We start from the raw sequence: 57,671 nt of genomic DNA on the forward strand, positions 1-57,671 counted from the left end.
CCGGGATGGATTCTCGTCGCTTGGCACGCAGCCAAAATCGCCGACTCAGAAAGGTGCAGCCGTAGCAGCTTCATGATCGCCGGGTGCTCAACAAGGTTCGCCACGATCGGGAATTTCGCGAGTAAGGAATAGATGCGCTGAGTCCGGCGCCCTTCAAACTCGTTGCGGCCCCACTGATCCTGCGTGAAATTCTTCTCAAACACCGCGGTGAGTTCAGCGAGAACGTCGGACGCCAGCAGATCGGTGAGCAGGCAGTAGCCCTGATCTGCCAGCTGCTCGACAGCACCCGTGTGGACAGCAACCGTCATGCTTGACATTATTACGATTTGTCAAGTGATCGGCAAGCGCCTACGTTCGTACCCATGGGTATCGCACTACGGTTGAGCCCGGTGCACGATGAACGAAACCCCGAGTCCAAGCCGTGGCGCGCCGATCCGCAGGCCGCGAACTACGACCAGGCGAGAACCGACATCTTGCGCGCAGCCGAGCGGGTGATGAACCAGGTTGGCATCGCCGGCCTGCGCATCGGCCAGGTCGCTGCTGAAGCCGATTGCACCCGGCAGAACGTGCATCGATACTTCGCGACCAGGCGTGATCTCGTCGAGGCCGTTCTCGTGCATCGGAGCGCTCGGCTCAGCGCAACGATAAGACAGCGGGTCGCGGCCCAAGCCCGCCCGCTGGATCGGCTCGTTGAGGGGATCATCGCCGCGACGGACATCGCGGCCGGCGATCACCATCTGCGGTCGTACTACTCCGGTGCGTCGGCGGACCAGATGCTGCGCTTCATTACCTCATCCCCGGCGCTGCGTGACCAGGTTGCGGCACCCATCGAGGCCTTCGCCGACGAGATCGGTGTTCGCGACGACGCGGCGATGTCGGTACCGGAGCTCACCGAATGGTTTTTCCGGATTTTCGTCAGTGAGCTCGTGTGGGCGCTCACAACGCAACAGAGCATCGAAGAACGCCGCAGAAACCTTCGCGTGCTCATGGCAAGCCCCCTCGCGGCGGCAAGCCAATCCGCCATCCTCCGCGGGGGCTAGCTAACGTGGTACCAGTGCTGGTGCCAATCCCACGCCTCGCGCGTTAGCATCGATAGGCCGGCCACTAGGTAGAGACCCGGTGGGTTCAGAGGGAATGATTTATGCAGATCGTCGCACTGACAATGGCCATCATCGCCATCGGCGCGCTGATGGCCGCGGTTGTCACCAGCAACGCAATCGTCGCGTGGGCGTGTATCGGAGCGAGCCTCGTCGGGTTGACCCTCGTGATCGTCAGCACGCTGCAAGCCCGGCAGCAACGCAACGCCCAGTCGGTTGCGGAAGCCGACCGGGTCCTCGCCTACGACGCCGACTATCCCGACGATCGACCGGCAACCGACGCGCCCGCCCACGCTGGTGACAAAGAAGTACAGCGGGAGATCATGCGAGAAGAACGGGTGCTGCACCCGGACACCGGTCCCCGTGACCCCGACATAACCAAAGAAGAAGTGGCCGAGGCCATCAGTCACCGCCGGCCGCACCGACGATCCTGATCCGAGCAAGTAGGGCCTCGAGCAGATAGGAACCGGCTTGGGCGCTTCGGCTAAGTACCGAACTCGAATCGCCGGCCCGTGATCTCCAACGCGACCACCCGAACGTAGAGCGGCTTCATCGTCGGGATCCACGGTATTAGCGGCGTTTCCTCGGCCTCGAGGATCTCCTCGGTGGCTGACAACACATGCGCCCTGCCCTTGAGGATCACGCTCCACCCGCCGGCGGCGGTGTGGTCGTCAGCCTCGAAAGCTACGCGGTCGCCCATCACGGCGCTGAACAACTTGGTGCCCTGGGCGGTCCGGAACAGCACCGTCCGTCGTTGGATGACGAAATTCACCGGAAAGATTTCGGGCTGCCCGTCCAGGATCGTCACCAACCGACCCAACGACACGCTTGACAACAAGCTCCAGCTCTCGTCTTCGCTGAGCACGGTCACGGGATCGGCGTCTGCAGGCATGATTCAGCCTAACCGCCCTTCCGGGCGACAGTGCGCCTAGGCGTTAGCGTTTCCCGCACGCCACTGCTCCCACGGGATGTTCCAGTCGCCGAGCCCGTCGACCCCAGACAGCGTGGAACCAACTGTGTTGAGCACCTCGACGATGTCGCCTCGCTTGAAGTGGTCGTAGAACCAGACGGCGTTGCTTGGACTCACATTGAGGCACCCGTGACTGGTATTCGTATAGCCCTGAGCGCCCACGGACCACGGCGCGGAATGCACGAAGACGCCGCTATAGGAAATCTGCGTCGCCCAGTTGACGTCGGTGCGATATCCGTTGGGCGAGTTGACCGGTACCCCGTAGGTCGACGAATCCATAATGATATGGCGATACCGTTGGCCGACAATGTAGATGCCGTTAGCGGTCGGCGTGCTGTTCTTGCCCATCGACGTCGGAATGGTCTTGACGACTTCGCCATTGATCCGCACGGTGATCGTCTTGGTGCTGTCGTCAGCGGTCGCGATGACCTCATCACCAATGGTGAAGTGCATCTTGACGTTGTCTTCGCCGAACATGCCCTCACCCAGATCCACACCGTAGGTGTTGACCGCCACGTCAACCGATGTGCCTGGTTTCCAGAAATGCTGTGGACGCCAACGCACTTCGCGGTTGTTCAGCCAATAGAACGCGCCCTCCACGGGTGGATCAGCGGTGATGTTGATCGCCTGCTCCGCAGCGGCCCGGTCAGCGATGTTCTCGTCGAACCGGATCGCCACCGGCTGGCCGACACCCACGACCTCGCCATCAAGCGGCGCGACGTAGGGCATCGTCAGGTGGGCGGGGGAAGTCGTTTCGAAGGTAAACTCGCTGGTCGCCTCGCCACCCAGCCCGAGCGCCGTGGCGTTCAGCGTGTAGCTGCGGTTGTAACCGAGCGGCTCGTCGGTCATCCAATGCACACCATCGGCGCTGAGTTGACCGCTCACCGACTTGCCGTTCTCGTTGACCATGGTGACCGCCGAGAGCACGCCGTCGGAGGCGGCCAGTGTCACGGGTGAGTCCACAGCGACGCCAACGGCACCGTCTGTCACCGAGGCGCTCAGCTTGGGGACCAACAAATCGGCGAACGGTGTGCCCTTGTCGAAGATGACCTTCACCGGCGGGGTCCCTCCGCCGGTGCTACACGCACCGGCGCCCAACACGAGGGCGGGCATCACAAACGCAGCTAGCCAGGCTCGACGCCGAGCTGGACGTCTCATGAAGCCGTTCTTGCCCATGCCTCCCCACCTCCCTTCCGACACCGGTTCCCGGCAACCATTGGGCCTCTCAACGACTGGACCCCGTCAGCCAGTGGGCCCCCACTGCGTGGGCCCCTTCCCCATTGGGCCGCGGAGCTGTAACTGTAGACTCGCCAATAGTCTAGGGGCCGGCAGGCGATTCTACCGCGAGGTTCTGACAACGGTTAGGTGTCGGAAATTTCACCGTGGGCCGCAACGCCTGTTAGTCTCCCCTGGCTAGGTGGATCCAGGCGCCGTTAGCTCAGTTGGTAGAGCAGCTGACTCTTAATCAGCGGGTCCGGGGTTCGAAACCCTGACGGCGCACCCTGACCCCATGGAGACCCTTGGGTCAACGATTCCTGATCCTGTGGACCACCACGACGATGGTGACGGCCCCGCAACCGACCAGCGAAGCCGCCACTATGGGCTTTCTCACAAAATCGAGCGCCTTGGCTTTGAGGTCATCGGCGAGGCGGCTGGGATTGGCCCGTTCGGCAAGGGAATCAACAGTGGCGGCCAGTTGGTCGCGGGCGAGGTCGATCTCCTGCTTAATGGTGTCGGGATCGCGATCCGCCACGTGTCTGTCCTCCAAGTCGGGCTATGCACCTGAGGCACCACCCTAGAGCAGTGCCCCAGACCGCCCGGCTATGCCCGGCGCGAAAGCGCAGGCCTGCCCCACAACGAGAACACTGAGCGGGCGGGCGCGCCGGACGCACTACCCTGAAGCGGTGACTCAGACTGCACGATTGGCGCCCGGAGACACAGCGCCAGCCTTCAGCCTCCCAGACGCTGACGCCAACACGGTGTCGCTCGCCGACTACCGGGGACGCCGCCTCGTGGTGTATTTCTATCCCGCCGCTTCGACACCGGGATGTACCAAACAGGCCTGCGATTTCCGCGACAACTTGCGCGAGTTCAACCAAGAGGGCCTCGACGTTGTCGGGATCTCGCCGGACCCGCCCGCCAAGCTCGCAAAGTTCCGCGACGCCGAGGGGCTGACGTTCCCGCTGCTGTCGGATCCCGATCGCACGGTATTGGAAGCGTGGGGCGCCTACGGGGAAAAGAAGATGTACGGCAAGACGGTCCAGGGCGTGATCCGATCCACCTTCGTTGTCGACGAGACAGGTACGATCGCCCTCGCTCAGTACAACGTCAAGGCCACCGGCCATGTCGCCAAGCTTCGCCGCGACTTGTCGATGTAGATTCCGCTGTCGGACGTCACGCGGGGACGCCGCAATCAGGCCAACTCGGTCAAGAACAGCGCTTCGGTGATCGCGGCACGCTCTAACACTCCCAGATCGAGGCTCTCGTTGACGCTGTGCGCCTGTGTTGCGGGATCCTCCACCCCAGTCACAAGGATCGCTGCCTGCGGGAACGCAGCGGCGAACTCGGCGATGAACGGAATGGATCCGCCCATTCCCATCTCGACGGGATCAGTACCCCACGCTTGACGGAAGGCCGATCGCGCGGCGTCGTAGACCGGTCCCGTCGTCGTGACGGCGTATGGCTGCCCCAACTCGCCGCGCGTGACGTCGACCTGTGCGCCCCACGGGGTGTGCCGCCTTAGGTGAGCTTCCAGTGCGTCCAGGTGGGCCGCCGCGTCGCCGCCCGGCGCGACCCGCATGCTGATCTTGGCCCGCGCCCGCGGAATCAGTGTGTTCGATGCTGCCGCAACGGGTGTGGTGTCGATGCCGATCACAGTGATCGCCGGCTTGGCCCATAGCCGCTGCGGCACCGAACCCGAGCCAATTTCCGAGACCCCTTCCAGGAGGCCTGAATCGGTACGCACCCGCTCCGGTGGGTAATCGACGGGGGCCGCTGTGCCTTCATGCAGCCCGGCCACTGCCACATTGCCCTCGTCGTCGTGCAGGCTGGCCAGCAGCCGCACCAGAACACTGAGCGCGTCGGGAATCACGCCTCCCCACAACCCGGAATGCAGCCCGTGGTCGAGGGTGGCGACCTCGACGACACAATCGGCCATCCCTCGCAGGGTCACCGTCAGCGCCGGGATGTCAGTGCTCCAATTGTCGGAGTCGGCGATGACGATCACGTCGGCGGCCAGGGTGTCGCGGTGGGCGGCCAACAGTCGGCCCAACGACGGCGATCCGGACTCCTCCTCACCCTCCACGAAGACCGTCACACCCACCGGAGGTCGGCCTCCATGTGCGCGAAACGCCGCCAAATGCGTTGCGATGCCAGCCTTGTCGTCGGCGCTGCCCCGGCCGTAAAGCCTTCCGTCGCGCTCGGTTGGCTCAAAAGGCGGCGACACCCATTGTTCGTGGTCGCCTTCGGGCTGCACGTCGTGGTGGGCATACAACAGCACGGTGGGCGCTCCCGGTGGGGCCGGATATCGGGCAATGACCGCCGGCGCGCCTGAATCACTGACCGTCCGCACATCATCAAAACCCGCTTGTGCCAACAGCTCCGCCACGGCCTGTGCGCTTCGGTGAACTTCACCTTGCCGATCGGGGTCGGCCCACACCGATTCGATTCGCACCAGACCCTCGAGATCACGCCGCACTGACGGCAACACCTCGCGCACCCGCTCAACCAGATCAGTCATGCGCCGAGACTAACTAAGCTTGCCCTGTGGCCACCCGCGGTCCCGACCCGACTGCCCCGCTGTGGCGGGCGGCGCAGCTGTTCCGGCTGCTGAGCTGCATCTACGCGCTGGGCTACCAGATCGCGGTCAACTCGGATCTGGATCGGCCCGGGCTGGGTTGGCTGCTGTTCACGGTGCTGGTCGGGTGGAGTGCGGCGTGTGCCATCGCCTACCTGCGTGGGTTCGGCCGTAGGCCGGGGTGGGTGATCGCCGAGATCCTCATCGTTGTCCTGCTGATGCTCTCCACCGTTGTGGTCGCCTCCGACCAGTGGGCGCTCGACAACCAGACCTGGCCGACCACGTTGTGGGCCACCAACGCCACGATTTCCGCGGCACTCCAGTTCGGCCCGGCCGGCGGTATGTTGACCGGCGTGGTGGTGACAGCCGCCAACGAGGCAGTCACGGGTTATGTCAACGTCAACCTCGGGCGCGACGCCACCATGATCATCGAGCTGGCGGTCGGCTTGGCGGTCGGTATGGCCGCTCGAACAGCACGACGCGCCCATGACGACCTGCAGCGGGCAGCCCAATTGTCGGCAGCACTGAAAGAGCGCGAGCGACTTTCCCGCCAAGTCCATGACGGCGTCATCCAGGTACTGGCGCTGGTCGCCAAGCGCGGTCGCGAGATCGGCGGCGCCGCATCCCAACTTTCCGAACTCGCCGGCGAGCAGGAACGAGCGCTGCGACGATGGGTCACGGCGACCGACTTCGACGACGAGGCTGCGCAGACCGTCGACATGGGTACGCTGCTGCGCCGCAGGGCATGCGACCGCGTGTCCCTGAGCTTGCCGGGGACCCCGGTGGCGCTCGACCGGGATGTCGCCACGGAGCTGGATGCAGCCGTGGGCAATGCCCTGGACAACGTGCGCTCGCACGCCGGGCCCACCGCGCGGGCGTTCGTGCTGCTGGAGGACCTGGGCGACGCCGTCATGGTGAGCATTCGCGACGATGGCGTTGGCATTGCCGCCGGCAGGCTGCGGGAGGCGGCCGATCAGGGGCGCCTCGGCGTCTCGCAATCGATCGTCGGGCGGTTGACGTCACTGGGTGGCAGCGCACAATTGCGCAGCGAGGTGGGCGAGGGCACCGAGTGGGAGCTGTGCGTGCCCCGCCGGGACCCGAAGGAGCGGGGTCATGGCTGAGGACGCAGCACTGACGGTGATGGTCGTCGATGACCATCCGATCTGGCGCGACGCGGTCGCCCGCGACCTCGCAGAGGATGGGTTCGACGTGGTTGCCACCGCCGAGGGCGCAGCGGCCGCGCGACGGCGGGCGGCGGTGGTCAAGCCCGATGTGGTGCTGATGGACATGCAACTCAGCGACGGTGATGGCGTGCAGGCGACCACAGAGGTGCTCACGGTCTCGCCGTCTTCCCGAGTGCTGGTGCTGTCCGCCTCGGACGAGCGCGACGACGTCCTGGAAGCGGTCAAAGCCGGTGCGACCGGATACCTGGTCAAGAGCGCATCGAAATCCGAGCTCTGTCAGGCCGTCCGGGCCACCGCGGCCGGGCGCGCCGTGTTCACCCCCAACCTGGCAGGACTGGTTTTGGGCGAATACCGGCGCATTGCCACCAGCACAAACTCGGGGCCGGCTCCGCCCAGCCTCACCGAGCGCGAGACCGAGGTGTTGCGCTATGTCGCAAAGGGATTGTCCGCCAAGCAGATCGCCGCAAAGCTCTCGCTGAGCCACCGCACCGTGGAAAACCACGTCCAAGCGACGTTCCGCAAGCTTCACGTGGCCAACCGAGTGGAGTTGACCCGCTACGCCATCGAGCACGGGCTGGATGATTGACGTGGGTCTTAAGGATCGCCGTCGCCTTGGACGAGGGCACCCATGAGTTTCTCGGGGTGGAAGGACTTGTTGGTGCGGGGTTGTCCGTGGTCGAGATGTGCTGGGGGGATCCATTCGGTGGTGCCGTCGTTGAGTTTTCGGGTCTTCCAGCCGCCGGAGGTGACCAGTTTGTGGTGGGGACCGCAGGCCAAGGTGAGGTCGTCGATGTCGGCTTGGTGGCATTCGGCGAAGTCCGTCACATGGTGCACCTCGGTGAGGTAGCCAGGGACCTCGCAATTCGGGAACGAGCAGCCACGATCCTTGGCGTACAGCACTATTCGCTGCCCCGGTGACGCAATGCGCTTGGCGTGATACAGACCCAGCTCGCGGCCCTTGGCAAAGATGCGTAGGTAATGATGGGCGTGGGAAGCCAGCCGGATCACATCGGTCATCGGCAACATGCTGCCGCCGCCGGTAAGCGCCTGCCCGGCACCGGCTTCTAGCTCGGCCACGGTGATGGACATAATGATCGAGGCGGGCAACCCATTGTGTTGGCCCAACTCCCCCGAGCACAGCAGTGCCCGCAGTGCGGCGGCCAGCGCGTCGTGGTTGCGTTGACCGAGGCTGCGGGTGTCGGACTCGATCGCGGATCGTGACGGAGTGCCGCTGACGCAGGGGGCGGGATCGACCGGGTTGCACATGCCCGGAGCGGCCAGCTTGGCCACGACAGCGTCGAAGGTCGCGCGGGCTTCCGGGGTCAGGTAGCCGGTGATCGCCGACATGCCATCAGCACCTTGCTTGCCGATGGTGATGCCGCGGCGGCGGGCGCGGTCGGTGTCGGTGAAGTTGCCGTCGGGGTTGATGCAGTCGGCCATCTTTGTGGCAAACGTGCCCAGCTCGTCAGGGCGGTGCTGGCCGCCGAGGACGGCCAGGTCGGCTTCGGCTTGTTCACGGGTAGCCGGATCTACCCAGCTGGGGAGTTGGTGCACAAAGCTGCGGATCACCCGGACATGAGCGCCCCCGATGCGCCCGGCGCGTTGGGCCTCGGCAGTGGCGGTCAACAGCGGCGGCAACGGCTCGCCAGTGAGCGCGCGGCGCGGCCCTAGATCGGCAGCTTCGCCGATGCGCCGGGATGCTTCGGAGCGGGTGATGTGGAGCCGCTGGGCTAATGCGAACGACAGCTTGCCGCCCAGCTCGGTGGCATCGGCTTGTTCGGCAAGCTTGTTGATCAACGGGTATTCGGCCACCGGCAGCCGGCGGCGCACCTTCTCGCAGCGGTCCAGCATCACCAGGCATTCCGGGGTGGTCAGCACATCGCAGGACAGGTCCAGGACTCGGTTGACGGCGGTTTCGAGGTCATTGAACGCGCCGACGATCCCCTCCCGGCTACTCGAACGCATGTTCGAATACTATCACGGGAGGCTGTCGGGTGCCACCGTCGGCGGAGGTTAGATCCGTAGTTGCACAAGTGAATTCAGTGGACAACCCTAGAGCGATGAACGACCGCGGGCCCGCGAGTCACACCAATCCGCTGATTCCATTCTGGCCGAGCAACTGCCCGCCGGCACCGCCGGCGCCCGCGGTGCCCGAGCCGCCCGGGCCAGTCGCGGCGTTGCCGCCGTTCCCACCGTCGCCGATCAGCCCGGCGGCACCGCCAAATCCGCCGTCACCCCCGACACCCGCACCGCCGGGGCCGGCTTGTCCGCCAGCGCCGCCGTCGCCGCCGTTGCCGATCAACCCGGCCGTGCCGCCACCACCACCAGCCCCACCCGCGCCGATGCGGCCGGTGCCGCCGGCACCTCCGGCGCCGCCAGAGCCGAAGAGCATTCCGGCGTTGCCGCCGACACCGCCGGCACCCCCGTCGCCGTTGAAGCCGGTGCCGCCGGCCCCTCCGCCGCCGCCGGACCCGAAGAGCATGCCGGCATTGCCACCGACCCCACCGGCACCCCCGTCGGTACTGCCGAACCCGCCATCACCGCCGGCTCCTCCGGAGGCGAACAGGCCGCCGGCACCGCCGGTCCCTCCAGCACCGCCGTCCCCGAAGTTGCCGAACCCGCCGGCACCACCGGCACCGCCGGCACCAGCGAGTAGGCCGCCGGCGCCGCCGACCCCACCGGCACCGCCCGACCCGATTCTGGCGATCCCGCCGGCACCGCCCGCGCCCCCGGCGCCAGAGAGCCAGCCGGCGTTGCCCCCAACCCCGCCGGTACCGCCGGTACCACCCGCGTTGCTGCTAGCGCCGCCGGCACCGCCGGCGCCCCCTGCGCCGGAGAACGTGCCGGCGTTGCCGCCGGCCCCGCCCGTACCCCCATCGACAGCGCCAAACCCGCCATCACCGCCGTTGCCGCCGGCGCCGAACAGTCCCGCGTCGCCGCCAGCCCCGCCGATGCCCCCACTGGTGCCGCTCGCCCCGCCGACACCGCCGACCCCGCCGCCGGCGCCGAACAGCCCGCCGGCGCCGCCCATCCCGCCAGTACCTCCGATAGCACCGAATCCACCGGCCCCGCCGGCACCCCCGGTGCCGAACAGCCCGCCAGCGCCACCCGCTCCACCGGTGCCGCCGCCGACACCGCCGACACCGCCGACACCGCCGTTGCCGAACAGCAGCGCGCCGCTACCGCCGGAACCCCCGTCAGCGTCTTGCCCGCCGTCACCGCCGGCACCGCCCTCGCCGAACACCAGGCCGCCGGCACCGCCTGCCCCGCCGGCACCGCCGTCGCCGCCGCCGTTGGTGAGCCCGCCGGCCCCACCGGCCCCGCCAGCGCCGAACAGCAATCCGCCCGCGCCGCCGGCACCCCCGGCGCCCGCGTCGCCCCCGCCGTTGGTGAGCCCGCCGGCCCCGCCGGCCCCGCCAGCCCCGAACAACCCGGCGTTCCCGCCGGCCCCGCCGGGCAGACCGGGCGCGCCGGACCCCCCGGCGCCGCCGTTGCCGATCAGTATCCCGCCGTCCCCGCCGTCCGCGCCGGTCCCCGGGGCTCCGTTGGTGCCGTTTCCGATCAGCGGGCGCCCCAACAACGCCAGCGTGGGCGCATTGATCATGGCCAACACGTCCTGCTGCACGCTCTGCGCCGCCGACGCGTTGACCGCCTCGGCGGTCGCGTAGGCATCACGTGCACCAGTCAAGGCCTGCACAAACTGCTCGTGAAAACCCGCCACCTGCGTGCTGAGCTCCTGATAGCCCGCAGCGTGCGCGCCGAACACCGCAGCGATGGCCGCCGACACCTCATCGGCACCCGCCGCCAATACCCCCGTCGTCGGGGCCGCCGCGACCGCGTTCGCCGCGCTGATCGCCGAACCGATCCCCGCTAGCTCTGATGCGGTAGCCGAGAGCGCCTCCGGCACGCCACCACAAACGCCATCACACCCTCCTCGCATCACTGCCAACGCCTCATCGGCCCGGACGATGACGCAGCACCAAACACTTCAGGCAGCGAGCGTATCGCGATCCGGTGCAGCGCATCCCGCGTTTTCCAAGGTTTGCTTCCCCCACCTCCGCGGTGTCGGGGCGCTCGAAGGAGCAATTGGGTAGTCCTACTCATCCATTTCGGCGCCTAGCCCGGCAGGGTGGAAACCATGAGCGAAGCGCAGCGGACCGACCGTGCGGTTATCAGCCGGCTTTCCCGAGAATTCGCCGCGCTATCTCATCAGATGGCAAGAGTATCAAGCGAACTCGGCGAACTTGACCGCGTTTTCTCCCCGCCGGCCGGCACCCCTGCGCCACCACCACCGCCAGCATATGCGGCTCGGTATTGGCAGCCGTACTGGCAGCCCTATTGGCAACAGCCGCCGGGGGCTGCGCCGCCGGCAGCTACCCAACCGGCGCCACGGCCGGCCAGTACATGGCTCGGCCCCCCGCCCCCCACGCCACCGGCTGCACCCGCACGACAACGCGACGCGCAGCCAGCCGGAACCGAATCCGGTTGGATCGGCAAGCTTCTCGCCGTCGCGGGAGTCAGCGTGACGCTGGTCGGCGTGGCGCTACTGCTCGTCCTGGCCGCGCAGGCCGGACTGCTGCGGCCAGAGGTCCGGGTGGCTGGTGGCGCCGCGCTGTCGATCGCGCTCGTTGGGGTTGCCACCCGGCTGTCCGGTCGCCCCGGTGGGCGGATAGGGGCGGTTGCCCTGGCCGCCACCGGCATTGCCGCCGCCTACCTGGACGTCATCGCGGTTACCACCATCTATGAATGGCTGCCCGAACCGGCAGGTCTCGTGATCGCGGCTGTGGTGGGCGGCGCCGGACTGGCCCTGGCCCGGCAGTGGGACTCCGAACCACTGGGGCTACTGGTCCTGGTGCCGCTGATCGGTGTCGCGCCGATCGTCGCCGGCGGTGTCGACCTGCTGCTCGTTAGCTTCATGCTGGCCCTCGCGGCAGCCTCGCTGCCGGTGCAGCTCGGCAAGGACTGGGCATGGATGCACGCGGCCCGCATCGCCGCCGCGAGCCTGCCGCCGCTGGTGGCGCTGCTGGCCATGGGAAGCCACGACAACCCGTGGCTGCTCGGCGGCGCCTGCGGTGTGGCCGCGGTCCTCGCCGTTGCGGGTGGCCTGATCCTGATGCCGTCCACCAACAACGTGGCCGGGCTAGCGGTGGTGACTGCCGCGGGTACCTTGCCGGTGCTGGCCAGCGGAATCGGAGTCAGTCGCGCGCTGGCCGCCGTCCTGGCCGCTGCCTTGGCCGCGGGCATGCTGGCGATCGTTGTCGTCGCTGCGCTCCCCATGATCGTCAGCCGGGTCTGGTCGGCGTGGTCGGCGATTTCGGCACTGGTTGCCGTCATCGCGGCCTTCGAGGGGTACGTCGGGGGCCCGGTTCTGCTGGCGCTGGCGATCATCTCCGGCATGGTCGCCATCGCCGGCCGCAACGCCGTCGCACGATGGGCTGCAGCGGGATTCGGTGCGGTGGGGGGTGGCCTGTTCTTCAGCTATGCCCCGCCCCGCACACTCACGACCGCGACGGTGGTGCCCACTCACAACGCGGTGTCCACCCTGGCAGCCAGCGTGCTCATCGCGGCGTTCGCCATCGTGATGACGAGGGCATGCGTCGATGTCCGGCGCGAACATCCTGATCTGGGCAGGGTGTTGGGCGCCGCTGCCGGAGCGGCGGTGGTGTACGCCGTCACCGCGTTCACTGTGACCGCAGGAGTCCTCGTCGGCGGCATCAATGGCGGGTTCCTGGCCGGGCACATGGCGGCCACCATCTGCTGGATCGGCATGGCGGCCGCGTTGTTCGTCTATGCGCTGCGGCGGCCCGGCCGTCGGCGAAGCGCCGAAGCGATCACCGCTGGGTTGGCACTCACCACGGCTGCCACCATGAAGTTGTTCCTCTTCGATCTGGCCACCCTGGACGGCATTTTTCGGGTGGCCGCCTTCATTGTGGTGGGCCTGGTGCTGTTGGGCATGGGCGCCGGCTACGCGCGCAGCTTGGCCCGCGAGTAGCGGGCGCAGACACGGTCTATGGGGCCTCAAGAATGGCGACCGCGGCTGCGGTATCTCCCTCGTGTGTCAGGGACACGTGCACAGTCACATCGGCCAGGTGCGTGGCAATCGCCCCGGTCAACCGCACACGCGGTCGTCCCCACATGTCGGTGACCACTTCGATATCGCGGTGGATGCCCTCGGGCAACACCGGCCGTTGGGCGAATCGCGATCCGGACCAGGCCTTGATCACAGCCTCCTTCGCGGCCCAGCGAGCCGCGAGATGACGTGCCGCCGAGGAACTCTTGTCGGAGGCGTCGCGGCGCTCGCCGGGGGTGAAGGTTTCGGCGAACACCGTTCCCGGTTGGTCGACTTGCTCGGCGAAATCAGGAATGGAGACGAGGTCGATCCCCACACCGACGATGCCCATGGGTCGCCAGGTTAACCGATGGCCGAGCCCGGCGACGATGCGGTCCGCGCTGGGGCCCCCCTCGCTTGCGGGTCACGGTGAGGAGAAGCCGGGCAAGCTGGCCAAAGTTTACGCACCGGCCTAGTACGCGTCGCCGTCACCGAGCCGAGCGCCCGGATTCAGCAGCATCGCCGCTTCCTGTGGCTTCTCCGGCGTGTGATGGTCGAAGCGACGGTCAGCGGGCCGCTCGTACATCGGCGCGCCTCCGGCGATCGCCGACGCCAGACGACGCTGGCCGGCCAACAACCGTGCGTCAGCACGCCGCTGGTAATCGGCACGCTGTCCGTGCTCCAGCGATGCGATGAACGCCTGCGGGTGCACCAGGGCGACCAGACCGGACACATGGCCGAATCCGAGGCTGGTCAACAGGCCAGCCTTGATCGGGAACCGTCCACCGAGCCGCAGCGTGTCTCGCACCCAGACGAAGTGCGCGGCACCGGACAGTTCGTCGTCGACACAATCCAGACTGCGGTTAGGTGGTATGACGCCGTCTCTCAGGATCTGGCACAACCCCATGGTCTGGAAAACCGCCGCGCCCCCCTTGGCGTGGCCGGTCAGGCTCTTCTGCGACACCACGAACAGCGGGGCACCCTCGGAGCGGCCCAGCGAGTCGGCGAGCCGTTCATGCAGCTCGGTCTCGTTGGGATCGTTGGCCAGCGTCGACGTGTCGTGCTTGGAGATGACCGCGACGTCGTCGGCACCCACGCCCAGCTTGGTCAGCGCGCTCGCCAACGCCGAGTCCCTGCCGCCGCGGCCAGCGCCGAGTGCGCCCAAGCCGGGGGCTGGGATTGAGGTGTGCACACCATCGCCGAAGGACTGCGCGAAGGCCACCACCGCAAGCACCGGCAGCCCCATGCGCAGCGCGAGGTCGCCGCGCGCCAGCAAGATCGTGCCGCCACCCTGAGCTTCCACGAATCCCAACCGCCGACGGTCGTTGGGCCGGGAGAACTTCGAGTCGTCAATTCCCCGGCCACGCATCATCGATGTGTCGGCGGTTGCCGCCATGTCACCGAAGCCGATGATCCCTTCCAGAGTCAGGTCGTCCAGGCCGCCGGCCACTACCAGTTCGGCCTTACCCAACCGGATCTTGTCGACGCCCTCCTCGACCGACACCGCGGCCGTCGCGCACGCGGCTACCGGATGGATCATCGAGCCATAACTGCCGACGTAGGACTGAACCACGTGCGCGGCAATGATATTCGGCAGGACCTCCTGGAATATGTCGTTCGGCTTGTTGCGGCCCAAGAGGTTTCCGTGGTACATCGTCTGCATCGATGTGCCGCCACCCATCCCGGTGCCCTGGGTATTGGCCACCAGGCTCGGATGCACGTAACGCATGACCTCGGCCGGCGTGAATCCGGCGGACAGGAACGCGTCGACCGTCGCGACGATGTTCCACACCGCGAGCCGGTCGATGGAATTGGCCATGTCTTGGCTGATTCCCCACACCGTCGGGTCGAACCCAGTGGGAATTTGACCCCCAACGACCCTCGACAGCTGGGTCTTGCGCGGTACCCGTATCTCGGTGCCGGCCTTGCGGATGACCTGCCAGTCACCGGAGTCGGGCACCGGCCGAGCGACCGTGTGCTCGGGGTCGAACTGGACAAAGGCCCGCGCGTCGGCCTCCGACGACACCACGAACGAGAAGTCCTTGTCGAGGAACACCGACACCAGCAACGGCGAACCGTGGTCGGGGTCCATCGCACCATCATCGACGAACTCGCGGATGCCGACCCGCTCCACCACGGTGTCGTGGTAGCGCTCGACTAGCTCCGCCTCGTCGACGAGATCTCCGGATTCGGTGTCGTACCAACCCGGTTGCGGATCGTCTTCCCATCGGACCAAGCCGGTGGTCCAGGCCAGCTCCAAAACTCCTGCCGCCGACAGCTCGTGGTCCACCTCCATCTCGAAGCGGGTACGCGATGAGCCGCACGGGCCGAGTTCGGCGCCCCCGACGATCACCACTAGATCGGCTGGGTCGACGTCGAGGTCATGCCATTCCGGCGGCGGCGCGGGGGTGTAACCGCGCGGCGGCGACGGCAACGCGGCGATGATGCCGGGGCTGCCCACGGTTGCCTCTTCGCGATCGGCTGTTTCAGCCGACATCTCTTCGCGTGCTTTGGCTGCCAGCTCGGCCATGTCGAGGTTGGCCTCCGCCAGCCCACCGGTCAGGTCCGCTTTGATCGGGGCGCTGGCTGCGGCCACCTTGGACTCGACGTCGCAGAGGTTGAGCAGCATTGCCGCCATCTCGTCAGTCGAGTAGGTGGTTACCCCCGCCTCTTCGGCGGCGGTAACGACGGCGTCGTTGTGTCCCATCAGTCCGGTGCCACGAGTCCAGCCGATCAGGGCGTGGGCCAGGCTGACCCGTTCCGCCCACGAGGACTCCGCGTGCCAACGACTCACCACGGCGTCCAATGCCGACTTGGCTTCGCCGTAAGCGCCGTCACCGCCGAACATTCCGCGGTTGGGCGACCCAGGCAGCACCACATGCAGCCGAGAAGCGATGTCGCGCTCGGCGCCGATCGTCGACAGACCTCCGATCAGCCGCTGCACGGCCCACAGCAGCACCTTCATCTCCATCTCGGAGCGGGAGCCGGCCTCCGACAGGTCGCCGACGACACGCGGTGCGGCGAATGGGAACAGCAGCGTCGGAGTCTGCGCGTCCTTGATGTGAATCGACTGCGGCCCAAGGCTTTCAGACTGTTCGTGGCCGATCCATTCGACCAAGCCGTCGATGTCGGAGTAGGACGCCATGTTGGCCGCAACCACCCACAGCGCCGCACCGTAGCGCGCGTGGTCCCGATACAACGTGCGGTAGAACGCCAATCGTTCCTCGTCGAGCTTCGAGGTGGTCGCAATCACGGTGGCACCGCCGTCCAGCAGGCGCGCGGCTACCGATGCGGCAATCGATCCCTTCGAAGCGCCAGTCACCACCGCGACTTCGCTGTGGTACGGGCCGGGGTCCGGGCTTTCGGCACCGGCGGCGATCCGGCCGTACAGCGACGCGTGGATCTGCCGGCCCGCAGCCAGCGACTTGCCCTGCCACCAGGTGGCCTGAGTCGCGACTACGTGGCCCGCACCCTCGAATCGCTGTGAGAGCCGTGGCCAGTCGGCATCGATCTCATCCTCGTCGGTCAGCCACAACTTGACCAAGTCCTCGCGGGCGCTGGCCCAGCGGTCGTCGAATACCACGGCCTTCTTCGCATCGAACGTCGGCGCCACCAATCGGGGCCAGTCCGCGCCGAGTTCGGCGGTGACCAAGTCGATGAGCTCGGCATCGGTGGCCGCCGGCAGGGCGCTGACCGGATCGTCCAGCCCGAGCTGCCCCAGTACGAGACGGGCCGCCGAAGCGAGCACGCCGTCGCGCCCGGTGATCTGATCGGTGAACTCGCCCAGTGCGGCCGCGTCGACGGTCGCGCCACCGCCACCGCTGGAGGGCAGGGCGACCGCCACGCCACGACGTGACGCGACCGACGTGACCGCCGCGTCAATGACCTTGTCGACCGCCGCGGCATCGGCCAATGCACCCTCGTGCAGGTTGCCTAGCGCGTCCCCGCGAACGCTGGTGCCCTCGCGGGTGCCCAGCGCAACTTCGACGGTGACGTGCTTGGCCCAGCCGTCACCGAGCTCCCAGGTCTTTGTCACCCGCTCGGCAATGGCGCCCGGTCGCTTGCCCGAAGGCCCGAGAACGGTCCGCAACTGATCGTTGATCGCGTCGGAAAGGACCGGCCCGTATGGCTTGTAGGTTCGTGCCAGCTTTGTCACCTGCGACCGCAGCCCGGCCAGATCGCTCTCCGCGGCGCCATCGATAGCCCCGAGATTCAGCTCCGAGCCGAGGTCGACCAGCAACTGGTTGCGGCGCGACGAGGCGCCGTCGGTGATGGACTCGATCGAGTCCAGCTCCTCGATCTGGTCGATACGCATCTTGGCCGAGAGCGCGATGAGCGCCAGCGTGGCGTCAGCGGCATCGAACGCGATGTCGTCAGGGCGGGCCGCACCCGACGGAGCACCCGACGGAGCTCCGGCGCTAGCCGGAGTGACGGCGGGGGCGACATCAGGCGTGGGCGCGCCCTCCGCAACGGCGGAGTCGGAATCATCCGGCACCTCGTCCTCAAGCTCTGGCTCCGGATCGGTATCGGTGGCGAACAGCACGGCAGCATCACGCTCGGCATTGAGCACTTCCACCGTACTGTGCGCGTATTCGGGCAGCTTGAGGGTGTTGGTAGCCAAACCAGCCACTGTCGGCGACGACTTCACCCCGATCTCGACGAACCGTTCCACACCCAGCCCGCCGGCGGCCTGCTCGATGAACAGCAGATCTTGCGTCTCGATCCATCGCACCGGACTGGCGAACTGCCAGGCCAGCAGTTCGATGAACACCGTGCGGGCCATCTCGCGCGGCCGCTCGCGCAACCACGTGTCGTAGTCGGCGAGGATCTCATCGAGCGGCTCGGCCGGCACCAGATCCCGGATCTCCTGGATGAAGTCGCGATCCAAGGTGAACAGTCGCGGCACGAGGTTGGGAATGTAGCGCCCGACAATCAGGTCGGGATCCGCGTCGCGCGGCATGACCCGGTCCAACGAACGGCGAAACTCCGCCACACCGACGCGCAAGACGCGCGAGTGGAAAGGAACATCAATGCCGGGCACCAGGATGAAAGAACGGCGGCCCCCGGTGATTTCACGGCGCCGCTCCACCTCGGCCTCGAGTGCCTCCAGGCCGCGAACCGTGCCGGCGATCGCGTATTGCGACCCACGCAGGTTGAAGTTCACGATCTCCAGGAATTCGCCAGTACTCGCCGCAATATCGGCGACAAACTCCGGAACGTCGGCGTCGTCGAGGTCGATCTGCGACGGCCGGATCGCCGCCAGCCGGTAGTTGGAGCGGCCCAGCTCGTCGCGTGGCACGATGTCGTGCATCTTCGATCCACGGTGAAACACCATCTCCAGCAGGGCTTCCAGCTCGTAGATGCCGGTCACACAGGCCAGTGCGGTGTACTCGCCAACCGAGTGCCCGCATGCGATAGCACCTTCGACGAAGGCACCCTGCTCGCGCATTTCTGCGACCTGCGCTGCCGCCACGGTCGCCATCGCCACCTGGGTGAACTGCGTCAAGTACAGCACGCCATCGGGGTGGTGATAGTGCACACCGCTGGCGATGACGCTGGTGGGGTTGTCGCGCACCAGGTGCAGCACGGAGAAGCCCAGGGTGTCGCGGGTGAACGTGTCTGCGTTGTCCCAGACCTTGCGGGCCGCCTTGGAGCGGGCTCGCACCTCCATGCCCATGCCCTTGTGCTGAATTCCCTGGCCTGGGAACGCATACACCGTCCTCGGTGCGGCCAGCCGCGCGGTCGCCGACATCACGAGATCCGATCCGACGCGAGCGGTCACCTCCAAAACCTCTGCGCCCCGGTCGATTCCGACACGGTCCACGCGGAAGTCCACCTCGTCGCCGGGAAGCACCATACCCAGGAACCGCGCGGTCCACCCCACGAGCCGCGCCGGCGGGCGAGCTTGCCCATCGGTCGCAGTCACTGCATGCTGCGCGGCCGCCGACAACCACATGCCGTGCACGATTGGCGATTTAAGGCCCGCCAGGAGCGCCGCCGACCGATCGGTGTGGATGGGGTTGTGGTCACCGGAGACCACCGCGAATGGTCGCATGTCGACCGGCGCGGCAAGGGTGACATCGCGGCGGCGGCGGCGCGGGGTATCGGTGGCGTTCTCCGATACCGCACCGCCGGCCCGGACCGGATCGGTGAGTTCCGCCGCACCGGTGCGCCCCAGGATCACGAATCGCTCATCGAGAGTGGCGATTGGTTCGCCGTCGCTTCCCGCAACCGTGACAGACACCTGGACAACACGGCCCATGTCGGTGTCGGTGGCCAGCGACGCGGTCGCGGCAATGCTCAATTGGTCTGGGACTTTGGGCAACTGACCGACAACGCGGGCGGCATGGTCCAAGTGCACCAGGCTCAGCAGGCCCTCCACCACGGGCACGCCCGCGTCGGTGACCGCCGACCCAATCGCCGCGAAAACCGCTGGCCAGCAAGGACCGACCAACGCGTCGGGGACAGTGGTGAGGCTAGGCGCCAGCGGCTCACCAAAGGTTGCCGTAACTCCGGTGTGGTCGGCGACCCGCTCGGGGTCCCAGGCCACCGTTTGGGTGGCGGTACCGTCCTGAACCGCCGGCAACGACTCGGGCCCAGCGACGCCGGCCGCAATTGCCAGCACCGAGCGCATCGCGGTCGCGGCATCCTCGGTGGAGACCACCGGCGTTGCACCGTCGACCGTGTTGGCCGCCACGGTGAATCGGATGTCTACCCAGGTGCCCGACACCGGCACGCTCAGTACGACGTCGTCGCCATGAGTCTGCAGCCGAGCTCCGGTAGACGTATGTGTAGCGCGCGGACTTTCAGGTCCATCGTGGACCTGCCAGTCAGCCGGTTCGGCGATGCGATGAACGGGGTTGGTCGCTGTGCGGCCAGCCCACATCACGTCGGGCGCGTCGAGCACCACGGCCAGCGGCCCGGTCACATCGGCACGCCCCAACCGACGGCACGTGACGTCGGTGGGCACCGCTCCGGCGCCGAGTACCTCGTCGATGGCGGCCTGCTCGAAGCGGTCCAACAAGTCGCCGACGGGTTCATCGAGCCGCGTGATGCCGGCCACTGACGCGGTGCCGGGAATGATGCACACCTCATCGGCGTCGTAGCGCGCGTCGTGCGCCTGCCACAAGGAGTCACTGCGCCACCAGCGCCGCACGTCCTTGTCGATGACCGGCACGAAGTTGACGGGCTTGCCGAGTGTCTTGCACAGCGTGACGAAGAACGGCACATCGGCGGGATGCAGTTGCACGCTCTCGGCGTCGGGGCAACGCGCAAGCAGTGCCTCGATCGCCGCCGGCGGATTCTCCAGCAGCTCCGGATCGGTGAACACCGTCTCGATCGGACCGAAATCCTTGGCATGCAGCCGCGCTTCGGCACGGTGCAGCATCTGCTCGAACCGATCCCGCCAGGTGTCGGCCAGCCACGGGCTGCCGGGTGCCGCGGTGTCGGCCGTCGAGTCGCCATCGCCGATCGTCAGCTCGACGTAACGCTGCAACCACTCCAGGTAGGTCATCGTCCCGACATCACCGAAGTACGGCTTGGCGGTATTGGCCATCGCCGCAATGATCTCGTCGCGACGCTGGGCGACCGCTTCCTCGTCACCGGCAACCTCATCGAGCAGCCGCCCGCACCGCGACGCGGTGTTGTCGATCTCGTGGATGTCGGCGCCAAGCTGACTGCGGCTCGAAGCCATGCCGCCCTGAGCTTTTCCAGCGCTGATCCACTGATCGGTGCCTTGGGTTTCGACCAGCATCCGCTTGACCGACGGCGACGTGGTGGACTCCTCGGTCGCCATGGCCGCGGTGCCGACGAGTATCCCGTCGATCGGCATCAACGGGAAGCCGTACGCCTGTGCCCAGCGCCCGGAGAGATACTCTGCGGCGCGTTCGGGAGTGCCGATGCCGCCGCCGACGCACACGGTGATGTTGGCGCGCGACCGCAACTCCGAGTAGGTGGCCAGTAACAGGTCGTCGAGATCTTCCCAGGAGTGGTGTCCGCCGGCACGCCCGCCCTCGACGTGCATGATGACCGGTTTGGTGGATACCTCGGTAGCGATGCGGATCACCGAGCGGATCTGTTCGATGGTGCCGGGCTTGAATACGACGTGGCTGATACCGACCTCGCCCAGCTCGTCGATCAGCTCGACGGCTTCCTCGAGTTCGGGGATGCCCGCGCTGATCACCACACCGTCGATCGCCGCGCCGGACTGGCGGGCCTTCTGCACCAACCGCTTTCCGCCGACCTGCAGCTTCCACAGGTACGGATCGAGGAACAGCGCATTGAACTGATAGGTGCGACCCGGTTCCAGTAGCCCGGAGAGCTCCTCGATGCGGTGACCGAATATCTCTTCGGTGACCTGCCCACCTCCGGCCAGTTCAGCCCAGTGCCCGGCGTTGGCCGCGGCGGCAACGATCTTGGCGTCGACGGTGGTCGGGGTCATGCCCGCGAGCAGAATCGGCGACCGACCGGTGAGCCGGGTGAATTTCGTGGACAGCTTGACCCTGCCGTCCGGCAACCGGACGACGGTCGGCGCGTAATTCGACCAAGCCCGCGCCACCTCGGGAGTGGCGCCCACGGTGAACAGATTTCGCTGGCCGCCACGCGTCGCAGCGGGCACGATGCCCACACCCAAACCGCGGATCACCGGCGCGGTCAGACGGGTAAGAATGTCTCCGGGGCCCAGGTCGAGAATCCAGCGTGCGCCGGCATCGTGGACCCGGGTGATCTCGTCGACCCAGTCGACCTTCCGTACCAGGATCGACTCGGCCAGCTCCCGTGCCAGCGCGACATCCAGGCCTACCTGCTGCGCCCAGCCGCCCACGATGTCGATTCCGTCGGCGAGTCGAGGCGTGTGGAAGCCCACCTCGACCTGGACCGGATCGAAGACCGGCGCAAAGACGTCGCCGCCACGAACCTTGTTCTTGCGATCGGCCTCCTCTTTCTCGGAGATCTGCCGGCAGTAGAGCTCGAAGCGCGACAACTGCTCGGGCGTGCCCGTGATGACGACGGAACGCCGGCCATTGCGAATCGACAGCACCGGGGCGAGCACAGTGCGCACGTCCTGGGCGAACTCGTCGAGCAGCCGAACGATGCGCTCGGGGTCGGCGTTGGTCACCGACACCATGGGCGGGCGATCGCCGAGGACGGAGATTCCGCGCCGGCGCGCCACCAGCGTGCCGGCGGCACCGATCAACTGGGCTAGCGCAAACAGCTCTACATCGCGCGCCCCACCTGCCTTGAGCGCCTCCACCGCCAACACACCCTGGGAGTGCCCAGCGAGCGCTACGGGCGGCGTGGCGGTCAAATCCATGCCTTGGCGCGCCAGTGCCCGCCTGGCCGCGATCTGAGTGAGCAGGACTCCTGGCACTGACACCGCGGCCGACGTCAGGTGCTTGTCGGACGGAACGGGATCCTCGGCCGCGAGCGCGCGCACCCACTGCAGCGGCTCGAAGCCGATCGGGCGCACCACCACCAGCTCTTTGGCGACCGGCTCAAGCAGCAGTTCCACCTCACCGACCAGCGTGGCCAACTCGGTCTCGATCCCCGCGGCCGACACCAGTTCTTCGAGCGTCTGTAGCCAGGCGCTGCCCTGGCCACCGAACGCGACGGCGTAAGGCTCACCGGCGGTCAAGCGATCGACCAGCGCATGGGTGCTATGCGGCCTATCCCCGCCGCGGTCAGCGGACACCCGGTCGTGCTCGTGGATCGTCACGGTTTGCATCTCCCCTGTGTGCGTCTGTACATATCAGTTCGTTCGGCCGGTCGAGACTGCCGTGCGGGCCCACCGATTCAGGTCGATTCCGCGTTGAATCGCCGCCGAGAATCGTCTGACCGGTGGGTAGTCGGCGTGCCGGCCCCTGAGTCCAGTGGCGCGATGGACTGCATCGGCCTTATAAGAGTGTCATAAGGATCCGTCCAACTTTTTGACGCCGATTGGTTACTGGCGAGTTCTACGGGCGGGTAACCGTGTCGTGGGTAACACCGGGTTGAGCTGCTGGCGCGGGTGTCTCGACCAAACCTCCTGCATGGAGGTGGTTACGGCCGAGTAGCTATAACTGCGCTGATCAAGGCAGTATTGTTACCAAATCGTTATGTAAAAATTCGGTGTAGAGGCCCGCACTCCGACCGTGGCGGGGCCCGGTCGCCGGCGTTGGCGCAGAACGGACAACCTGGCGCAATCAGCGAACGAGTGTTTGCTGGAATGTGGTTACGAGAGTTGCGAGGGACGAGCTAGGCCCACTGCCCAAACCGGGGCTTGAGGATGTGGTTGACGTCCACCCCAACACCACCGACCGAGCGTTTGTCGATCTCGACTTGGTGGAGATGCGCGCCCGGATGGGCGTAGCCCTTGGGTGAACCCCAGTTGTGCTGCCAGAAGAAGGAGCCCAGGCCGTCATGCAGCGCCCAGTCGATCGTCTTCGAATTGGCGTAGACGCCGGTGCGCTGGTGTCCTATCACCGACTCCCAGCCGCGGAGATACGGGACGATCTGATTCTTGTACTGGTCATACGACGGGTTGTCGTCGATCGACGCGTAGATCGGGGCGGCGGCCGGGCCGCCGGCGGCGGCGTGCAGCTGCGCGCCACGCTTGGCATGCCGAACGCCGGCCCCGGCACCACCGAGCCAGTCCGATGTGCTGCCCTTCCCGTACTGATAGCAGGAAACGATCTTGAGCCCACCGCCGTAGAGGTCGCGCGCCTCGGCGAGTTGGATCGGCTTTCCGAGCATCCAGTCACCGCCGGGCCGCCGATCGGACACATACCGGATCGCACCCAGGGCACCGGCGGCCCGAATCTGGCTGGCGGGAATGACCCCGGCCGCATAGTCCAACAGGGTCCCCAGGGAGCCTGCCGAGGCTGGGGCGGCGCGTATCGCCGCGGCTGCGACGCCCAGGCCCACCAGCCCCGGAGTCGTCGCCGCGAACTTGAGCACCTGACGTCGAGAAACCGACATACGCCACAGGGTACGCAGAAGCACCAAAAGACACACTGACCTCAGTGATCACATGTGTATCACATTCGGACAACGCGCCATCGCTCCCGTCGGGCCACGCCGGCTGTTAGCGTCAACAATGACGTTGCGGTCTTTTGCGCACCCAGCGCTGAGGTGGTGCTCCAATGACAGAAAATCCAGTCCACCGTTCGTATGACGAGCTGTTCGTTGGCGGATGCTGGCGCAAACCCGCCACGGCAGAACGACTCACGGTCGTTTCGCCGCACTCCGAAGAGCCCATCGGCCACGTACCGCTGGCCGGGCCCGACGATGTGGACGCGGCGGTCGCCGCCGCCCGGCAGGCTTTCGACCACGGGCCTTGGCCGCGTTGGGACCCCCAAGAACGCATGGACAAGATCGAAGAGCTGGCCGCCATCTATGCGCTGCACCTCGACGAAATGTCCGCCCTGATCACGGCGGAGATGGGATCCCCACGCCGTTTCAGCAGACTGGGCCAAACCGCCGGGGCGGCGTCATTGATGCACCTCACCCTGGCCGCGGCCCGCGACTTCCCGTGGGCCGAACGGCGACGGGGCGTGCTCGGCGAAGTACATGTGCGCAGGGCACCGGTGGGCGTGGTCGGAGCGATCGTGCCGTGGAACGTACCCCAATTCCTGATCATGCCCAAGCTGATTCCCGCGCTCATCGCCGGGTGCACCGTCGTCGTCAAACCCGCACCCGAGACACCGCTGGACGCCCTGTGGTTGGCCGAGATGATCGAGCAGATCGGCTTGCCGGAAGGAGTGGTGTCGATGCTGCCCGGAGGTCCGGATGCCGGCGAAGCACTGGTACGGCACCCCGGCGTGGACAAGATCGCATTCACCGGGTCGAGCGCCACGGGCCGCCGCATCGCCGCTCTCTGCGGTGAGCAGCTCAAGCGGGTGAGCCTGGAGTTGGGTGGCAAGTCGGCAGCCATCATCCTCGACGACGCCGATGTCGACAAGACCGTTGCCGGTCTCAAGACAGCCGGCCTCATGAACAACGGCCAGGCCTGCGTCGCGCAGACCCGGATCCTGGTCAGCGAACGGCGTCATGACGACGTCGTGGACGCGTTGGCGGAGATGATGTCGGCATTGCGGGTCGGCGATCCCGCCGACGAAGCAACCGACATCGGGCCGCTGGTGGCCCGGCGGCAGCAGCATCGGGTCCAGGACTACATCCGTTGCGGGACAACGGAGGGCGCACGCATCGTGCTCGGTGGCCAGGACAGCCCCGCCGAGCGCGGCTGGTACGTGCGGCCCACGCTGTTTATCGATGCCACCAACGACATGCGGATCGCTCGTGAAGAGATATTCGGCCCGGTCTTGACCGTCCTGACCTATCGAGACGAGGACGACGCGGTCCGGATCGCCAACGACAGCGACTACGGTCTGGCGGGTTCGGTCTGGACAGCCGACGCGGCCCACGGCCTCGACGTGGCCGCCCGCGTGCGCGCAGGAACGTACGGCATCAATATGTATTCGCTGGACACCAGCGCGCCGTTCGGCGGGTTCAAGCAATCGGGCATCGGGCGCGAATTCGGACCGGAAGGTCTCGAGGAGTACGTCGAGCTGCAGACGGTGCTCTGCAAGGGCGAGATGCCACCGCTATCTTCCTGAAAAGCACTAAAGGTCAGCGGGATTGGGCATCTGCAGAGTAATCTCCACCGGACAGCACAGCACACCGTGCTGATTGGTCACCTCGACCTCGATGTCGACAAGATGGCGCGGCGGGTCAACCACGCTGTCTGAGCGCTTCGCTATCGCACGACCCCGGCCGACCATCGTATCGCCGGCGTGGACCGCACCGACCAACTGCATCCGGCGGCGCACCACGCGGCTACTCGGGCCTGCCCAATCGGTTGCGACTCGGTCGGCGAACCCAGCCACATGCATGGTGTTGACGAAAATCGCAGGGCTCCCCTGACGTTGGGCATAGACAGGGTCGAAATGGCCAGGGAAATAGTCCCACGTCGCCCCGGCGTTCTCGACAACCCGTTGGTAGCTGATCTCATCGGTCACTTCCGGGAGGTCGACCGGAACGTGGATCTCGTTCCAGTCCAGGTCCTCGCCGATCACGAAGCCTCCCCGGGTCGTGCCCCGGGAGTGAACCGGAACAAGGTGTTGCGGCAGCTGGCCACCACGACATCGCGCTGTCGGCTATAGGTCTGCAGCGTCTCGACGAAATGACCCACACCCAAGCGCGTTTGCTTTTCCGGGGACACCGACACGAGCTCCTCGACAACGGTGAGTAGATCCCCCTCGACGATCGGATGCAAAAACTCAACGTCGTTGGCCACGTTGATGAATGTCGTTCCGGGCAGCGGCACCCGCAGCGCAAGCGATGTGACTGGCGCGTTCGCGCTCGGTCCTTGGGTTGGCCGCCACGGCGGAGGTGTCAGCCATCCCATCAACAAAGCCGGCGGAGCGAGCAGACCTCCCCATTTCTGCCGAGCAAAGTCGGCATCCCAGTAGGAACGGTTGCCGTCGCGGACCATAGCGGCGAACAATTGAATTCGCGAGCCGCTGACGGCCGTCGCGGCGGTTCGTGGTTCGGCCACCACGCCAACCATCCGCAGCGCATCCTCGTAGGTGCCGAAGGCTAGTTCGTAGCCCACCGGTCGTCCGCGTCCTGATTCACGCGCCCGCCTACCCGACGAGCGGACATTGGCGCCGAACCGCATCCCATTCGAGGATCCGGGAAGTGAAGTACCAGCCACCCCGCTCGTAGATCAGTTCGTCGCGATAGGTACCGGTGGCCCGCAGCGTGGTGTGGCTATCACCACCGACGGCGAAAAGCACGGCTACACACCGCTGCGTCGCGTTGATGCCGTCGACACTGATCTCGTGGTCGACGGTAACCAGGCGTAGTGCATCGCCGCCGTCGAATGCCTGGCGTAGATCGGTGAACACCTCGCGGTCGCGGGTGAGGCTCGCACCCGAGTGGCGGAACGTGGCCACCCAGCGGTCGCGCTCGCCAGCCGAATAGGCCCGATTATGGCGGGCATTCAGGTCCATGATGGCTGCGCGTCCGGTCGCGGCATGCAGCAGTTGCTCCTGCTGATAGGTCATGGTCATCGATACCCTCCGGCCTGCCGCGAACTGATGAAACCCTAACTCACCGATCAACCACGTATCCGTGGCTTTCTCGATCCCAGGCGCCCGGGCCCACACCGCGGGCACGCAGCACATCCTTACGTATCCGACCGATTTCATTCTTCGGAAGCTCGTCGACCGGCTCGACGAATCGCGGCACGCAGAAGTACGGCATTCTGGCCGCACAGAAGTCGAGCAACTCCGCACAATCGAGTGCGCCCCCGCCACGCAGCGTCACGATCAACAAGATGTCGTCCTCGCCCACGTCACTGGGAACGCCCACGGCGGCCGCTTCGGCCACGGCGGGATGGCGCATGACGGTGGCTTCGACTTCCACTGACGAGACGTTCTCGCCACGCCTGCGCACCGAATCCTTGACACGGTCCACATACGTCAGATTCTGGTGGCTGTCGAATCTGCCGAGATCGCCAGTCCGAAACCACTCCGGGTGGCAGTCCACCCGCACGCCGCGCGTCTCCTCGGCGCTCGCAACGACGTATCCCTGGCTCATCACGCCTGGAAACCTGGGCCGGCAAGTGATCTCCCCAACCACTCCTTCCGGCAGCGGACTGCCGTCCGTACCGACGATGCGCACATCGAAATTCGAGGTGGGCTTGCCCGAGGTCCCCGGCGCCCCATCGTCGGCGACGCCCTTGACAGTGATGGGAAACGCCTCGGTCATCCCGTACATCGTGACAATGCGACAGCCGTAACGCTTTTCGATGTCGCGGTAGGCGGTCGCGCCAATGGGTGCAGCGGAGATGAAACGCAACGGCAGCTGCGAGTCACGCGGATCCGCAGGCAGGTTCGTCAACATCGAAACCATGGCGCCGGCACCGGCGAAACCGACGGCACCATGGGAGCGGACCTCGTCCCACACGTCACCGGGATGGAAAGCCTCTGCCAGCACCGTCGTTCCACCGACGAGCATCGGCGCCAGGATGATCGGCGCCGCGCTCAGGTGGAACAGCGGCATCGCAGTCCATAGCACTTCTCCCCGGCCGAATTCCCAGGCGGACGCGACCGTCGCGGCGACGCAGAACAAGTAGTCCCAGGTCGTGGCGACCGCCTTCGACGGCCCCGTGGTGCCTGAGGTGAAAAACAGCGCGGCCAACTCGCCATCCCGACCCGAGTAGTCGGGCGGGTCGCGGCTCACCCGGGCACGGTCTGGCGACTGTCCTTGCATCACAACGCTAGTCACGGCATCGAGCTGGCTGGAGATCTCGTCGACTCGAGCGCGGCGACCCGGGTCGGTGAGGATTACTTTGGCGCGGGACAACCGTAGGTTGCGCAGCAGGAAGTCACCCTTGTTGGCGGCGTTCACCGCCGCGCTCACCGCGCCGATCCGCGCCGCGCCCAGCCAGAAGTAGATCCATTCCGCGCATGTCCCGGCGAACAGCGCCACGCAGTCACCCGGACCGATATCCATGTCGGACAACGTGTTCGAGGCCTCGCAGGACCGCTGCCGCATCTGCTCGAAGGTGATCTCGGTACCGGCAACCGACATCATCACCCGGTCGGGGAACTGCTGTGCCCGACGATCCAACACGTCCGCCACCGTGAAATGGTCGACGCCGAAATCGGAGGGCCCCAGCGGCTTCCCCCGGCCGGTGAGCATCTGGCTGCCGATCAGGCTTTGGCGGCCGCTGGGTCGGGCTGGCCCTCAGGGGTGTATCCGAAGTCCGCAGGCGACGGTTGAGTACCCGGATAGAAGCGATGCGCCCAGCGGCGCAGGGCCGCATAGTCGTGCGCCTCTTCCGGCGCCAGGTTCGGCTTCTCGAGGTATTTCATGTTCTCCCAGGTAAAGAAGTCCTGCTTGATGACCTCTTGCTGGAGCGCCAGGAACCTGGCGGCACGCCCGGTGGGCACGTCGCCGGTATCACCGGGTTCGCGAACCGAAGCCTGGGTGTAGAAATAGTCGGTGTAATCCTCGTCGACCGGAGTCTGCCCGGTGACCTGGACGGTGGCCACCAACTCACTGGGAAAGCGCACGATGCCAAGCCCCAGCGAGTAATTGTCGTAGACAATCTTCGCGTCGACCGGACCATTCGGAGTCAACCAGGTTGTGGCCCGCCCACCCCCGAAGTTGGCGTTGACCGTAGCGTGCAGGTGGTAGCCGGAGACCTCGAACGACGCGGTGTTTGCCGGGTTGGCGGCCTTGTGAACGTACTGAACGTGATAGGGATCGGCGGCGTTCTCGATGATCATCTGGGGATGCACTTTGACTCGGTTGAGCATCCGGGTATGGGGATGCAGCGGGTAGTACTCGCCCGTCTCCAGCTCCGGCAGCACCGGTGGATGCCAATACGGTGACCGACCGTGGCGTTCATGCCAGACCAGAATGAAGCCGTACCACTCCACCGCGGGATACGCGCGGATCCGGACATTGTTCTTGCAGCCGATCTTGCTGTACGGGATCAGCGCATTGGTGCCGTCCCCACGCCACTGCCAGCCGTGCCAGGGACAGACGAGGTGTTCGCCTTCGACGCTGCCGCCGACTCCCAGGTTGGCGCCGAGGTGCTGACAGTACGCATCGAGCACGTGAACCGTGCCGGACGCGGTGCGAAACAGCACCAGCTCCTCGCCGAAATAGTGCATGCGCTTCACGTCGCCGGCCCCGAGGTCCGATGCGAAGGCGACGATGAACCAACCCGTCGGGAACCGGTACGACGACAACGCAATTCCGGCCGGCCCGAACTCCCGATCCGACGGATCTCCGGGCCCCTGCGGGGGCGAGTCTTCACTGGTATTCGGCACGAGCTCCCACCGCGGTTTCGACGACTCGGTCTATTTTTACTATTTTAGACATTAAACGTCAACGCGAGTGGCGCCCCCGGCTAGACGCCCTTGGGACGGGTTCCGATCACCCCACCGCGCGCCAGGCGAGCGAGATCCTCTTCACCCACCCCGCATCGCTGGCTCAGGATTTCGTCATTGTGCTGGCCGAGGGTCGGCGGCGGGCTCAGCAACCACCTGTGCTGACCCGCCAGCGGCGCGAACGGCGGGGTGGGATAGAGACCGGCGCCGGTCCGGGGGTGATGCATCGATTCGAAGAACCCGCGATGGCGCAGTTGAGGATTGTCGGTAACCAAAGACGGCGATACCACGGGCGCGGCGGGAATGCCTGCGGCGGCTAACCGTTCCACCGTCGAATCGCGCGGCTGCGTGGCAAACCAGTCCTGCAAGCTGCGGTCGATCTCGTCAGCTCGCTCCCGACGCCCCGCGGCCGTCGACAGCGCTTCGTGACACCAGGAGGGAGTACCCATCACATCAATCAATGCCTGCCACTGCTGGTCATCGCGGACGGTCACAGCGATCCATTCATCGCTTGTTGTGGCCGCGTCGTCTTTGGCCGCGCATCGGTAGATGTTCTGCAGCGCCCCGGCCTGACCGCGGTTGCCTCGCCGACCCAACGCTGTTCCGAAGACTTCGAATTCGATCGGCTGTACCGCTGTGGTGTTCAACACCGATTCGACCATGGGCAGTTCCACCAGCTGGCCCGACCCCGTGCGTTCGGCGAAATTCAGTGCGGCCAGCACAGCGAATGCCGCGTGCACGCCGGCCAACGGATCACAGGCGCCACGCGGAGTGACCGGTGGCTCCTCCGGCAATCCGGTCACCCACGTCAGGCCGCCGATCTGCTCCATCGTTGGAGCGAATCCGACGCGTTCGCGCCACGGCCCGTGTAGCCCGAACGCCGGCATCCGCGCCACCACGAGCGCGGGGTTCACCTCCAGCAGCGTTTCCGCGGTCAGCCCGAAGTGGTCCATCACGCGCGGCGAGAAGTTCTCGATGACGACGTCGGCGTCGGCAGCCAGTGTCAAGAACAGCTCACGCCCTTCTGCGGAACCCAAATCCAGTGTGACCGAACGCTTGTTGGTGTTCATCGCGTGAAACACCCAGCCGTACTCCCACCAGTCGTCCACGTCGGTGCGCATGCCGCCGGAGTACCGAATGCCATCGGGCCGCTGGATCGACTCCACTTTGAGGACGTCAGCGCCGAACGCGGCCAACAGGTGGGTGGCAGCGGGCCCTGCCCAGAACGCCGTCAGGTCGACGATACGAACGTCGGTGAGGGGTCGCTCCGGTGATGTCGGCTGATTTCGGGGTTCGCGTTGGAGCCAGGGAGCTGTTTCGTCGTGCGCACCAAGGGCGGCGGTGTCACCCACCGGTGCAGGTGCACATCGCGACATCAGCCAAGGCGGGCGGGGCTGGTGAAAACCGGCAGGATTGGGCACGAAGACCGCGCGTTCGGTCACGTAATCCATATCGCGGATCGTGGCGCCGTTGCCGAGTGCGGCGATCGGCAGCCGGAGCAGTTGCCCCAGCTCCACTATCTCCTCGACCGTCCGTTGTGCCATCCAGGGGCGAACCAGTTCGCGGATGAGGTCGCGATACTGCCACCGGCCAACTTGAAAACGTAGTTCGGGGATCTCCTCGAGCTGGGGAGATTCGACCATCGCCGCGAAGTCGAGCCATTGTTGGCCGGTGACCATCGTGATTCCGACGTAGCCGTCTTTGGCGGGTTCTATCGAGGGCACTTCGTACGTGCGGGTGACCGGCGGCACCCGCAGCAGCTGCGAATGTAGCCATTCGCCACTCTGCATCAGGGTGATCGCTTCGAGCATGGACAGGTCAAGATGATCACCTGGGCCGCCACGTTCGACCCGCCGGTGCACGGCGAGCGCGCCGACGGCGGCGAACACGCCACCCATGTATTCCCCTAGGTCACCGCCGATCGAGATCGGAGGTCCCGCGGGATCGCCGCGAAAACCGGGAGAACCAGCCCAAGCCTGCAACGTGAACTCACTCGCGGCGCGATCGGCATACGGTCCGGTCCAGCCAAAGTCGGAGATGGTCACGACGACTGCCTGGCTGTCGGCGGCCAGCAGCTGCTGCGGGTCGATGCCCAGCGCCATTGCCTGCGACCGGCTGGCGGTCACGACCACCACGTTCGCGGCCGCGATTTCAGCTCGATATCGGTCGGAATCGGGAACCAGGCTCACGCTCTGCTTGCCAGCGTTGAGGTAGCTGAACAGCGGTGCCGCAGGACAATCCGGGCCATCCGGTAGCGGCGAACCCGTCGCCGCGTATCGTCGAAGCGAATCTCCTTGGGGCGGTTCGATTTTGCGCACCTGTGCCCCGGCATCGACCAACATCTTCCCGCAATAGCTGCCTGCAATTCGGTCGCTGATCTCGACGACACGCAATTCGCTCAGCGGCGTCGGCCGGCCATCGCGTCCCTGGCTCACGAGGCGAGCATAGTTCGATCCGGAGATGCTCTGGCGGGGACGTCAGTGGTAGGCGCTCACCAGCACTCGAAGCTCCGGCGTCCCTTGTCGAGTCCGGTCCCGTACCGTACTGTCATTACATGTCAATCCTCGCACAAGGCGCAGGAAAGATAGCCCGCCCAGGCAATCGTTACGCCAATACCCGAAGGGCTCATGAGTGAAGGGCATTTCACTTACCGGCCTGGTGCGCCGAGGGTGGATTTTGCTAGTCGCTGTGGCCGTCTTGTCGGTTGCGGGTTTCGCAGTGTATCGGCTGCACGGAGCCTTCGGCTCGGGTGACGAAAGTTCTGGGGCCAGTGGCATCTCGAACGAGATCATTCCGTTTAACCCCAAGAACGTGACCTTGGAGGTCTTCGGCGCGCCGGGGACTATCGCGACAATCAACTACTTGGACGGCGATACGCAACCGCAGCGCGTCGATGACACCCCCCTGCCGTGGTCGTACACGATAACAACCACAAAGCCGACGGTCTTCGCCAACGTTGTGGCACAGGGGAATAGCAATTCCATCGGCTGCCGCATCATCGTCAACGGTGTCGTCAAAGACGAGAGGACCGTCAACCAAGTGAACGCCTACACCTACTGTCTGGAAAAGGCATCATGAGCGACGAGAAAACTCCATGGCCCGCGCTGCCGCACACCATCCGTCGGCTCTCGTTGCCGATCCTGATCTTCTGGGTAGGCCTCGCCGCGTTGTCGAATATTGCCGTGCCGCAGTTGGAGGAAGTCGGAAAGGAACACAACGTCGCCCTCATGGCTCCAGACGCGCCTTCCTTGATGGCGATGAACCGGATCGGCACGCTTTTCCAGGAATTTGATTCCGACAGTTCGGCCATGGTCGTCCTCGAAGGCGATGAGCCCCTCGGCGCCGATGCCCACCGTTTTTACGACGCGCTGATCAAGCGGCTCTCCCAAGACACCACGCACGTCCAGCATATCCAGGACTTCTGGGGCGACACGCTGACGGCGGCCGGCTCGCAAAGCCCGGACGGCAAGGCCGCATATGTTCAGTTGTATCTTTCCGGCGACCAAGGCGAGGCTGAATCGATCGCCTCGGTCGACGCCGTACGCCGCATCGTGTCGGACGCAACACCGCCACCGGGCATCAAGACCTATCTCACCGGCCCAGCGCCGCTCATCACCGATCAATTCGAAGTCGGTAGCGAAGGCACGGCAAAGGTCACCGCGATCACCTTCGTGGTGATCGCGGTGATGTTGCTGTCCGTCTATCGTTCGATCGTCACCATGATCCTGGTGCTGTTCACGGTCCTGATTGAGGTAGCCGCGGCCCGGGGAGTCGTGGCCTTTCTCGGCAACACTGGGATCATCGGACTGTCCACGTACGCAACCAATCTGTTGACGTTGCTGGTCATCGCCGCGGGTACGGATTACGCGATCTTTGTTCTGGGCCGCTATCACGAAGGCCGACACACCGGCGAGGATCGCGAGACCGCCTTCTACACGATGTTTCGCGGCACCGCGCACGTCGTCTTGGGTTCTGGTCTGACCGTTGCCGGCGCGGTCTATTGTTTGAGCTTCACCAGGCTGCCCTATTTTCAAAGCCTGGGCATCCCCGCCGCATTGGGGATCCTCGTGGCGCTGGTGGCCTCACTCACCCTGGCCCCGGCCGTGCTGACTCTAGGCAGTCATTTCGGTCTGCTGGAACCCAAACGCAAGATGCGTACGCGTGGATGGCGCCGCGTCGGCACCGCAATAGTCCGCTGGCCCGGGCCGGTTCTGGCAGTGACGTGCGGCATCGCCCTCATTGGTCTGCTCGCCCTGCCCGCATACGAGACCAGCTACGACACCCGCCCCTACATGCCCGACACCGCCCCGGCCAATATCGGCTACGCGGCCGCCGAACGCCATTTCTCCGCGGCCCGGCTCAACCCGGACCTGCTCATGGTCGAGGCGGATCACGACATGCGTAATCCGGCGGACATGCTCATCCTGGAGAGAGTGGCCAAGGCTGTGTTCCACGTCCCGGGTATCGCGCAAGTACAGGCCATCACCCGCCCGTTGGGAACACCGTTTGAGCACAGCTCGATACCGTTTCAGATCAGTATGCAAAGCGTCGGCCAGCTGGAGAACCTCGTATACCAACAGGATCGTGCGAAAGACCTGCTGAAGCAGGCCGCAGAGCTAACGAAGTCGATTTCCATTTTGGAGCGTCAGTATGCCCTGCAGCGCGACCTCGCAGCCGCCACGCACGCCCAGACCGAAGCCTTTCACGACACAATCGAGACACTCGATGGGCTCCGCGACAAAATCGCGACTTTCGATGATTTCTTTCGCCCTACTCGCAGCTATTTCTACTGGGAAAAACATTGCTTCGACATTCCCATATGCTGGTCTTTCAGATCCTTATTTGACGCACTCGACGGTATCGATCAACTGAACGAGAAGTTTGAAGAGATCGCGGCAAGTTTTGACGAGTTGGATGCGCTCCAGCCGCAGCTGCTGGAACTGATACCGGAACAGATCGCTAGCCAGGAAACCAACCGGGAATTGGTGCTGACCAACTACGCGACGCTGTCCGGCATCTACGACCAGACGGCCGACCTGATCGACAACGCGGCGGCCATGGGACAAGCTTTCGACACCGCCAAGAACGACGACTCCTTCTATTTGCCGCCGGAGGCGTTCGACAACCCCGATTTCAATCGGGGCCTGAAGCTATTTCTCTCGCCGGACGGCAAGGCCGCTCGCATGATCATCACCCATGAAGGTGATCCGGCGACCCCCGAGGGAATCTCACACGTTGACCCGATCAAGAACGCAGCGCGTGAGGCCGTCAAGGGAACCCCGTTGGCGAACGCCAAGATCTATCTGGCTGGCACCGCTGCGACCTACAAGGACATCCAAGACGGCGCCCTGTACGACCTGTTGATCGTCGCCATCGCGGCGCTGAGTCTGGTATTGCTCATCATGCTGATCATCACGAGAAGTTTGATCGCCGCGGTCGTCATCGTGGGAACGGTGGCGCTGTCGTTGGGCGCCTCTTTTGGGATCTCCGTTCTCGTCTGGCAGCATCTGCTGGGTATCAAGCTGTATTGGATTGTGCTTGCACTGGCCGTGATCGTGCTCTTGGCGGTCGGGTCCGACTACAACTTGCTGCTGATCTCCCGCTTCAAAGAAGAAATCGGCGCTGGGTTGAACACCGGTATCATCCGCGCGATGGGCGGTAGCGGAGCCGTTGTCACGGCCGCTGGCTTGGTGTTCGCCGCGACCATGTCGTCGTTCGTATTCAGTGATTTACGGGTTCTCGGTCAGGTCGGGACCACCATCGGCCTCGGCCTGATGTTCGACACGCTGATTGTGCGCGCGTTCATGACGCCAGCCATCGCGGCACTACTCGGACGCTGGTTCTGGTGGCCGCAGACAGTGCGTCCTCGCCCAGCCAGCCAGTTACTTCGCGCCTACGGACCACGGCCCCTGGTCCGCAGACTGCTTCTGGGGGAAGCAAGAGAGACCGGGTGACATCCGAATCGCTTTGTTTCTCTGGGCAATTCAATGGCGCATCACTATTTATGCCATTACTGCTAAGATAGCTAAGCCAATCGAGTTCGCGGGCAGTCGCCGCACGCTGCCCCTGCCGCTTTGCGAGGATCCGGATGACCGCCCTGGGAGTTGGCCCCGACGCCCGCCGCCGACTATCGGCACCGAGGATCGCCGAAATCGTCGCCGACGAGTTGCGTCGCCAGATCATCGATGGCGAACTGTCCGACGGCGACTTGTTGCCGCGTCAAGAGGTGCTCGTCGAGCAGTTCAACGTCAGCCTGGTGTCGCTGCGAGAAGCGCTTCGAATATTGGAGACTGAAGGCCTGATTTCGGTCCGACGCGGCAATCGCGGCGGTGCGGTCGTGCATGCGCCGGCGAAAGCCAGCGCCGCCTACATGCTCGGTCTGGTGCTGCAGAGCGAGTCCGTGGCCCTGAGCGACTTGGGTGCGGCGTTACAGGAACTCGAGCCGGCGTGTGCCGCGCTCGCCGCGCAGCGACCCGACCGCGGGGACACTGTGGTGCCCGAGCTCAAGCGGGTCAACGATGCGATGGCGGAGCACCTCGACGACGGTCAAGCGTTCACCGAGATCGGCCGTCACTTCCACGATCGTCTTGTCCGCGGGTGCGGAAACCACACGATCATCGCGGTCGTCGGTAGCTTGGAGACGCTCTGGAGTAGCCATGAACAACAGTGGGCCGCCGAGAGCGCGGCGCGCGGCACCTACCCGTCGCTAGCCAAGCGCCGGGCGGTGCTCAACACCCATACCAAGCTCGCCGCGACGATAGCCGACGGTGAGGTAGACCGGGCTCGGCGCATCGCGGCTCGTCATCTTGCCGATACCCAGACGTACGTCTTGTCGGGCCGATCCGAACAGCGGATCTATGCGCTGTCCCCGCAAGCATTGTCCCGTCTGCGCGATCCCCGGCGCCCCTAGAGGAAGGCTCTTGAGAACCGCACTGGTCATCGGCGGCAGCGGCGGGATCGGAAAAGCCTGCGCTTCCAAGCTGTGTGAGCTCGGCTACGACGTGGTCGTCGTGGCACGCCGTGTTGGCCCGCTGCGCGCCGCGGCCGAAGAAATCGGCGCCCGCTACGTTGTGGCCGACGCCTCCGATCCGGTTGGATTCTCCTCTGCGATAAGCACACTCGACACCATCGACCTGGTCGTGCACGCGGCCGGCGCGCTTGGCGGGACCTACGCCCGCAAGCAGACCTTCGAACAGTGGCGGACAATCATGTCTGCGAACCTGGATTCCTGCTTCGTGGTGACCTCCGCGGTGCTACCGCGCATGCGAGCCGGCTCCAGGCTGGTGCTGATCTCCTCATCGGCGGCCCACGAGCCGATGCCAGCCCGGACAGCGTACTCCGCGTCGAAAGCCGGCATGAACGCGTTCGCCCGCGCGTTGGCGCGTGAAGTCGACCGGGACGGCATCAGTGTCCACCTCGTGACGCCAGGTCCCGTGGAAACGGAAATGCTGCAGGATGTTCCGTTCGAAATGTACGCGATCGCAGTGTCCGACGTTGCCGGGGCGGTCGCCTGGCTGGACACCGTCGACCCGTCAGTCGACCTACCGGAGATCCGGCTCGGTGCGGTGCAGCGCGGCCCCTTCGCTCGACCGCCGGTTGTGCCCGAGGAAGCCCGCCGCAGAACTACGCGGCCGGAAAGCCTCTGATCACTGATTCGCCGAATTCCGCCACCGTACGCGGCTCGGCAAAATCGGCGAACCACACGTAGAACCGCTCCACCCCTTGAGCGGCCAACCCGACGAAATGCTGGACCAGCTGGTCAGCATCGCCGCAGGCCAGCCCGGATCCCAGGCGGCCGTATCGCCGCCCGCTGACCTCACGCACAGCCTTCGGATCGCTGTCGGACCGAACAAAGCCGACGACCTGCTGAACAGATAGCCGAGCCGATCCCGCCGCCGGGGCCAGCCGGGTCAACCGGTCAAGCTGGTCGGCCTGCAGATTCCACCAATCCGCATACTTTGCAACGAGTTCCATCATCCGGCGACCGTGGCCACCCAGGACCAACGGTATCGGATGCGTGGGCTTGGGCGCCTGACCCAGCTCGCCATCCGCCCAATACCGCTTGATCAGCACCAGGTGGCGCTCAAGTTGCTCGACCCGGGCCACCGCATCCTGCGGACCGACCCCGAATCTGGTGAACTCCGCCGGCCAGGATCCAGCACCAAGGCCAAGCTCGAACCGGCCGTCGGAGGCCGCCGACAGGGTAACAGCCTGCTTGGCGAGCACAGCCGGATGACGAAACGCGTCACACAGCACCAGGTGGCCGATCTTCACCCGCTGCGTCTTGGCCGCCACCCACGTCGCGATGCCCATTGCCTCCCATATGTTTTCATCTGAGCGCCGGGGCGCCTCCAGATGATCGATGAATGCCACCCCATTAAATCCACTGGCCTCGGCGTTGCGGGCGCGCTCCACGATGTCGGGCACCGACAACCGAATCTGCGGCAAGAACAAAAACCATTCGACCCTGCGCCGACCCACGGTGCTAGTTTACTATTTTTATTATGTTAGAGGTCTTATGGATGTCAGTCTGACTTCGGAGCAGCTAGCGCTGCGCGCCGCCGCGCGCGATGTCCTGCGTACCGAAAGTCCGCCTGACGCCGCCCGCCAGGCGATGACCGATCCGGAGAGCTGGCGCACGCTCTGGAAGACGGTGGTCGACCTCGGCTGGACCGAACTCGCGGCGCCGGGTCCGAATGACGATTTTGGAGCCCTCGAGCTAGCGATCGTCCTCGAGGAATGCGGCGCTGCTCTCGCTCCTGTCCCGCTGCAGACCAGCGCCGGTCTTGCCGCCGGAGTATTGCGTGCCTGCGGCCCAGCCACCGCCGAGGTACTCGCAGAGATCGCTTCCGGGGTGGTCGCCACGCTGGCCGTGCACTCCCCCGGACACCGACTACCCGGAGCGCCGATGACGCTGCGGCGCGGACGCCTGTCGGGGCGCGCTGTGGCCGTCCCCAACGCGGCACGCGCGGAGCTGATCGTCACCCTCGCGACCGCCGACGACGGTCTGGTGGCCGCAGTCGTGCGCAGCGGCGACGTGACCATCGCAGCGGCTGAATCCATCGATCCCGCACAGCCAGTCGCCGACGTCGAGATCGACGTGGAACCCGTAGCCACCGCTACGGTCGAAGACATTGAATCCGCATTGGCGGCACCGATGGTGGCCAGCGCCGCCGACCTCGTGGGAGTGGCGAGCGCAGCGCTGCACCGCTCCGTCGAGCACGCGCAGACGCGGCGCCAGTTCGGTAAGCCGATCGGCGCATTCCAGGCGATCAAGCATGCGCTCGCTGACAACCACGTCGGTCTGGAGCGTGCCCGCAGCCTCACCTATGCCGCGGCGGCCCAACCTGGCCACGCGGATTGGACCACCGCGGCGCTGGCCAAGGCCGCGGCCAGCGAGGCGGCCACCAGCTGTGCGCATACCGCCGTCCAAGTACATGGTGCGTTGTCGCAGGCCTGGGAACACGACATCCATCTCTACGTCCGGCACGCTTGGCAGGGCGCCGCCCTGCTGGGAGACAGCCGTTCGCTCTACCACGAGGTGGGCCGGAGCTTTGCCGGAGGTCGGAGGTGACCCTGGTGATCCCAGAGCGCCCAATAGTCCCGGTAGTCGCCGAATTCCGGGAATGGCTAGCGAACTTTCTTCCCGCTGACTATTACGAGAAATATCACCAATACCGTTGGGATGTCGGCCTGCAGCGCCAGTATCAGCGCGCGACGTTCGGATCGGGGTGGCTGCAGCCCACCTGGCCGCGCAAGCACGGCGGCCGATCACTGGGCTTGCGGGAGGCGATGGAAATCCGGCTCGAGGCTGCCATGCGTTGCGCGCCCAAACTGCCCAACATCGCCGGCCCCAATGTCGCCGCACCCGCCCTCCGCCGATTCGGCACGCCCGCGCAGATCGAGCGCCTACTTGTGCCCCTGCTGCGCGGCGACGAATGGTGGGCGTTGGGCATGTCCGAGCCGGAGGCCGGATCGGATTTCGCTGGCCTGCGTACCCGAGCCGAGCGCGACAACGACGCGTTTCGGATCACCGGTCACAAGATCTGGACAACACAGGCCCACCTCTCCCGGTGGTGCACGCTGTATGCGCGCACCGATCCCGACGCACCGAAACACCGTGGCATTTCGTGCTTTGTCTTGGATTTGCGCGCGCCCGGTGTGCGGATCGAACCGATCCGGATGGCCTCGAGCTGCAGCGGGACCTCGGACGAGACGTTTTGTGAGGTCTTCCTCGACGATGTGTCGGTGCCGGTCGACAATCTGCTGGGTCAATTGCACGACGGGTGGAACGTCGCGTTGTCATCGCTGAATCACGAACGCCAAATGATCTGGATCATGAACTGGGTGGACATCAAACGCGGGCTTGACTTCATCCGGGGCACCCGCAACGAAGACATCTACACCGAACTCGGCTCGCTGCTTGCCGATGCCGAGGCACTGCGGGCCACCGGATACCGCGCCCTTGGCAACGAACTCGCTGGACGACCCAGTCCAGAAGCCGACATCCTGAAGCTCCTCGGATCGGAGACGTTGCAACGCGTGTGGGAACTCGGCGCAGCGGCGGGCGGCCCGTCTTCGGTGACCGAACCCGATTTGCTCTTCGAACGCCAGGAATCCCTGGCCGCGACCATCTACGGCGGTACGTCCGAAGTCCAACGCAACATCATCGCCGAGCGGCTGCTCGGGCTGCCGAAGGGATGAGACGATGGATTACGACCTCGGCGACGATGCTGGAAGCCTGCGGAAGCATTTGCGGCAGTTGATATCTGATCACATTCCGCCGGACTTCCTCGGTGCCTGCACCGACGATCCACAAGACCTCGCGATCACAGAATCTTTTTGCAAACTGCTGGCCTCGGAGGGGCTGCTGGCGCTGGCTTGGCCGAAGGAGCACGGGGGCAGCGGCGGCTCGATCTGGCAGCAAACGGTGCTGCGCGAGGAGATGTGGGCCCACCACGAACCACGCGGTCCCCAATACATGGGCATCAATTGGGTCGGGCCTGCGCTCATGCGCTACGGAACGGCCGAGCAGAAAGCCAAACACTTGAGCGCCATCGCTTCCGGCGAGGTGGTCTGGTGCCAGGGATTTTCCGAGCCGGAGGCGGGCACCGATCTCGCGTCGCTGCGGACCAGTGCCGTACCGGATGGCCCGGACGAAACGGGTTGGCGCATTACGGGCCAGAAGGTGTGGACGTCATATGCGCAAATGGCATCCTGGTGTGTGCTCGCGGCGTGTACTCACCCCGACGCCCCAAAGTCGCAGCGGCTTACGCTATTCCTGATTCCGATGGGACGCGCCGGTATCACCGTCCGGCCGATCTCCTCGATGCTGGGACCGCATCACCTCAACGAACTGTTCCTCGACGGGGTGCGGGCGTTTCCGGACGAGGTACTCGGCGAGCCCGGCGATGGTTGGCAGATAATGCGTGCGGCGCTGGCATTTGAACGGGTCGGTATCGCCCGGTACGCGCGGTGCGAATCGCTGCTGGACCGGATGCAAACTCACCTGGGTGACGACTGGGACCAGTTGCCCGAATCGATTCGCGCCCGCTGGGTGCGCGCGCTGGCCGACTTGCGCGTGGCCAGGCTGCTGGCCTATCGGGCGGTGTCGCTACGCGACGACCCGTCGGCGGATGCGGCGGCCAGTGCCGCCCGCATCGCGGCCACCACCTGCGATCAGCAGATCGCCGAGCTGCTCTTCGACGTACTGGGTCCATCCGCGTTGGACGGCGGCGGCACCGCGGCATTGCGCGGGGCGGTCGAAGACCACTGGCGCTACGCGCAGGCAGCCACCGTCGCGTCGGGCACCATCGAAGTGCAGCGAATGTTGGTAGCACACGAAGTCCTCGGAGGACATCGGTGAATACCGAACTGCCCCAGGACGTTACTGACTTCGCCGCCGTGGTGGTCAAACGCCTGGCTCGACTGGGTGGTCCGGCAGCAGCGCTGCGGGCCGAGACAGATGACCACGTCCGACAGGACGCGCGTGCGGCCCTGAGCGAGCTGGGAGCCTTCGACCTCGATGTCCGCTCGGCACCAGTAGACCTCCTGGCCGCCGCGGTACTGTGCCAAGCGGCGGGCGCGACGGCACTTCCCTACCCGATCGTGGAGGAGCTGCTGGCGATCGATGGCGCGCGGCTAGCCCTCGTGAATCCCGGAGCGCCTCGCGTCGACCACGGCGATCTGCCCGGTGATTGGGTCGCGGCCGACCTCGACCGCAATCGGTACCGCCCCCAGCCAGTATCGCGACCGAATGCCACATTGGGCCCATTTCTGGCGCCGGTCAACCTGACTGGACCCAACGGCACCGTCCCGGCTGCCGACGTCGACCTGTATCTCGTGCTGGGGTCGTGGCGGATTCTGGGGGCGGTTCAGCGCTGCCTGGACATCGCCACTGAGCACGTGCAAGCTCGGGTCCAGTTCGGTAAGCCCCTGGCGGAATTCCAGGCTGTCAGGTTCGTCGTCGCGGATGCCTATGTCGCGGTAGCCGGACTGCATGAGCTGGCCAAGTACACCCTCTGCCGACTGGGATCGATTACCGCACGAGCTCGCGCGGCCGATGCGCTGGTGCTCCGGCTCAAGGCCGCCGACACCGCACACCAGCTACTGCGCACCGCTCATCAGTTGCTCGGCGCCCTCGGCTTCTGCGACGAATCCGAGGTCAGCGTGCTCGATCGACACACCCAACCACTCATCCGGTTGCCCCTGGGCGCCGAAGCGCTGAGCCTGCGCCTCATACCCAGTGTTCACGACGGCTCGGTGGAGACGCTGTTCACTGGGCCGGTCTCGGCATGAGGGACGCAATCCCGTTTGGAACCAAGCTCGGGGAGCTCGCCGAACAACGACCCGGCGAGATAGCGACAACGATTGTCGCGCCCGATGGCACTGCGCACTCGCTGACTTTCGGTCAGCTGGACGCCCAAGCGAACCAGTGGGGGCGGGCGCTGGCGGGCAACGGCGCCCACACGGGTTCCCGGGTCGCACTCGCGATCCCGAATTCGCAACATCTGGTGCTGGCAACCTTGGGGTGCTGGAAGATCGGTGCGGTTCCCATTCCGATGCATTGGGACCTGCCCGAATGGGAACGTGGCCGGGTGCGCATGGTGATCGAACCGGCAGTGGTCCTCGACGAGAGCAGCCGGTGGACGCTGGCGGCCCGCGCCGCCGGAGAGTCCGAAGAGCCCGTTCCCACAGCCATTTCCCCGATGACCAACGGAATCTGCAGCAGTGGGTCGACCGGCATACCCAAGGTGATTCTCAACCTGGCGCCGTCAGTGTGGATTTCGCAGCAGGGCGAACCGTTTCTGGCGGCGTGGACACCGGTGGCGAGGCCGCAGACCATCATGGTGCCCGCGCCGATGTATCACACCAACGGGTTCGCCACCTTCGGGTTCCTGCTGGGCGGTGATCGTCTGGTGGTGCTAGAAAAGTTCGACGCGGCACTGGTCGTGGACACCATTGAGCGGTATCGCATCACGAACTTGACCGCCACCCCAACGATGCTGAACCGCATCGCTGCGTTGCCCGACATCGGTCGGCGGGACTTGTCCAGCATCGTCTTTATCCTGCAGGGCGCGGCCGTGATGCCGCCCACGCTGCTGCGCACCTGGTTCGAGCTGCTCAGCCCGGAGCAGATCGTGATGGCCTACGGCATGACCGAGAACCTGGGGCTGACCGCGCTACGCGGTGATGAGTGGCTGACTCATCCGGGTAGCGTCGGACGCGGCTTCCGCGACACTGAGATCCGCATTCTTGACGCGGATGGAAAGCCGCTGTGCCCAGGCGAAGACGGCGACGTCTACCTGCGTGCGCCCATGAGCGCCGGGTACCGCTATCTGGGCGGGGCGCCGCCGCTGCCGTCGACCGAGGACGGCTTTCGCTGCGCAGGTGACATCGGCCACCTGGATGAGGACGGCTACCTCTACATCCTCGACCGCCGCTCCGACATGATCATCACCGGGGGCGCCAATGTCTTTCCGGCAGAGGTGGAGTCCGCCCTCGCCGGGCACCCCGACATTGCCGACGTCGTGGTCATCGGGCTGCCCGACCCCAACTGGGGCCGCCGGGTGCACGCGGTGATACAGAGTGCGGCGCCACTCACCGAGCCCCAGGTGATCGAGTACGCCAAAGACCGGCTAGCCCCCTACAAGGTGCCCAAGACGGTCGAGTTCGTCGACGCGATTCCGCGGACCGCCGCAACCAAGGTGAACCGCTCGGCGATGATCGCGGCCCGGGGCGGGTGAGCCCGTCGGCCATCATCGGCGAAACTCAAATGCACACAGTCGGTTTCAGACGATAATGTGGCACCATGACTACCGCCAACCCCGCTGTCGTTGAGACCGAAGACGGAGGGCGAGAACAACGCTGGTCACTGCCCGCCGACGAGCAGAGCCTGCTCAACCTGATCCACCTGTGCTTCGACGAGTACTGGGACGAAATCTGGTTCGGCATCATCGTCGAAGGCGCAGCCTGGGAGGTAGCGGCGCCGAACCCGCCCAAGCGCATCTCGATGTACGACGGGTACGCCACCGTCGACTTCGGCCGCTGGCATTTCCACCTGTGCATCGGTGAGCATCGGGCAAGCGGACCCGAACTTGGCAGGATCCGCCAGTGTGCGCGCGCCGAGTTGTATCGGCGGATCGGTGACGACGACTGCCCCACCTCCTGGGGGGCGCGCCTCTACAACGGCCGCGACGAACAGATGATGACGCTCCTGCTGCCGAACCCCTTCTTGACCAACGATCAGCAGATCCGCGATTGGCCAGCCTGGGGGCAGCTCGAACTCTGGGACCGGCTGCGGAGCAGCTATCTCGGCATCGATCCCGACCCGCGAGACCGCTCCGGCAAGGGTTTTCGGCACGGATAGGCCAATGTCAGCACCTTCGACGTAGGTGACCCACACATCCCCGGGCTGGCAAAGAGATGAGGCGGCTCGGCGGTGAGTTCCTGACGGTGGAGGTAATGAGACACCCGCCGAGGTCGCTTGAGAAACGGCGGGTGACCCCTCTGGTACCGCCGAGCCCCTACTTGCTCGGCATTCCACACTCGCAGGTGGGCTGACAACGGCACGGTTGGCACGTGCAGTGCGGACTCGGGTTCGGGTTGGCGGGGGTCTCTGACGAAGCGTCGGTGCGAATATCTGTGGTCACGAAATACACTATACCCCTATGGGGTAGTAGTGTCGAGTCGGAATCGGCGTCATATCGCGACCGGCGTGGTTTCCGGGCCAGACACCCCACCCGACCCCGACGACCCACCACCGATTCAACTTCGGGGATATCGCGGCAAACCACGGTAATCTCATTCTCATGGCTGAAGTGGCGCGCGCTGAGCGTTTCATCAAGACCGCGGTCGAGATCCTCGGTGAAACGGGGCGCACCGATTTCACCGTGCAGGAAGTCGTGGCGCGTTCCAAGACGTCGTTGCGTGCCTTCTACCAGCATTTCAGTAGTAAGGACGAGTTGTTGCTGGCGCTGTTCGAGCGGACTATGGCGCAGTCCGCACAGCTATGGCGTGCCGAGGCCGACGGGTTGGACAGCACCGCCGCTCTCAAGCTGGTGATCGACCGAATCAGCGCACAGCCCGAATCAAGCGCACAGGACAGCCTCAATCGGGCGCTGAGTCTCTACAACCAACACCTCGCCGAGACCCGGCCACGCGACTATGCCGGGGTTCTCTCCCCCCTCCATCAACTGATTCGCGACATTGTGGCCCGGGGCATCACCGAAGGCGTGTTCAACCCCGGCCTGGAGATCGCAACGGCGGCGGCCATCGTCATGCAAACCGTGCTCGGCGCGCTCCGATTGCACTGGCTGGGAACCGAATTGAACGGTACCCCAATAGACGCCGGCCAGCTGTTCGACTTCTGTAGCCGCGCACTCGGCATTCGCGACAACGACGACCGGTCGACGACGCCGTCGCTGGCCGAACTCTTCGCCCAACTCGGAATCCGCCAAGCCGTGGCGCACGGCGCCGAGCTCGCGATGACAATGCCGGTTAGCCCGCAGGTCACCAATACAACCGGCGCCCTTCAAGGCGGCTTAATCGCCACGCTTGCCGACGTAGCCGGCGGCCACCTTGGGTTGCAATACCTGCGGCCGGGTACGTCGATGACGACCGCCGACCTCTTTGTTCGCTATCTGAGGCCTATCACGCAGGGGTCGGCACTGGCGATACCCCGGGTGCTGCGGGCTGGCCGGCGATCTCTCGTCATGCACGTCGACATTTTCCGCGACGGCGAAAACGACAGCGAAAAAGGCGGCGAACTCGCCGCAACGGCGACCGTCAATTTTGCGATCATCAACGCGCCCACACCGTAGCGCGTCTACAAAAGTGGTAATGTCATTACCACATACCGCGAACAAGACTTCTCCAAGGAGATCGCCATGCCGTCTCGCGAGCTTCCCTTCCCCGTGTTCGACGCCGACAACCACATGTACGAACCGCAGGAGGCGCTGACAAAGTTCCTACCGGACAAGCGCAAGAACGTGATCGACTACGTGCAGGTGCGCGGTCGCACCAAGATTGTGGTGCGCGGCCACATCAGCGACTACATCCCTAACCCGACCTTCGAAGTCGTCGCGAGGCCGGGCGCCCAAGAGGAGTACTTCCGGCACGGCAGCGGCGGCAAGAGCTACCGCGAAATGATGGGCGAGCCGATGAAAGCGATCCCCGCTTTCCGCGAACCGGCGCCGCGGCTGGAGGTCATGGACGAGCTCGGCCTCGACTACGCCCTGATGTTCCCCACGCTGGCCAGCCTGGTCGAAGAGCGGATGAAAGACGACCCGGAAATGACCCACGACGTCATTCACGCGCTCAATCAGTGGATGTATGAGACGTGGTCGTTCAACTACCAGGACCGCATCTTTGCCACCCCGGTGATTACCTTGCCCATTGTCGACCGCGCGCTCGAAGAACTCGAGTGGTGCCTGCAGCGGGGCGCGCGCACCGTGCTGGTGCGCCCGGCCCCGGTGCCTGGCTTCCGCGGCAGCCGGTCCTTCGGTTTCGAGGAGTTCGACCCGTTCTGGCAGGCCTGCGTGCGAGCGGAGATCCCGGTGTCAATGCACGCGTCGGACAGTGGTTACTCCGAGATGATCAATGTGTGGGAGCCCGGCGACGAATTCTTGCCGTTCAAGCCAACGGCCTTCCGGATGCTCGCTATGGGCAAGCGACCGATCGAGGATGCGATGGGTGCGCTGGTCTGCCATGGCGCGCTGTCGCGCAACCCCGCATTGCGCATCTTGTCGATTGAAAACGGTGCCGATTGGGTCCCAACCCTGTTCAAGGGACTCAAGAGCGTCTACAAGAAGATGCCCAACGCGTTTAGCGAGAATCCGATCGACGCGTTCAAACGGTGCGTCTACATCAGCCCGTTCTGGGAGGACCGGTTCACCGAGATCGTCACGATGGTGGGCACCGACCGGGTTGTCTTCGGGTCCGACTGGCCGCACCCGGAAGGCCTCAAAGACCCGATCTCCTTTGTTGACGAGCTTAGCGATCTTGAGCGCGACGACGTCGAAAAGATCATGGGCGGCAACATGATGCAGGTAATGAAGGTCTCCCAACCGGCCTCTAAACCAGTGACCGCCTGATTGCCACACACCACCGGCGGGCCGGCGGGAATCGCCAATTCGGACCCGTCGCAACGCGCCTGCCAGAAGTTAGGGTAACCTAATATCTGTGGGTGACGTGGTCCCGGACAATGACCATGCGAGTGATCCTGCGCCGGGGCGTCGCGCGGTTTTTGGTGGCAGTGTTCATGGTCATTGGATGCAGTTGGGCAGTGTTGCGCTCGCGGTCGGGATCTATCTGTGGCGAACCCACGGCGACGCGCGATGGCCGGTGCCGGCCGGTGCGGCGGTGCTATGTGGCCAGGCGCTGATCAGGGCGCCACACGCCCGTCGGGCCGTCACCGTCGCTGCCGACGACAGCTACGTCACCGGGACAGAGCGAGCCCTGCTGGCAGCGGCCTTCGTCACCATGTCTGCGCTGCCGCTGGTCTATCTGGCTACCCCGCTGTTCGACCCTCTCGATTACCGCATGCCGATGTGGGTGGCGCCGGTGGGCGTGGCGCTGGCTGCAGCGGGTTTGTGGTTGTTCGGCTGGTCGCATCGTGACCTGGGTCAGCAGTGGTCGGTCACCCTGCAGATCGGCGAGCACCATCAGCTGATTACGAAGGGCGTGTACGGGCGGGTGCGCCATCCGATGTATGCCGCCCTCTGGCTGCTGGCGATCAGCCAACCCTTGCTCTTCCAAAATTGGATCGCCGGGCCGCCGGTCATCGCGGGATTCGGGCTGCTGTACGTGCTACGCGTCCCACGGGAGGAAGCCATGATGCGCGCGACATTCGGTGACGCCTACGCCGCCTACTGCGCTCGCACCGGTCGTGTTGTGCCTCGCCTGTGGTGATCGGTGGCCTGGCTCGGGGGCACTGGCTGCCCGATCAGTCTGGATAGGTTGTCACCCATGGAATCCACCACGGTGATGTTCGGAAAGATCCTCGGCTTGTACCTGCTGACATCGGGGGTCGCCTTCATCGTCGCGACACCGTTTTATGCCGAACTCACTCGCAAGGCCGATAGGTCAGATCCGATGGCCGTCAACATCTCCGGGATGGTGCACCTCTTCGTCGGGTTCGGCGTCGTGGTCAACCATTTCCGCTGGGACGGACTGCTTCCGACTCTTGTCACATTGTTGGGCGTCGCTTTTGTGGTGCGTGGGCTTGCGTACTACTGGATCCCCCACGTGGTGCTTCGTCCTGCCGAAGCACGTGCGACCGGTCTGCGCGTCATGGGAGCGGCCTTTGTCGTGGTCGGTGGGCTTACCGGCTACCTCAGTTTCCTCGGATAGCGCACTCCGGGCTCGTTTTTAAGTGCGTTGTTGCGCTTGGTGATTCGAGCGCGCCTAGCGTCAGACGTTGTCGACACCTAGGCGGGGTCAAAGCGCACCGGCAGCGTGTCGACTCCGCGTAGCGCGGTGCCGACTTGGCTCGTGACGCGGACGGCACCGGCGGCCCCGGGCGCCACACGAAGGTTCGGTAGCCGCGTCAACAGCGTCCGCAGAGCGGCAACCAGCTCCGCGAATGCCAGCCAGTTTCCGATGCAGCTGTGGGGGCCCTGGCCGAAGGCGACCATCGGGGTCACCCGGCGGGTGATGTCGAAGTGGTCCGGGTTGGGATACACCGACGGGTCGCGGTTGGCGGCGGTGATCGCGAACACCATCGGGGTCTGTGCCGGGATGTCGATTCCGTGCCAGGTCACAGCCTCGGGACAGGCGCGCGGAAGTAGCGCCACCGGTGGCTCCCACCGCAGCGCCTCCCAGACCGCCCACTCGAGGTGTTCGTCGGGGTCGGATCGGAGCAGGTCGAGCTGCTCAGGATGCGTGAACAGGGCGGCCAGTGCAATGCCCATGGCCAGCATTGTGGTGTCGGCACCAACCGGGTAGAGCAGCCGCACGAACGACAGCACCTGTTCGTCGTCGAGTTGCTCACCGTCCTCGGTAGTCGCGCTGACGATCCGGGAAATCATGTCGTCGCCGGGCTCGATTCGACGAGCAGCGATGATCGGCATGACGTACTCGGTGAGCTCGCGCGCACACCGCTTCGCCTCCTCCGGGTCCCAGGGGTAGTGGATGAGACCCTGTGCCCAGCGGTAGAACCGCTGCTCATCCTCGACCGGGATGCCCAGCATCCGGTTGTTGATGAGGAGCGAGAAGCGCTGGGTGAACTCGGCAACCAGATCGGCCTCACCCCGATGGGCAAAGCGATCGATCAGCTCGTTGATCGCCGGCTCGATGATCGGCTCCAGATACTGCGCCACGTGGTTGCGTCGCAGCGGCGTGGACACGATCGCGCGATTGACCCGGTGCTCACGCCCGGACATGCACTGAATCGTGTGACCCAACACCGGTTTGGTGGCCATCGTGTATGCCGCCCACGACGGAAACGTCTCTTCGTCCCGGAACCCGGCGGCGACGAGTTCCTGGGTGAGTAGCAGGACCGCGCGCGTTCCTGCGAACGGGACGATCGCGTAGTCCCGCTGGCTGCGAAGTTTCGCCAGCACTTCATGCAGGTCCGGCCGGTCGTCACTGGCGAAGTCGATACCGTCGATGTCGAGTGGCTGAAGTGTCGTTGTCACCATGGCCTAATACGAATATTCGTATAAACTGAAACGATTATTTGACTAGCGGTCAGTCTAGGGGAAGGTTTTGGTCGCCGGCAAGCCACGCGAAGGATCGAGTTCACCGCCCACGCTGCGAGTGATCTCGGTGGTGGAATTTCTTACCGTCCGAGAGCGGCCGCAGTCGTCGGCAGAGATCGCCGACGGCCTGGGCCTGAGCCGCTCGACGGTCGGCGCAATCCTGGCGGCGCTGGATGAACAGGGCTGGGTCGTCCGCCTTCCCGATCGGACCTATCGGCTCGGCCCAGGTCTCATCGCGATCGGTGAGCGGGCTCGCCCGATGCTGCCCCATCCCGATGTTGTGCACGATGAACTCGACGGGCTTGCTCGCCGCGTCGGCTGTGCCGTCGGGCTGAGCACCGTTCACGGCGACCAGCTGATCGTCGTGGCACTGGCAGCTCGCGGTGGCCGTGTTCCGGCCGGCTTTGCCTCTGGCACCCGGTTGCCGCTAGAACCCCCTGGGGGCGCATCTATCATCGCCTTCGCCGACGAGGCCGAGCAGGACGCGTGGCTGGCCCGATCGAAACCCGATGACGCGCCCCGATTCCGGCGGGTGCTCGAGGTGATCCGGCAGACCGGAGTGGGTGTCTGGGGCGCCAGCGCCGCCGACATCGAAACGGTTGACGTCATCGCCGACGTCGTGAGCTTCCTGTCTGCTCACCCGGCAAGCGCGCAGCTGCGCGACCGCCTCCTCTCGCGACTCAGCAGCCTCGCAGGCAACGCCTACGAACCGGCACAACTATCGCTCGACGACGAGCTTCCGGTGAGTGTCATTACCACCCCGGTTTTCGGCGCCGCCGGCCGCGCCCAGTGGGAGCTGCAGGTCGGGCCGTTCAAGTCGGCGGTCTCGCGCGAGGAAAGGAAACGGATCATCGACGAATTGCTCGCGAGCGCCGCCCGCCTCGCCCGGCCAGAACCTGATCGAGCCGCCGGCGGACACCGCGTGACGCGCGCGCTCAACGTGCCCGCCCGTGGCGCACCTGATTAAACGGCGCTCCGCGGTCTGCGGCGTATTCCCGCGGAAAGTTCAGCACTCGCTCACCGATGACGTTGCGGGCCATCTCCGTCGTTCCGCCACCAATGCAGACGGCTTGCCGCGAAATGTAGCGCAGCCCGGCCTCAAGTCCGTCGCCGAGATCCCCGACGACGCCGGCCGCTCCCGCTATTGCAAGCGCCGTGTCCATCTCGCACGTCATGGTCTCGGCGTGGAATAGCCTGATAAGCGTGCCACCGGCGGGTGGCAGCACGCCATCGCGGACATTGCGATACACGTGGTCGACCAACTGCTCGGCGACGGCGCGATGCACCAGCACCCGGCCCGCCATCTCCTTGACCCGCTCGCTATCGCCCTGACCGGTCTTCGCCGCGAGATCGACAAAGTCGACCGGTTTGGACTGGCCACCTTCGCTACCGGCGCCGCTGGCGAATTCGGAGCCCATCCCCACCGCGCGACGCTCATGGTAGAGCTGCCGCGAGGCCACGGACCAGCCTTGGTTCACCTGGCCGACGACGGCTTCGTCGCCGACGTCGACCTCGTCCAGAAACTCCTCGCAGAACTCGGTCGAGCCAGTCAACTGAGTGATGCGACGCAGCGTGATTCCCGGATGAGCGATGGGTACGAGGAACATCGTCAAACCCTCGTGCTTGGGCACATCCCACGTGGTGCGGGCCAGGCACAGCCCGTAGTCGGCCGCGAACGCGGCGGTGCTCCACGTCTTAGCGCCGGTGATCACCCACCGATCACCGCGGCGCTCAGCCCGGGTGATCACGCCGGCCAAATCCGAGCCACCGCTCGGTTCGCTCAACAGCTGCACCAGCACTTCGTCTCCCCGCAGCGCGGCGGCGATGTGTTGCCTCTTCTGCGCCTCGGTGCCGGTGTCGAGCAAGGTTGCGCAACAGATGGTGAACGTGGGTGTGTTAAGAATCAAGGGCATCTCGTAGTTGAGGGACTCCGCGTCGAATGCCCGCTGGTATTGGTAGTCCAAGCCCAGGCCGCCGTAGTCGGCGGGGAAGCAGATCCCCGCGAATCCGCCTTCGTACAGACGTTTTTGTAGTTCGCGGGCGCGGTGCCAACACCGTTCGTCGTCGCGAACCACCGGCGGGGGCGACTCCGGATCGATACGGGGCATGTTGTCCGCCAACCAAACTCTGGCCCGCGCGGCGAATTCGGCAACGGATTCGGTGGAGGTCATCTCGCCGCTTCTTCTGCTCGATAGACGCGCAGGTTGTGTTCTTCCGGCGTGCCAAACATGGAGCGGTACAACGTAACCCGCCTCAAGTAGAGGTGTAGGTCGTGTTCCCAGGTCACGCCAATACCCCCGTGCATCTGTACGCAGCCCTGGATGATCTGGCCGGCCATCTCTGAAACGTACGATTTGGCGATGCTGGCCGACAGGCCTGCCCCGGGCACACGCGCGGCCACGTCGGCGATCGCCGCGGCCGTGGTCGCCCGGCACGCTTCGACCCACATCTTCATGTCGGCGAAGTTGTGCTTGAGCGCTTGGTACGACGCCAGTGGACGACCGAATGTGTGCCGGTCCAGCGCCCACTCGACGGTGAAGTCGAACACCGTTTGCAAGATCCCGACCATCTCGGCGCACTGCAGCACCTGGGCAATCTGGCTTTGCCGTTCGACCAGCCCGGTTGTCTCGGCCGCGCTGCCGACAGCTGCGGAAACCGGCACCACCACATCATCGAAGTGCACTCGCGCGTATTTCTTGACCAGGTCCACCGACCGCTGGTCGGTGATCTGAACCCCCGGCGCGTCAGTCGGAACCAGAATCTGGCGAACCTCCGACTCTTGCGCTCCGCATCGAGCTACCACCAGGAGCACCGCACTCTGCGCCCCTGCCTCGACACAATCCTTAGTGCCAGTCACGCGGTAGCCAGTTTCGGTCGGTATCGCCGTGACCGTCGGATTCAGTGGCGCCCAGCCCCGTCCCGGTTCTGAAACCGCCCACGATGCAACCGCGTCACCGGACATCAGCGAACGGATCATGGGGGCGTGCGTGTGACGGTCGGCGCAGTCGGCTAGACCGGCGAGCACAGTGCTGACCGGATACAAGGGCCCCGGCGCTGCCGTTTTACCGAGCTGTTCGGCGACGATCGCCAGATCCGCAACGCCGCTGCCCGAAACACTGCCGCCGCCGAGCTCTTCAGGGACGAGCAGGCCCGTCCATCCAAGTTCGGCGGCCCGCCGCCACCACGCTTTGTCAAAGGAAGCGCCCGCGGCATGAAGCTCTCGAACGTAGCGAAGCGGCGCTTCTTTTTGCACAAATGCTTGGGCTGTTGAGGTAAAGAGTATCTTTTCGGGTGAGTCGACGGCGGTCATGATGCCAGCCGGACTTTCCTTGGCCTTCCTGAGCCGCTGCGCAGGAAGCAGAGGGAAGCGTTCGGGTGGCTGATCATCCGCTCGATCGGTCCTCGTCGGAGTTCACTGGGAACTTCGATGGTAGCAATGGGCGATACCGTAAGAGATACCGGAGGTCAGTCGATAATGATGCTCCCAGTCTGCGACCGCAATGACTGAGACGAACGAACCACCGACCGATTCGGCGAAGTCAAAGGCCGACGCCATGGCGTTGGCCGAGGAAGCCGAAGCGGAAGCCGCGGAGGCCGAAGCGCTGGCCGCCGCCGCCCGGGCGCGCGCACGCGCCGCTCGGCTCAAGCGCGCAGCGCTGGATGTCGCCGAGGACGGCCAGGTCGAGGACTACGCGGAATACGAATCGGATTACGAGGACGATTACGACGAGGGCGACTACGACGACGAGTATGACGACGAGTACGAAGACGCCGAGGACGCCGAAGACACCGAAGACGCCGAAGATTATGAGGCCGCAGAGCAGGAAGCCGCGAAGCCGGCCTCCTGGCGGCGGTGGTTGCGCCTGCCGAAGCTCTCCACAATCGCCAAAGCGGGCGCAATCGTGGTCATCTGCTCGCTCGCAGGGCTCAGCGCATACATGGTGTGGCACCACCATCAGGCCACCGAGAGACAGGACCGTGTGGCGAAGTTCGCTGCCGGCGCCAGGCAGGGCGTCGTCAACATGACCTCCCTGGACTTCAACAACGCCAAGGACGACGTCCAGCGCGTGATAGACAGCTCTACCGGCGAATTCAGGGACGACTTTCAGCAGCGGGCAGCCGATTTCACGAAGGTGGTCGAACAGTCCAAGGTCGTCACCGAAGGAACGATCAACGCGGCGGCAGTCGAATCCGTGGATGGACATTCCGCATTGGTCCTCGTCTCGGCGACCTCGCGCGTCACCAATTCCGCAGGGGCCAAAGACGAACCACGAGCGTGGCGGCTCCGAGTGACCGTGACCGAAGAAGACGGCCAGTACAAGATGTCGAAAGTGGAGTTCGTACCGTGAGCGATGAGATGCGCGACGACGCGACCCAAACGGAAGAGATCGACGACGTCACCGAGGTCGTCAACATCGACCCAGCTGCAGAAGACGTCGATGGGCCCGAAGCCGACACCACGGACGACGAAGTCACGGACGACCAAGTCACGGACGACCAAGTCACGGACGACCAAGTCACGGACGACCAAGTCACGGACGACCAAGTCACGGACGACCAAGTCACGGACGACCAAGTCACGGACGACGAAGTCACGGACGACGAAGTCACGGACGACGAAGTCACGGACGATGATTCCGGCGAACCCACCCGTCGCAAAAGAGACTTCTGGCGGATGAAGCTCACCGTAAAACCCGTTCCGGTGATTCTGATCCTGCTGCTGTTGATTTCCGGGGCGACCACCGCATGGCTGTACTTCAAGCAGTACCGACAAGATCAACAGACCGGCCCCAGCGCCGAGCAAGCGGCGGTCACCGCGGCGTCAGACGGCACGGTGGCGCTGTTGTCGTACTCACCGGAAACGCTCGACAAAGACTTCGCCAACGCCAGGTCGCACCTCGCCGGCGACTTTCTGTCCTACTACGACCAGTTCACCGAACAGATCGTGGCCCCGGCAGCCAGGAAGAAGTCGCTGAAAACCAGCGCTCACGTCATGCGCGCAGCGGTTTCCGAGTTGCAAGCAGATTCGGCTGTCGTTCTGGTGTTCGTCGATCAAAGCACCACCAGCAAAGACAATCCCGATCCTTCGCTGGCAGCGAGCAGCGTGTTGGTGACCATGGCCAAGATCGATGGGCAGTGGTTGATCACCAAGTTCACCCCGGTGTAGCTCCGCCACAGGGCCACGGCTCGGCGCAGCTCTTGGGAGACAATCCGATCCGGCAACGACGGCGTGACCCGATCAGTACTGAATGGGTTACGGTAACCCCACCGGGCGATTGGGATTCGTTGCTATCTATACTATGATAGCGAGATTCCATATGAGTTGGAGCCCGTCTGCGCGGCCCCGACTTCGGTTCCCCAGGAGGAGCGCTGATGGCACTGCGCGCCGATCCCGACGGCCCGGCCGTTACCCTCGACCTCACCGGTGAAACCAGTCCGTACCCGTTCTTCCAATACATGCGGCGCACCGAGCCCGTCTGGCACGGGGCTCTCATGGACCACACCCAGGTACCGCCGGAACTCAAACCCAATGATGAGTGGGTCTTGTTCGGCTATGACGGCGTGTTTCAGGCTTTCCGCGACGACCGGGTATTCAGTTCGGCCGCGTATGACAAGACCATCGGCCTGGTCATGGGCCACACCATCTTGGCCATGGGCGGCAAAGAGCATCACGATCACCGCAATCTGGTGGCCAAAGCATTTCGGGCGACCGCGCTGGAACGGTGGGAGCCCTCGGCCATCGCGCCGATTTGCACCCAGCTCGTGGACGAGATCAAGAACGACGGCGGAGCGGACCTCGTGAAGGCGGTGACGTTCGAGTTCCCGACCCGAATCATCGCCACGCTACTCGGACTCCCCCGCGATGACCTCGACCTGTTCCGGCGGCTGTCGTTCGACCTCATCTCGATCCCGACCGACATCATGGCGGGCTTGAATGCGGCAGCCGAACTGCACGACTACTTCCTCGACCAAGTCGAGCAACGGCGCCATACACCCACCGATGACATCATCGGCGATCTGGTCGCCGCCGAGATCGACGGTAAGAAGCTCACCGACGAAGCCATCATCGCGTTCTTGCGGCTGCTCTTGCCCGCCGGGCTCGAGACCACCTACCGCTCGTCGGGCAATCTGCTCTACCTGTTGCTGACCCACCCCGAGCAGCTGGCGATGGTCTACCACGACCGGTCGCTGATACCGGTCGCGATCGAAGAGGGCCTGCGGTTCGAAACGCCGCTCACCATGGTCACTCGCACCACAACCGAAGAAGTCGACATCGGCGGAAAGACGATACCGCCGGACGCGCAAGTCGACCTCTGCATGGCTTCGGCCAACCGCGACGAGAGCCGCTGGACGGATCCCAACACGTTCGACATCCGCCGGCCTCGGCAAGCCCACATCGCGTTCGCGGGCGGAATCCATATGTGTCTCGGAATGCATCTGGCGCGGCTGGAAACCCGGGTCATGTTGAACAGTCTGTTCGACCGCGTGCAGGACCTCGCCTTCGTTGTCGACGACGGAACCGGTGCCGAATCCCGAATCGTCGGACTCACCTTCCGGTCCCCCAACAAGCTTCCGGTCACGTTTTCGCCGGCCGCCTAAAAACTCCGACGCCAGCGCACGACGTCGTCACCTGCTGAGGTTGGCCTGGGTGCGATCCCACAACTCACGGGCAAGCGATGGGTCGTAGGCGCGGCAGTTGGCCTTGGCAATTCGGTTCCGCGAGTAGTACTCGCCGGATTGCCAATCGTCACCGGGCGTGCTCGACGCCAACCAGACCAGCTGCCGGGCCGCACGATCCGCGGTAGCGACCAATCGCGGTACGGGAGTGTGCGCCATGACGGCAAGGAGGCGTGATCCCGATGCCCGGCCGAAGTTGGTGTTGACGTACCCGGGGTGAACGGCGGCAACGGCGAGCCCACCGCCGTGGTATCGGCGATGTAATTCCCTAGTGAATAGGACAATTGCGAACTTCGATAGCGCATAGGCAATGATCGGTCGGCGCCGCTCGGTGCGCTCGATGTCGTCGACGCTGACGTTGCGGAGCATTTTGTGGGCCGCGCTGCAAGTGTTGACAATCGTCGCACGGGAATCGACCAAGACGTCCAGCAGCAGGGTGGTAAGCAGGAACGGGGCCAGGTAATTGACCTGGTACGTCATGTCATAGCCGTCAGCGGTCCGGCGAGTCTTGGCGGGCATACCACCGGCGTTGTTGACCAACACGTCGATGGATTCGTAGTCCGAGTGAATCTTCTCCGCCAGTCCGCGCACCCGGGACAGGTCGGCAAAATCGGCGACGAAATAGTCGGCACCCAGTTCCGCGGCTACCGCGGTGGTCTTGCCCTCCGACCGGCCGACTACCACAACGTTTTCGCCTTGGTCGTGTAGCTGACGTGCCGTGGCGGCGCCAATGCCATCACTGGCACCGGTGATGACGACCGTCTTACCGCCCATGGATCGCGCTCGCGTCCGGTGCGGACGCGTCAGTCCAGG

At 65.2% G+C, this 57,671-nt stretch carries 46 protein-coding genes and 1 tRNA gene (1 of these 47 cut by a window edge); 26 read left to right on the forward strand and 21 right to left on the reverse strand.

The annotated features are described in order from the left end of the window. Nucleotides 1–308, reverse strand: partial view of a phytanoyl-CoA dioxygenase family protein gene (locus tag F6B93_RS15870; RefSeq protein ID WP_211695927.1) — the 5' portion only. It extends 469 nt beyond the left edge of the window; the window shows 308 of its 777 coding nt (coding positions 1–308); the start codon lies at nt 306–308; its stop codon lies off the left edge, out of view. A gap of 54 nt (nt 309–362) precedes the next feature. Between F6B93_RS15870 and F6B93_RS15875 the strand changes: the two genes are divergently transcribed. Then, on the forward strand, nt 363–1,040 hold the full coding sequence (locus F6B93_RS15875; protein ID WP_211695928.1) for a TetR/AcrR family transcriptional regulator: 678 nt from the start codon (nt 363–365) through the stop codon (nt 1,038–1,040). Between the two features lie 101 nt (nt 1,041–1,141). After that, a complete protein-coding gene (locus F6B93_RS15880; protein WP_211695929.1) occupies nt 1,142–1,531 on the forward strand; it encodes a hypothetical protein in 390 nt (129 codons plus the stop codon). 50 nt (nt 1,532–1,581) lie between these two features. On the opposite strand, the gene F6B93_RS15885 is transcribed toward F6B93_RS15880, so the two are convergent. Both F6B93_RS15885 and F6B93_RS15890 read right to left on the reverse strand, forming a co-directional pair. After that, a complete protein-coding gene (locus F6B93_RS15885) occupies nt 1,582–1,989 on the reverse strand; it encodes a pyridoxamine 5'-phosphate oxidase family protein (RefSeq protein WP_211695930.1) in 408 nt (135 codons plus the stop codon). A gap of 36 nt (nt 1,990–2,025) precedes the next feature. Next, nucleotides 2,026–3,243: a L,D-transpeptidase gene (locus tag F6B93_RS15890; RefSeq protein WP_246540806.1), complete on the reverse strand. Its 1,218-nt coding sequence runs from the start codon at nt 3,241–3,243 to the stop codon at nt 2,026–2,028. Nucleotides 3,244–3,494: 251 nt separating this feature from the next. Between F6B93_RS15890 and F6B93_RS15895 the strand changes: the two genes are divergently transcribed. Then, a tRNA-Lys gene (locus F6B93_RS15895) sits at nt 3,495–3,567 on the forward strand. Between the two features lie 25 nt (nt 3,568–3,592). Here F6B93_RS15895 and F6B93_RS15900 read toward each other — a convergent pair. Further along, nucleotides 3,593–3,820 (reverse strand): DUF3618 domain-containing protein, encoded by a 228-nt coding sequence (locus F6B93_RS15900; protein ID WP_211695931.1) that lies wholly within the window; start codon nt 3,818–3,820, stop codon nt 3,593–3,595. 151 nt (nt 3,821–3,971) lie between these two features. Here F6B93_RS15900 and bcp point away from each other — a divergent pair, with 151 nt between their 5' ends. Then, nucleotides 3,972–4,445 (forward strand): thioredoxin-dependent thiol peroxidase, encoded by a 474-nt coding sequence (gene bcp / locus F6B93_RS15905; protein ID WP_211695932.1) that lies wholly within the window; start codon nt 3,972–3,974, stop codon nt 4,443–4,445. A gap of 35 nt (nt 4,446–4,480) precedes the next feature. Here bcp and F6B93_RS15910 read toward each other — a convergent pair whose 3' ends face one another. Continuing rightward, nucleotides 4,481–5,806 carry a dipeptidase gene (locus tag F6B93_RS15910; RefSeq protein ID WP_211695933.1) on the reverse strand — a complete coding sequence of 442 codons (1,326 nt, stop codon included), beginning with the start codon at nt 5,804–5,806 and terminating at the stop codon, nt 4,481–4,483. A 26-nt stretch (nt 5,807–5,832) separates the two neighbouring features. Between F6B93_RS15910 and macS the strand changes: the two genes are divergently transcribed. Then, entirely contained in the window at nt 5,833–6,984 is a 1,152-nt protein-coding gene (macS, locus tag F6B93_RS15915; RefSeq protein WP_211695934.1) for a MacS family sensor histidine kinase, read from the forward strand. Next, nucleotides 6,977–7,633, forward strand: a complete 657-nt coding sequence (locus F6B93_RS15920; RefSeq protein ID WP_211695935.1) for a response regulator — start codon at nt 6,977–6,979, stop codon at nt 7,631–7,633. The genes macS and F6B93_RS15920 overlap by 8 nt, the downstream gene beginning before the upstream one ends. Nucleotides 7,634–7,641: 8 nt before the next feature. On the opposite strand, the gene F6B93_RS15925 is transcribed toward F6B93_RS15920, so the two are convergent. Then, complete coding sequence (locus tag F6B93_RS15925) at nt 7,642–9,012, reverse strand: HNH endonuclease signature motif containing protein (protein WP_211695936.1); 1,371 nt, start codon at nt 9,010–9,012, stop codon at nt 7,642–7,644. Nucleotides 9,013–9,130: 118 nt separating this feature from the next. Then, on the reverse strand, nt 9,131–10,987 hold the full coding sequence (locus F6B93_RS15930; RefSeq protein ID WP_211699543.1) for a PE family protein: 1,857 nt from the start codon (nt 10,985–10,987) through the stop codon (nt 9,131–9,133). Between the two features lie 198 nt (nt 10,988–11,185). On the opposite strand from F6B93_RS15930, the gene F6B93_RS15935 reads away from it, so the two are divergent. Next, nucleotides 11,186–13,039, forward strand: a complete 1,854-nt coding sequence (locus F6B93_RS15935) for a DUF2339 domain-containing protein (protein ID WP_211695937.1) — start codon at nt 11,186–11,188, stop codon at nt 13,037–13,039. Nucleotides 13,040–13,055: 16 nt separating this feature from the next. Here the strand turns inward: F6B93_RS15935 and acpS are convergent, their stop codons facing one another. The 3 genes from acpS to F6B93_RS15950 form a co-directional block, all read right to left on the reverse strand. Further along, entirely contained in the window at nt 13,056–13,448 is a 393-nt protein-coding gene (gene acpS / locus F6B93_RS15940; RefSeq protein ID WP_211695938.1) for a holo-ACP synthase AcpS, read from the reverse strand. Between the two features lie 120 nt (nt 13,449–13,568). Then, nucleotides 13,569–22,808 carry a type I polyketide synthase gene (locus F6B93_RS15945; RefSeq protein WP_211699544.1) on the reverse strand — a complete coding sequence of 3,080 codons (9,240 nt, stop codon included), beginning with the start codon at nt 22,806–22,808 and terminating at the stop codon, nt 13,569–13,571. Between the two features lie 518 nt (nt 22,809–23,326). Beyond that, nucleotides 23,327–24,049, reverse strand: a complete 723-nt coding sequence (locus F6B93_RS15950) for a DUF1906 domain-containing protein (RefSeq protein WP_211695939.1) — start codon at nt 24,047–24,049, stop codon at nt 23,327–23,329. A 164-nt stretch (nt 24,050–24,213) separates the two neighbouring features. On the opposite strand from F6B93_RS15950, the gene F6B93_RS15955 reads away from it, so the two are divergent. Next, complete coding sequence (locus F6B93_RS15955) at nt 24,214–25,686, forward strand: aldehyde dehydrogenase (RefSeq protein WP_211695940.1); 1,473 nt, start codon at nt 24,214–24,216, stop codon at nt 25,684–25,686. Nucleotides 25,687–25,692: 6 nt separating this feature from the next. Here F6B93_RS15955 and F6B93_RS15960 read toward each other — a convergent pair whose 3' ends face one another. From F6B93_RS15960 to F6B93_RS15985, 6 genes are all read right to left on the reverse strand, one after another. After that, nucleotides 25,693–26,145, reverse strand: a complete 453-nt coding sequence (locus tag F6B93_RS15960; RefSeq protein ID WP_211695941.1) for a MaoC/PaaZ C-terminal domain-containing protein — start codon at nt 26,143–26,145, stop codon at nt 25,693–25,695. Then, nucleotides 26,142–26,639, reverse strand: a complete 498-nt coding sequence (locus tag F6B93_RS15965; RefSeq protein WP_246541147.1) for a MaoC family dehydratase — start codon at nt 26,637–26,639, stop codon at nt 26,142–26,144. The genes F6B93_RS15960 and F6B93_RS15965 overlap by 4 nt, the downstream gene beginning before the upstream one ends. A gap of 76 nt (nt 26,640–26,715) precedes the next feature. Further along, nucleotides 26,716–27,144 carry a nuclear transport factor 2 family protein gene (locus tag F6B93_RS15970; protein WP_211695943.1) on the reverse strand — a complete coding sequence of 143 codons (429 nt, stop codon included), beginning with the start codon at nt 27,142–27,144 and terminating at the stop codon, nt 26,716–26,718. A 40-nt stretch (nt 27,145–27,184) separates the two neighbouring features. Continuing rightward, a complete protein-coding gene (locus F6B93_RS15975) occupies nt 27,185–28,780 on the reverse strand; it encodes an AMP-binding protein (RefSeq protein WP_211695944.1) in 1,596 nt (531 codons plus the stop codon). An 11-nt stretch (nt 28,781–28,791) separates the two neighbouring features. Continuing rightward, nucleotides 28,792–29,919, reverse strand: coding sequence for an aromatic ring-hydroxylating oxygenase subunit alpha (locus tag F6B93_RS15980; protein ID WP_211695945.1), 1,128 nt, complete (start codon nt 29,917–29,919; stop codon nt 28,792–28,794). 80 nt (nt 29,920–29,999) lie between these two features. Then, entirely contained in the window at nt 30,000–32,414 is a 2,415-nt protein-coding gene (locus F6B93_RS15985; RefSeq protein ID WP_211695946.1) for a CaiB/BaiF CoA-transferase family protein, read from the reverse strand. A gap of 196 nt (nt 32,415–32,610) precedes the next feature. Here F6B93_RS15985 and F6B93_RS15990 point away from each other — a divergent pair, with 196 nt between their 5' ends. The 4 genes from F6B93_RS15990 to F6B93_RS16005 all read left to right on the forward strand — a co-directional run bounded on the left by F6B93_RS15990 (nt 32,611) and on the right by F6B93_RS16005 (nt 37,625). Further along, a complete protein-coding gene (locus F6B93_RS15990; protein ID WP_211695947.1) occupies nt 32,611–33,057 on the forward strand; it encodes an MmpS family transport accessory protein in 447 nt (148 codons plus the stop codon). After that, a complete protein-coding gene (locus F6B93_RS15995; RefSeq protein WP_211695948.1) occupies nt 33,054–35,933 on the forward strand; it encodes an MMPL/RND family transporter in 2,880 nt (959 codons plus the stop codon). Before F6B93_RS15990 ends, F6B93_RS15995 begins: the two co-directional genes overlap by 4 nt. A 134-nt stretch (nt 35,934–36,067) precedes the next feature. Then, nucleotides 36,068–36,889 carry a FadR/GntR family transcriptional regulator gene (locus F6B93_RS16000; protein WP_211695949.1) on the forward strand — a complete coding sequence of 274 codons (822 nt, stop codon included), beginning with the start codon at nt 36,068–36,070 and terminating at the stop codon, nt 36,887–36,889. A 10-nt stretch (nt 36,890–36,899) separates the two neighbouring features. Next, nucleotides 36,900–37,625 (forward strand): SDR family oxidoreductase, encoded by a 726-nt coding sequence (locus tag F6B93_RS16005; protein ID WP_211695950.1) that lies wholly within the window; start codon nt 36,900–36,902, stop codon nt 37,623–37,625. Here the strand turns inward: F6B93_RS16005 and F6B93_RS16010 are convergent. Beyond that, nucleotides 37,603–38,460: an LLM class flavin-dependent oxidoreductase gene (locus F6B93_RS16010; protein ID WP_211695951.1), complete on the reverse strand. Its 858-nt coding sequence runs from the start codon at nt 38,458–38,460 to the stop codon at nt 37,603–37,605. The two genes, F6B93_RS16005 and F6B93_RS16010, sit on opposite strands and share 23 nt — an antisense overlap. Before the next feature lie 37 nt (nt 38,461–38,497). On the opposite strand from F6B93_RS16010, the gene F6B93_RS16015 reads away from it, so the two are divergent. The 10 genes from F6B93_RS16015 (at nt 38,498) to F6B93_RS16060 (ending at nt 48,831) form a co-directional block, all read left to right on the forward strand. Continuing rightward, nucleotides 38,498–39,553 carry an acyl-CoA dehydrogenase family protein gene (locus F6B93_RS16015; RefSeq protein ID WP_211695952.1) on the forward strand — a complete coding sequence of 352 codons (1,056 nt, stop codon included), beginning with the start codon at nt 38,498–38,500 and terminating at the stop codon, nt 39,551–39,553. Nucleotides 39,554–39,576: 23 nt separating this feature from the next. After that, nucleotides 39,577–40,683, forward strand: coding sequence for an acyl-CoA dehydrogenase family protein (locus F6B93_RS16020; RefSeq protein ID WP_211699545.1), 1,107 nt, complete (start codon nt 39,577–39,579; stop codon nt 40,681–40,683). Nucleotides 40,684–40,687: 4 nt separating this feature from the next. Beyond that, nucleotides 40,688–41,845 carry an acyl-CoA dehydrogenase family protein gene (locus F6B93_RS16025; protein ID WP_211695953.1) on the forward strand — a complete coding sequence of 386 codons (1,158 nt, stop codon included), beginning with the start codon at nt 40,688–40,690 and terminating at the stop codon, nt 41,843–41,845. Continuing rightward, on the forward strand, nt 41,842–42,777 hold the full coding sequence (locus F6B93_RS16030) for an acyl-CoA dehydrogenase family protein (protein WP_211695954.1): 936 nt from the start codon (nt 41,842–41,844) through the stop codon (nt 42,775–42,777). Before F6B93_RS16025 ends, F6B93_RS16030 begins: the two co-directional genes overlap by 4 nt. Next, nucleotides 42,774–44,225 (forward strand): class I adenylate-forming enzyme family protein, encoded by a 1,452-nt coding sequence (locus F6B93_RS16035; protein WP_211695955.1) that lies wholly within the window; start codon nt 42,774–42,776, stop codon nt 44,223–44,225. The genes F6B93_RS16030 and F6B93_RS16035 overlap by 4 nt, the downstream gene beginning before the upstream one ends. A gap of 65 nt (nt 44,226–44,290) precedes the next feature. Continuing rightward, complete coding sequence (locus F6B93_RS16040; protein ID WP_211695956.1) at nt 44,291–44,848, forward strand: DUF7676 family protein; 558 nt, start codon at nt 44,291–44,293, stop codon at nt 44,846–44,848. A gap of 442 nt (nt 44,849–45,290) precedes the next feature. Then, nucleotides 45,291–46,301, forward strand: coding sequence for a hotdog fold thioesterase (locus F6B93_RS16045; RefSeq protein ID WP_211695957.1), 1,011 nt, complete (start codon nt 45,291–45,293; stop codon nt 46,299–46,301). A gap of 66 nt (nt 46,302–46,367) precedes the next feature. Next, nucleotides 46,368–47,573 (forward strand): amidohydrolase family protein, encoded by a 1,206-nt coding sequence (locus F6B93_RS16050; protein WP_211695958.1) that lies wholly within the window; start codon nt 46,368–46,370, stop codon nt 47,571–47,573. Between the two features lie 88 nt (nt 47,574–47,661). Beyond that, nucleotides 47,662–48,390, forward strand: coding sequence for a protein-S-isoprenylcysteine O-methyltransferase (locus F6B93_RS16055; RefSeq protein ID WP_211695959.1), 729 nt, complete (start codon nt 47,662–47,664; stop codon nt 48,388–48,390). 57 nt (nt 48,391–48,447) lie between these two features. Continuing rightward, the gene (locus F6B93_RS16060) at nt 48,448–48,831 is read left to right on the forward strand and encodes a hypothetical protein (RefSeq protein WP_211695960.1); all 384 of its coding nucleotides are present in this window, start codon (nt 48,448–48,450) and stop codon (nt 48,829–48,831) included. 77 nt (nt 48,832–48,908) lie between these two features. On the opposite strand, the gene F6B93_RS16065 is transcribed toward F6B93_RS16060, so the two are convergent. Next, nucleotides 48,909–50,117: a cytochrome P450 gene (locus tag F6B93_RS16065; protein ID WP_246540807.1), complete on the reverse strand. Its 1,209-nt coding sequence runs from the start codon at nt 50,115–50,117 to the stop codon at nt 48,909–48,911. Nucleotides 50,118–50,247: 130 nt separating this feature from the next. Here F6B93_RS16065 and F6B93_RS16070 point away from each other — a divergent pair, with 130 nt between their 5' ends. Further along, the gene (locus F6B93_RS16070) at nt 50,248–51,147 is read left to right on the forward strand and encodes a helix-turn-helix domain-containing protein (protein ID WP_281426166.1); all 900 of its coding nucleotides are present in this window, start codon (nt 50,248–50,250) and stop codon (nt 51,145–51,147) included. Here F6B93_RS16070 and F6B93_RS16075 read toward each other — a convergent pair. Together F6B93_RS16075 and F6B93_RS16080 are read right to left on the reverse strand one after the other, a co-directional pair. After that, the gene (locus F6B93_RS16075; protein WP_211695963.1) at nt 51,116–52,351 is read right to left on the reverse strand and encodes an acyl-CoA dehydrogenase family protein; all 1,236 of its coding nucleotides are present in this window, start codon (nt 52,349–52,351) and stop codon (nt 51,116–51,118) included. The two genes, F6B93_RS16070 and F6B93_RS16075, sit on opposite strands and share 32 nt — an antisense overlap. Further along, nucleotides 52,348–53,490, reverse strand: a complete 1,143-nt coding sequence (locus tag F6B93_RS16080; RefSeq protein ID WP_211695964.1) for an acyl-CoA dehydrogenase family protein — start codon at nt 53,488–53,490, stop codon at nt 52,348–52,350. Before F6B93_RS16080 ends, F6B93_RS16075 begins: the two co-directional genes overlap by 4 nt. A gap of 190 nt (nt 53,491–53,680) precedes the next feature. Between F6B93_RS16080 and F6B93_RS16085 the strand changes: the two genes are divergently transcribed. The 3 genes from F6B93_RS16085 (at nt 53,681) to F6B93_RS16095 (ending at nt 56,780) form a co-directional block, all read left to right on the forward strand. Beyond that, on the forward strand, nt 53,681–54,529 hold the full coding sequence (locus tag F6B93_RS16085; protein ID WP_211695965.1) for a hypothetical protein: 849 nt from the start codon (nt 53,681–53,683) through the stop codon (nt 54,527–54,529). Then, on the forward strand, nt 54,526–55,347 hold the full coding sequence (locus F6B93_RS23795) for a hypothetical protein (protein ID WP_425518462.1): 822 nt from the start codon (nt 54,526–54,528) through the stop codon (nt 55,345–55,347). Before F6B93_RS16085 ends, F6B93_RS23795 begins: the two co-directional genes overlap by 4 nt. A 206-nt stretch (nt 55,348–55,553) precedes the next feature. Then, nucleotides 55,554–56,780 (forward strand): cytochrome P450, encoded by a 1,227-nt coding sequence (locus F6B93_RS16095; protein ID WP_211695966.1) that lies wholly within the window; start codon nt 55,554–55,556, stop codon nt 56,778–56,780. A gap of 27 nt (nt 56,781–56,807) precedes the next feature. Here F6B93_RS16095 and F6B93_RS16100 read toward each other — a convergent pair whose 3' ends face one another. Then, nucleotides 56,808–57,632, reverse strand: coding sequence for an SDR family NAD(P)-dependent oxidoreductase (locus tag F6B93_RS16100; RefSeq protein WP_211695967.1), 825 nt, complete (start codon nt 57,630–57,632; stop codon nt 56,808–56,810). Nucleotides 57,633–57,671: the final 39 nt, after the last annotated feature.

The organism is Mycobacterium spongiae (assembly GCF_018278905.1).
GTDB classification, from domain to species: Bacteria; Actinomycetota; Actinomycetes; order Mycobacteriales; family Mycobacteriaceae; genus Mycobacterium; species Mycobacterium spongiae.

Bases quoted from the DNA above. Each gene is read 5' to 3' on its own strand.
- F6B93_RS16100 (WP_211695967.1), bottom strand. From the start codon at position 57,632: ATGGGCGGTAAGACGGTCGTCATCACCGGTGCCAGTGATGGCATTGGC.
- F6B93_RS15975 (WP_211695944.1), bottom strand. From the start codon at position 28,780: ATGCTCACCGGCCGGGGGAAGCCGCTGGGGCCCTCCGATTTCGGCGTC.
- F6B93_RS16060 (WP_211695960.1), top strand. From the start codon at position 48,448: ATGGAATCCACCACGGTGATGTTCGGAAAGATCCTCGGCTTGTACCTG.
- F6B93_RS16045 (WP_211695957.1), top strand. From the start codon at position 45,291: ATGGCTGAAGTGGCGCGCGCTGAGCGTTTCATCAAGACCGCGGTCGAG.
- F6B93_RS15970 (WP_211695943.1), bottom strand. From the start codon at position 27,144: ATGACCATGACCTATCAGCAGGAGCAACTGCTGCATGCCGCGACCGGA.
- acpS (WP_211695938.1), bottom strand. From the start codon at position 13,448: ATGGGCATCGTCGGTGTGGGGATCGACCTCGTCTCCATTCCTGATTTC.
- F6B93_RS15885 (WP_211695930.1), bottom strand. From the start codon at position 1,989: ATGCCTGCAGACGCCGATCCCGTGACCGTGCTCAGCGAAGACGAGAGC.
- F6B93_RS16040 (WP_211695956.1), top strand. From the start codon at position 44,291: ATGACTACCGCCAACCCCGCTGTCGTTGAGACCGAAGACGGAGGGCGA.
- F6B93_RS15965 (WP_246541147.1), bottom strand. From the start codon at position 26,639: ATGGTTGGCGTGGTGGCCGAACCACGAACCGCCGCGACGGCCGTCAGC.
- F6B93_RS16050 (WP_211695958.1), top strand. From the start codon at position 46,368: ATGCCGTCTCGCGAGCTTCCCTTCCCCGTGTTCGACGCCGACAACCAC.
- F6B93_RS15950 (WP_211695939.1), bottom strand. From the start codon at position 24,049: ATGTCGGTTTCTCGACGTCAGGTGCTCAAGTTCGCGGCGACGACTCCG.
- F6B93_RS15920 (WP_211695935.1), top strand. From the start codon at position 6,977: ATGGCTGAGGACGCAGCACTGACGGTGATGGTCGTCGATGACCATCCG.
- F6B93_RS16015 (WP_211695952.1), top strand. From the start codon at position 38,498: ATGGATGTCAGTCTGACTTCGGAGCAGCTAGCGCTGCGCGCCGCCGCG.
- F6B93_RS16075 (WP_211695963.1), bottom strand. From the start codon at position 52,351: ATGACCTCCACCGAATCCGTTGCCGAATTCGCCGCGCGGGCCAGAGTT.
- F6B93_RS16000 (WP_211695949.1), top strand. From the start codon at position 36,068: ATGACCGCCCTGGGAGTTGGCCCCGACGCCCGCCGCCGACTATCGGCA.
- F6B93_RS15875 (WP_211695928.1), top strand. From the start codon at position 363: ATGGGTATCGCACTACGGTTGAGCCCGGTGCACGATGAACGAAACCCC.
- F6B93_RS16085 (WP_211695965.1), top strand. From the start codon at position 53,681: ATGACTGAGACGAACGAACCACCGACCGATTCGGCGAAGTCAAAGGCC.
- F6B93_RS16095 (WP_211695966.1), top strand. From the start codon at position 55,554: ATGGCACTGCGCGCCGATCCCGACGGCCCGGCCGTTACCCTCGACCTC.
- F6B93_RS15955 (WP_211695940.1), top strand. From the start codon at position 24,214: ATGACAGAAAATCCAGTCCACCGTTCGTATGACGAGCTGTTCGTTGGC.
- F6B93_RS16080 (WP_211695964.1), bottom strand. From the start codon at position 53,490: ATGACCGCCGTCGACTCACCCGAAAAGATACTCTTTACCTCAACAGCC.
- F6B93_RS16025 (WP_211695953.1), top strand. From the start codon at position 40,688: ATGGATTACGACCTCGGCGACGATGCTGGAAGCCTGCGGAAGCATTTG.
- F6B93_RS15880 (WP_211695929.1), top strand. From the start codon at position 1,142: ATGCAGATCGTCGCACTGACAATGGCCATCATCGCCATCGGCGCGCTG.
- F6B93_RS15890 (WP_246540806.1), bottom strand. From the start codon at position 3,243: ATGGGCAAGAACGGCTTCATGAGACGTCCAGCTCGGCGTCGAGCCTGG.
- F6B93_RS15930 (WP_211699543.1), bottom strand. From the start codon at position 10,987: ATGCGAGGAGGGTGTGATGGCGTTTGTGGTGGCGTGCCGGAGGCGCTC.
- F6B93_RS15995 (WP_211695948.1), top strand. From the start codon at position 33,054: ATGAGCGACGAGAAAACTCCATGGCCCGCGCTGCCGCACACCATCCGT.
- F6B93_RS15910 (WP_211695933.1), bottom strand. From the start codon at position 5,806: ATGACTGATCTGGTTGAGCGGGTGCGCGAGGTGTTGCCGTCAGTGCGG.
- F6B93_RS15935 (WP_211695937.1), top strand. From the start codon at position 11,186: ATGAGCGAAGCGCAGCGGACCGACCGTGCGGTTATCAGCCGGCTTTCC.
- F6B93_RS15925 (WP_211695936.1), bottom strand. From the start codon at position 9,012: ATGCGTTCGAGTAGCCGGGAGGGGATCGTCGGCGCGTTCAATGACCTC.
- F6B93_RS16035 (WP_211695955.1), top strand. From the start codon at position 42,774: ATGAGGGACGCAATCCCGTTTGGAACCAAGCTCGGGGAGCTCGCCGAA.